Consider the following 51,822-nt stretch of genomic DNA (forward strand, 5'->3'; position numbering starts at 1 on the left):
ACCGGTTCGGAGTTGTCCGGCGAATACACTACCATCTGCCCTTTCTCCATATACGGCACCTTCTGGGCCAACTCTGTCGGGATGTTCACCGACGAAATCGCGTCCTCGTCGCCGAGGTTCAACACCACCTTCGTGTTCACCTGCTTGAACACCGGCTCCGCGACGTCCTGTGGGTCCTGCGTGATGAGGAACAGGCCGAGACGCTCCTTCCGGCCCTGCTTTGCGGCCTCGGTGAACTTGCTCACGACCTTCTGGGCCTGTACTGTATCCGCCGAGGAGAGGAAGTTGTGCGCCTCGTCCATCCCCAGCACCAGCGGCGTCTCCTTGATACGCTGGCTCTGGGGCGAGTTCGAGAGCTTGTCGTCGACGATGAGCGAGGAGAGCGCGAGCACGAACATCTCCTTGGCCCGCGACGTCGAGAGGTGGTAGGTCGGAACCACCGTCAGCCCGCCCGGTCGGACGAGTTCGTGGTCCAGTTCCGTGATCGGGCGGGCGTCCTGGTCGAAGACGCCCGATGGAATCCCGCGGACCCGGCGCTTGACGGCGTCGTACGTCGCCTCGTGGACCCGACCGGACTCTTCGAGCTCCTCTTTCAGTCCGGGGTCGTCGAGATAGGTGAGGAACTGCTGATACGTGCCCGAGGAACCGAAATCGCTGAAGAAGCGGTTCAACAGCGTCAGTAACGCCGGATACTGGTTGTCGTTGAGCCCGCTCCCGGCGACGAGCCACGGCATATTGTACTCGTCGACGATCGAAAAGGGGATCGTGAAGCGTACCTGCTCGGCGCGGTGGTTCTCGCCGCCGTAGGTCACGCCCGCCTCGACGGGCACCAGCGCGATGGTGTCGTCGTGGCCGCCGTGAGCCACCCCCTCGCGGTCGAGTTTCCGGGCGAACTGGTCGTCCATCGCGGGGTTGTCGTCGTGCATCTGGGCGTACTCGTCCTGTGGGTCGAACTGGACCACGGCGGGCGAGACCGCCCGGCCGTCGTCCATCGGGTAGCTCCGGTCCCCGTCGAGATACTGCCGGAGGACGTTCTTGGAGGCGTGGGTCTTCCCCGACCCGGTGCCGCCGGCGACGAGCGTGTGCCGGAACACCAGCGGGTCGCCGTCGGCGTACTCGTCTTTCACGCGATAGTCGACCGTCGGTGGGCTGGCGGCGGTCCGGACCTTCTCGCCGCCGACGGAGAGATGGCCCAGGAATACGCCGTTACTCGGGATCTTCAGCCCGGTCTTGATCTTCTCCTCGTCTTCCGCCTCGCGCACGAGCGCGCCGGGTTTGGGCACCCGGTCGGTCATCCGCCGTTTCAGTTCGCCGCCCTCATCGTAGACGACAGCGACGGGGTCGAGTTCGGCCATGAACTTGTAGTCGCGCTCCTCGAACCCCTCGCGGCGCATCTGTCGGCGGGCGTGAATCTCTGTCGCGTCATCGGACTGGAACTCCTGGGCGTACTCCAGGGCGGTGATGCGACAGAACAGCGACTCCGAATCGGGGTACGGGACGAGCAGATAGCTCCCGAGCCTGACGGATTCGCGGTTGCCCGTCGTCACGAACGCCCGGAGTGCGGTCTCCTCGCCGTCTTCGGAGACCCGCAGCCCCTGAGAGACGGAGACGGTGCCGAGCCCGCTGTCGGCGCCGGCCGGTTCGGCCGGATAGCGCTCGAACCGCTCCTCGTCTCCGTCCGGCGCCGCGGCGCTGCCCTCGTCGTCCACCCGGTCAGGGTCCGCCGCCCGGTCGTCACCGGCGTACTCTTCGAAATCCCCGAGATCGGTCATATTCGGTGCCACGGTGGCTCCGGGGATACGCCTTTCCCTGCCGAATTGGGTGGCGACCGCCGCCGCAGTCACCACCGCTAAGGCGCTTGCACGCTACGTTCCATCCATGCTTCAAATCCGCGGCCTTGGGGGGGGCACCGCTCTCACTGGCACCATCTTCGAACGGGGCGAGGAGGCGCCCTCGTTCAAGGGCGCGCCCGACGAGGAGGCGGCGTACGTCTGGGTCTGTGACGCCTTCTACGAGGTCGAAAGTGGTGGCACGCCCCTGGAGATCGACGGCGAGGAGATTCGCGTCGCCTTCGAGTCGCCGATGTCACGGGGGTTCGATACGCGCGAGCAAGCCATCGAGGCCGCGAAGGAACACATCCGGACCCAGTTCGCCCGCATCGGTGTCGACGACGTGGCGATCGAGGTGGAAAAGGAAGGACCCGCGTAGGGCTCCGACTTCCGCAAGGATATCATATTTCTTACAAAAATTCGGTTCCGGGAACGCCCATTATCGGGTCGCTCCTATATTCGTACATGAGCGATGCTGCGAGCCGCGGGGGCGGCGACGACGCCGGCAACCGCGGCCTCATCTACCGATACTACCTCTATCGGATCACCACATCCGCAGGGTTCTACCTCCCCGTTTCGGTCGTGATTTTAAAACACAAGGGGTTCGGGCTGGAGTTCATCGGTTTCGCGTACGCTGTCTACGCGCTCGGGACGCTGCTTTCGGAGATTCCGACGGGCTACCTCGGCGACAGGCTCGGCCGCCGGGCCAGCCTGGCGCTTGGCTGTCTGCTCCGGGTGTTCGTCATCGGGCTCTACCCGTTCCTGGAGACCGCTGGGGCGTATCTCGCGATCCATCTCGTCTGGGCCACCGGCCGCTCGTTCCGGTCGGGAACGCAGGACGCCTGGCTCTACGAGGTACTCGAGGCACGCTTCGACGAGTCGGCGTTCGCCCGCGTCGAGAGCCGCGGGAGAATGGCTCGACTGCTCGTCTCCGCGGGTGGCGCCATCGTCGGGAGCCTGCTCTACGGGATGAACCCGGCGTTCCCGTTCGTCGTCAATGCCGGTCTCGCGACGCTGGGGCTCCCGCTGCTGGCGACGTTCCCGGAAATCGCTGGCGCGAACGAGCCCGATGCAGCCGAGCGGTTCACCGTCGGCGACGCGCTCACACTGCTCCGGGTCCAGGCTCGGCGGCCCTCAATCCGGTGGTTCGTCGCCTACGCCGCGCTGTTTCACGCGCTGTTCCTGGTTACGCGCATCTACGAACAACCGGCGTTCGACGAGATCGGGGTGCCGGTTGCCGGATTCGGTCTCCTCTACGCGGGCTTCAAACTCGCGTCGGCGGGCGCAGCGTCGACGGTCGGCCACCTCGAAGCGTCTCTCGGAGTCCGTGGGGTGTTCGCGTTTCTGATACCGCTCTACGGGCTTGCCTACGCCGGGCTCCTGGTACTGCCGGCGCTCGTGATACCCGTGCTTTTCCTCAACCGCGGCCTCAGCACGGTGACTGCGCCGCTTCGCAACCAGTACCTCAACGACCGCCTGGAGAACGTCGGTCGGTCGACGGTGCTCTCCGGGGCGGCGATGGCCCTCGCCCTCGTCGGCGGCGTCGCACGAGTCGTCGCCGGCGCGGCTGCGAGCGGGCTCGATGCGGTCGCGCTGCTGGGCTGGGCCGGCGTCGTCATCGCGCCGCTCGCAACGGTAGCCTGGCTGGCAACCTCGCCGGTGCGGACGGCGGGCACTGACGAGGCGACGACCGGGAGCACAACCGTCGCGGCGACGGACTGAGTCGTGGAGGACGCCGCCGACGAACGGAGGCGACGAGGATTATCGGCGCGGATGAATGGGGCGTCGAGAAATCTCGGAGCCGATACGCTTCGGCGTCGACGAATCTCCGTCGCCGGCTCAGAACCCTTCTTCGGGCCAGCGCACGTCGTCGTAGCTCCGTAGGCGCTCGCTCTGGAACGTCTCCTCGAACTTCCGCCTGATGGAGGTTTTCTCCTCGGCGGATATCTTCGCGAGTTCGTCGGCTTTCTCGATTGCCTCGGGCGGCCCGCGCTGGGTCGCGACCTCGCTCAGGAGCTGCGTGGTGAGGGCCGACCGGGTCTCCAGGTCCCCCGTGACTGCCCGTGGGGCCTCGACCTTGTAGGTCACGTCGTTTCGCGGGTCGTAGAGGTAGCAGAACGTCACCTCGTAGGCCTCCGGGTCGAGCCGGCGTTCGATCCCCATCGCGTCGCCCTCCGCCGACATTGGCTCGTCAGAGGAGCCGCGCGAGACGAACCACGAGGTGAAGGTGAGGTCGTCCTCGTTTCGGGCGGCGGCGGGGTCGGCCGGTCCGTCGGCGGTCGTGCTGCTGGTCGTGCGTTCGGGCTCCGAATCCCGGCGTTCCAGCAGCCGGGTGAACAGCGCGGCGTCGTTGGCCCACGGGACGGCCGCCTTCTCCGAGAGGGTCCGGACGAGGAACCGCGAGGAGGGGTTCTTCACGAAGCCGGCGACGGGAACGCCCCGTTCGACGAACGTCTCCACCAGCCGGACGTAGTTCTCGATAATCGCCTGGGGGCTCGCCTCGCGGGCGGCTTCCGCGAGCACCGTCTCGCGGGAGTCCCAGTTAAACAACCGTTTGGGGTAGAGCGGGCCGTCGAGCAACAGGAGCTCGTCCACCTCGTCGGCGTGCTCCCTGGCGTGGGAGGATTCAGCGAGATAGAGCGCGAGTTCGTGGGTTACCTCGTCGGCGAAGCGGCCCACCTCGGGGACGTGGAGCACCCGGCGGCGGCTGTACCCGTCATCGTAGCGGGTCCAGCCCTGGCTGTAGTTCCGGGTTGCGTCGTTCGTGTGGACCGTCGAGACGAGCGAGCGCGAGCGGTGGAGGTCGAGATCTGTCGGCGCTGCGGCCATCGCTGCCTGCGCCACGTCGAGCAGCAGCCCGTTCTTGAACCCGGTTGGGTTGAGCGTCCCGGCGTCGAGGCCGTGGGTGGTGTCGAACGGCCGGTCCGCGAGCGCGATGTCGTCGATGGCGGCGGCACGCAGCGCCTGCTCGCCGAGGGGCTCGACCACGGGCCGGCCCTCGTCGTAGAGCGGATCGAGCAGCTCCCATGCGCGGGCGGCGTAGTCGTCGTGTTCGGCGTCGTCGACCGTGCCCGCGATGGAGGCGGCGATGCGGGCGATGTTGTCGACGTGAATCGGGTCGAGCGTCACAGCCGTGAGGTGGTCGCCAGGGAGTAAAACCCCCTCGCCGTCGACTCATAGTGAGTACTGCGAGTCTGTCCCGCCGTGACCATCCGTGTCGGTGATGGGAGCCCCTGAACCGGCGGCGTTCGACACCGTCGATGACACGATTCGCCGTAATCACTATCAGTCCCGGCGAGTTGCCCGCCACAGGACCGCGTTCCGCACACCGAAAAGGCAAGTAGGCGGGTGACGAACGCCCGCGTATGGCCACACTCCGGGCGTTCATCACGCAGGTCGTGCAGAGTATCTTCGAAATGGGGCCGAAGTTCGAGCCCGTCGCGACGCAGGACCCGCTCTCGGCGATCTCGATGGCGATGGGTGGCCTGTTCGTCCTCGGCGCGAGCGGCGTCCTCGCCTATCTCACGATCGGCGCCCTCATCGACCTGCTCGGCGCCTCGTCGTCGCCGCGGTAGCGTCTCTTCCATTCTTCGCTCATACTGCCGGACAGAATGATACAACCATCGCTCGCCGTGAATCGGCCGTCAGCTCGTGTGAGAGCCAGAGACTGGTGAGCGAGTCTGTACTGACTTCTGTCCGGCAGTATCAGCGCTCAGTCCGCTCTTCAGCCAGCGCCAGCGCCTCGCCAGCCAGCCCGACCGCTGCCTCCAGATCAGGGCCCAGCGGCGAGCCACAGACGACCCCATCGGCGTGTTCGAGCACCGCGGCCAGTCGGTCAGCCACCTCGTCCACCGTTCCGGCCGCACAGAACGCGTCGACCATCGCCGGCGTCACCAGGTCGAATGCTTCGCGGAACGCCCCCTCGCTGATGCGCTCGCCCACCTCGGTTGCGCGTTCGGCGTCGATGCCATGTCGCCCCAGTACCGGTTCGGGAGCCCCCGCGGTGATGAACGCCACCGGCGGATGCGCGGCCTCGCGAGCGGCCTCGCGCTCGGCTGCGACGCTGACGCTCGCGTACGCGAGGAACTCGAACCCGCCGCGGTGGTCCGGGCGCTCGCCCAGCCCTTCCGCCACGCGGTCACCAGCCCAGGAGAGACCAGCGGGATGGGAGCCGTTGAACAGCAGGCCGTCGGCGTGTTTGGCGGCCATCCGGCACATATGCGGCCCCTCGCCGCCGATGTACACCGGAATCTTCCCGGGCGGCTGGTAGTTCAACCCGGCGTCGTCGGCCTCGAACGCCCCGTCGTGGTCGATGCGTTCGCCGGCCCACAGCTTCTGGGCAGTTTTGAACGTCTCCAGCACCGGACGCAGCCCCCGTTCGTCGGCGTCGACACCGAGATTCCGGAGCGTCGAGGGGTCTCCTGGGCCGATGCCGAACACGGCCCGGCCACCAGACAACTCATCGAGCGTCGCGACCCGCGATGCCAGCGCGACAGGGTGAGTGTCGTGGGGGTTCGCAACGCCGGGGCCCAGGCGGACCGACTCGGTTCGCTCGGCGATGGTCGCGAGCGCCTGAAACGGGTCGCGATTGTTGTAGTGCGTCGAGGTGAACACCGTGTCGAACCCCTCGACCTCGGCGATCTCTGCGAGGTCGGCGAGTCGGCGTATCGGGTGTTCTGGCGTGAGTTCGATGCCCCGTCGGCCGCCGTCGGTGGTCGTATCCATCATCAGTTAGCCCTCGTACTCCCAGCCCCGCAGGGCCTGCCGAACGAAATCCCCGCGCATGTCCCGAAAGAGGTTCTCGCTACTGTCGTGGTCACCGAACTCCCAGTCCCGGACGACGACGACGGGATTGCCGCCGTCGCCCTCACCGGCCACCAGGTTCGCTGCGCCCGCGAGTTCGTCGATGACGCTCTGGACGGTCACCGACAGTTCGTGGCCGTCGCGGTCGGTTTCGCCGCGCCAGTCCCGCGAGGCTGGCATTCCGGCCCAGCCGATGGCGACGCCCCGCTGGCCGTGGCGGAACGGTCGGCCCGAGGTGTCCGTGATGATGACCGCCGGCGACTCGTCGAGGCGTTCGTGGATGCGCTCGGCGGACCGCGAGGGTCGCCGGGGGAGGAGCAGCAGGTCGTGGTCCGGGACGTTCGACCGGTCGATACCGGCGTTTACGCCGACGTGGCCGAACCGGGTCTCGGTGAGGATGAACGGCTCGTCCATCACCACGTCGGTGCTCTCCTCCAGCACCGCCTGGGCGAACCGCGGGTCCTTCTCCTCGCCGGAGAGCGCCGTCAGATTGCGGGCAATCTCGTTGGCCCGCGGACCGGCGGGGAACGCCTCGAGGTCGGCGGTCCGGCCCTCGGCTTTCGAGACGACTGTCGAGGCAACACAGAGCACGTCGTCGGAGCGGAGGTCGACCCGCTCGTCGATCATCGCCGCGAGGTCGTCGCCCTCGCGTATTTCCGGCAGACTCGGTACGGCGAACAGTTCCATGTGTCGGCGTGGGGTACCCCCGGCCAAAAAGACGTGGAATATCGCCGCAGGTGGTGAGAGCTGAGCAACCTTGCGGAGAGAGCTGGTTCGCCCCAAAACCGGAGTAGCCGGAGCGCTCACACCCCGTATGACCCACGTCGTGACCGTCTTCCTCCAGCACGGCGGCGAGATCCTTCTGCTCCAACGGAGCGAGGCCGTTGGCACGTATCGACGTCGCTGGGCCGGGGTCTCGGGCTACGTCGAACCCGAAACCGACGACCCGCGCGAGGACGCCGAACGCGAACTCCGGGAGGAAGTCGGCACGGTCGACGCTGCCCTCCGCCGCGCCGGCGACCCGCTCCACGTTATCGACGACGAGAACGACCGCGAGTGGACCGTCCATCCGTTCCGCTATGACACACCCGACCGCGCGGTGAACCCGAACGAGGAGGTCGCTAACTGGGAGTGGGTGTCGCCGGCGGCGATTCTCGACCGACCCTGCGTCCCCCGACTCTGGGCGACCTACCGTCGCGTCGGGCCGACAGTTGCGGACGTGGCCGGCGACGAGCAGCGCGGCTCGGCAGCGATTTCGGCGAATGCGCTGGCGGTTCTGCGCGATGCGGCCGCGGAGGCAGCACACGCGGATGACCTCGAGGCCCCGGCGTGGCCGAGTCGTGAAGCCGTCCGTGACCTCGCCCGCCGGCTTCGCGACGCTCGATCCGAGATGGCAGTCATCGCGAACCGCGTGAATCGCGTGATGGCGACGAGCGATTGCCTGGATGACCTCGCTGACCGCGCACACGAAACGCTGCTGGCGGCACAGAACGCGGACCAAGCGGCGGCCAGTGAAGCCGCGGCACTGCTCGGCGAGGAGTCAGCAGGGACGCCGACGGTCGTCACGCTGTCGCGCTCCGGGACCGCGCTCGCAGCGATTCGAGAGGCCGGTGCTGCGGTGATCGTTGGCGAGTCGCGGACCGCTTGTGAGGGTATCGATGTGGCCGAGGAACTGGCGGCCGCGGGGCAGTCGGTGACGCTGACCACAGACGCCGCGCTGGCGAGCGTCGTCAGCGGCGACGTCGGGCCGACGCCGGACGCGGCAGTCGTCGGCGCCGATGCGATACTGCCCGACGGCGACGTGGTGAACAAGGTCGGCACCCGCCCGCTCGGGCTCGCCTGCAAGCGAGCGGCGCTCCCGCTCTACGTGGTCGCCGCCCGCGACAAAATCGCCACCGAGGAGCGGGAAGGAAACGTGGAACGGGAGCCGGAAGCGCTCTACGACGGCGATTCCGCCGTGGCCGTCGAGAACCCGGTGTTCGACCGGACGCCGGCCGACTGTGTCTCCGGTGTCGTGACCGAGGACGGCGCGCTCGACGACGCCGAACTCACGGCGGCTGTCCGGACTCACCGCGAGCACGCCGCGGGGGACCAGTAACCCGGAACCGAGACGAACGACTCAAGCGGGACGACGACGAACACTCAGCGGGCGGCAGTGACGACGGTTACCCCCACCGAGCCCCGTGTGACGATGGGTTTTCACCGAGCCGCCCGTTCTTTCACTCCCGAGCGGCGCCGCTGGTCCGCCAGATTCGCTCGTTACGCCTGAACCCGTTCAGGAAGCCCGAGTACGTCGACGGCTGCCGACGCAACCGTCTCCTGTTCGCTCACAGGCGCGTAGACGCCGAGCCGCCAGCCGCTGCGCTGTGCCTGTCGGATGGCACTAACCAGGCCTGAGGCCTCCTCCAGTCGCTGGACCACGTCGTCGACGACGACCCGAGTGTTGGACTCCTTCATCGAGGGCCGCTGCGGCACGTCGACGATGACTTCGGTGTCCTCGACACCCGCCTGCTCGGCGATATCGCGCTCTGCCGCGCGTTCATCCTCGTGGCTCAACTCGACCAGATGGGCGGGCGTGTCCGAGAGCCCTGCCCAGACGGCGCGCTTGAACAGGTCGCGGCCCTCGATTCGCTCGCCCAACTCGGGGACCTGTTCACGGAGCGCAACCAGCAGGTCGTGGTCGGCCATCCGGGCGAACCCGTCGATATCCACGTCGTTCTCGCGGGAGAGCAGCAGTTCGGCGGCGCGTTCGAGCATCGACCCCGCGATGCGGGAGACGTGATGACGGTAGACGATGCCGTTCATCAGCCCACGGGCCAACAGCATCGACTCTGCAGTGTGAACGTTCCCCTCCGCGAGCACGAGTTCGCCGTCGCGGTAGCGCAGCGAGCGCACCAGCCGCCCGTGGTCGATCGAGCCGTACGGCACGCCCGTGTGGTGGGCGTCCCGGACGAGGTAGTCCATCCGGTCGACGTCGAGTTCACCGGAGATCAGTTGGCCGAGGTCGCCCTCGCCCCGGACGAGCGCCGCGACACGGTCGGGCGAGAGGTCGTGTTCGCGGAGGGTCTCGGCGACTGTTGTTCCCTCGAGAATCTTGCCAATCTCGTCGTGGTGCCGGCCGCTACGGCGCATGATGACCTCCTCGGTCTGGTGGCCGTAGGGACCGTGCCCGACGTCGTGCAGGAGCGCCGCCGCGCGGAGATGGGCCGCCCGGTCACCGTCGACGCGGAGGTGGGACAGCGCCTCGCTGGCGAGATGGTAGACGCCGAGAGAGTGCTCGAACCGCGTGTGGGAGGCCGAGGGGTAGACCAGCCGGACCGTCGAGAGCTGCTTGATGTGGCGAAGCCGCTGGACCGTCGGCGTGTCGAGCAGGTCAGCCGCGACGGGCGAGAGCGTCACCCAGTCGTGGACGGAGTCCTTGATCGCGTTCATACTGGGCCACTCGGGGCGAGCCCCAAAACCACCCCGGTGCTCGTCGGGGCAGCCGTCGCCCGCCGCCGAAGGGGACAGGTTCAACTCCGGGCACCCGAAACCCCGGATATGGTCACGTTCCTCGCCGGCGGCACCGGAACGCCGAAACTTCTGTCGGGTGATGGCCCCGTCTTTGCCCGCGATTCCGTCACCGTCGTCGGCAACACCGGCGACGACGTCGAACTCGGCGGCCTGCTCGTCTCGCCTGACCTCGACACCGTGCTGTTCGACGGCGGTGGTGTCCTCAACCGCGAGACCTGGTGGGGCATCGACGGCGACACGCACGAAACCGACGACGAACTGTTCCGGCTGGCCGACGCCGCCGGCCTGGAGGAGGGCCCTCGCTATCTGCCCGAGCAAGCCCAGACCGCCGGCCGAGAGATCGCCCGCTGGCGGCGCTTCTCCGGAATTGCAGAGTTCATGACGATCGGCGACCGCGACCGCGCGGTCCACATCACCCGCACCTCACTCATCGACGAGGGACACAGCCTCACCGAGGCGACCCGTACGCTCGCCGAGGCGTTCGAGCTCGACATCGACCTGTTGCCGATGAGCGACGACCCGGTGGCAACGATCATCCACACCCCCGAGGGAGCGATGCATTTCCAGGAGTACTGGGTCGCCAGGCGCGCGGACCCCCGCGTCGAGGACGTGGAGTTCCGCGGCGCGACCCGAGCCGAGCCGACAGCCCAAACGCTCGAGGCGCTCGCCAAGCCGGTTGTCGTCGGCCCCTCGAACCCCGTCACCTCCGTCGGGCCCATCCGAGCGCTGCCGGGCATCGACCGGGCGCTCCACCGAACACCCGTGGTCGCCGTCTCGCCGTTCGTCGGCGAACAGGCGTTCTCCGGCCCCGCGCCGGAACTCATGCGGGGCATCGGCGCCGACGCCTCCACTGCTGGCGTCGCCGACCTCTACTCCTTCGCCGACGCGTTCGTTCTCGATACCGAGGACGAGACGGAACTGGACCGCCCGGTCGTGCGCACCGACACGGCCATCGACAGGCCAGAAGACGCCGAACGGGTTTCACGTGCCTGTGCGCTCACACTGGCGGCGGTCGGCGACGACGGTACCGCCGCTGATCTCGGTCTCGCTGTCGACGCCATCGCGGTGCTCGACAGTGAGGATATCGACACGAGTCAACTTCCGCCGCTCGGTCCTGAATCAGACCGACCCGACCGCCCTGACCGCGAGGTGGTCTGAGTGTTCAGTCCCCGGCTCGCGCTCGCATCGCTCTCGGGCGAGGCCGACGCGGACTGGGCAGAGTTCGGGGCCGAGTGGGCCGGTGCGGCCTTTCTCGGCGGGATCTGTCTCGACGAACCAACTCGCGAAGCCGCCCGGAAGATGGTTGCCGACCGCGACCGCACCGAGTTCCTCCCGCCGGACCCGAACGCGTTCATCGACGACCAGCTCTCGGCGCTCGCGGACGTGGCTCTCCGCCCCGGCGTGAACGTGCGGTCGACGGCGACGGAACCGGTCCGAGCGGCGGCAGCCGTCGCCGCCACCCACGGCGCGGTACTGGAGATCAATGCCCACTGCCGGCAGGAGGAACTCTGTGCGGCGGGCTGTGGCGAGACGCTGCTCCGGAATCCGGGGCGGCTCGAACGACAGGTCGCTGCGGCGAGCAGTTCGGGCCCCAGGGTGAGCGTCAAGGTCCGAACCGAGCTAACGGGGGTCGACCTCGTCTCGGTCGCCAACCGAATCGAGGCCGCCGGGGCCGACGCGATCCACGTCGACGCGATGGACAGCGAATCTGTCGTTGCCGATATCGCCGACGAAACCGGGCTGTTCGTTATCGCCAATAACGGTGTACGAGACCGCGAAACCGTTCGGGAGTATCTCGAGTACGGCGCCGACGCCGTCAGCGTCGGCCGGCCGAGCGACGACCCGGAGGTGCTGGAGCGCGTCGCTGCTGCCGTCTCGGAGTGGGTTGCGGAGGGCGACCAGGCGGGGGTGGCCGAGCCGTGAGCCGCGAGAGCCCGCGGTCGCCGGCCGAGAACGCCGAACTCGCGCTGCTGCTCGAACTCGCAGGCACCCCGAAACCGGGGAACGTCGACCGCCACCGTGATCTCGAGGAGCTACGTTTCGAGCAGTTCCTCGCTGGCAGCGTCGGCAGCGCCAGTGGGTTGCGGATGGCCGCCGCAGGCGCGCCGCTCGGCCGGGCGTTCGAGCGCTCGGTTGCGGGGATGAGCCGGCAGTCCGGCGGGAACACCCAGTTTGGCTGTCTGCTCCTGCTCACGCCGCTGGTTGCGGCGGCTGCACAGGACGACCTCTCGCCCTCGGGGGTCGAGCGCCGCTGTCGAGCGACGACGGTCGACGACGCCGTCGCGTTCTACCGCGCGTTCGAGCACGTCGACGTTGCTGTCGGCGACCCGCCGGAGGGCGCCGATGAACTGGACGCTCGCCGCGGTGCTGCTGCTGAGCCAGCGCTTCGTGAGCGTAACATGACGCTCTGGGACGTGATGGAACTCTCCGCCGACCCACCCGCTGGCGAGCCGGACACGAACGGGCTGGAGTGGGTCGAGGGGTTCCCGCGGACGTTCACAGCAGCCGACGCGGTGCTGGCTGACGACGGCCCGGTCACGGACCGGACAGCCCGCTGTTTCCTCGACATGCTCGCCGCGGAGCCGGACACGCTGGTTGCGACGAACCACGGTGCCGACACCGCTCGCGAGGTGCAGCAGCGAGCAGGGAAGACGCTCACGGCCGTGCGCGAGAGCGGCTCGCTCGACCCGGCCGAGGAACTTGCCGAGGCGTTCGTCGTCGAGGGGATCAACCCCGGCACGACAGCCGACCGCACCGCTGCGACGCTGTTCGTCGCGCTCGAACGGGGGCTACGGGTATGAGTGGCAACGAGCCTGGCGGCTGGTCGCCCGAGAACCACGCTCCGGAGGGGTGGCCAGTGCCACTCCGAGGCGTCACTGAGTCGGTGATCGCGACGCTCGGACCGAACGAGCGCTGGAACGTCGCTGCGCTGGGGATTCACGCTGGTGACCCGGTGACAGCACGGACTTACGGTAACACCCGAACACGTCGGAACTTCGGCCGGCAGGGCGGGGGCGTCGTCCAGTTCGTTGCCGACCCTCGGGAGTTCGTCGACGCCGCACTCTCGATTCGAGAAGAGCCGTCGCCGGTGCTCGACTCCGCCGACGCCTGGGTGGACGTCGAGGTCGAGCAGGTCGGGAGCCACGAGGAAGCGGGAACCACCATTCGGAAGTGGGAGCTCCGCCCGGTCGACAGCGCGGTGGTACGGGAGCGCCCGATGACGACCAACCGCGCGTTCGCCGCCGTCGTCGAGGCGACAGTGGCTGCCTCTCGGCTCGACACGCCGGGGTTCGAGACGGCGACGCTACTGGACCGGCTGACCTTTTTCGCTGACGTGGTCGAGCGCTGTGGCGGCGCGCGCGAGCAGGAGGCGATGGCTCGCGTCGGGGTGTATACGGACTGGCGCGAGCGCATCGAGGTGGACGAGAGCCGGTAAGGGTGGCGCCCTACCGACACGGACTTGCAGGGTGCGCGAGTTGTGCCGGGCAGGATGGATGAATGCTCGACCGCCTGAAGCGGGAGGGGCTCTACGGAGGGCCGCCGCTGGTGCTGGGGCTCGCGGTACTGGCGAACTACAGCTCCTCGGCCGGCCGGGTGATGATCAGCCCGCTCGTTCCCGCCATCACCGGCGCGTTCACCGTCTCCAACAGCGTCATCGGGCTCGCGCTGACGGGGATGTGGGTCGCGTTCGCGCTCACGCAGTTCCCGAGCGGCGTTCTGAGTGACCGCTACGGCGAGCGACGACTGATTCTGCTCGCACTGGCGCTCATCAGCCTGGGCGGTCTGCTCGTCGCCGTGGCGCCGACGTTCTCGGTGTTCGTGCTCGGGGTGGTGCCGCTGGGCGGGGGCTCGGGACTCTATCTCGTCGCCGCCACCTCCTACCTCACCAAGCAGTTCGAGGAGACGGGCGCCGTGCTCGGCTTCCACAGTACCGGCGCCTCGCTCGGGGGGCTGACGATTCCGGTCGTCGTCGTCGCCGTCGCGGCGCGGGCCAACTGGCGCGCCGGGCTGCTCGTCGGCGCGGGGGTCGCGGCGGCAGCGTTCGCACTGTTCGCCCGCTACAGCACGGAGTCCGCGAAGGCCCGTCCCGAGATGAGCGTGCGTGCACAGTTCGAACTCCGCGCCCTGCTGGCGCATCTGCAGCGCCGCGGCCTCGTGTTCACGACGCTGCTGGCCGGGCTGAGCTACTTCGCCTACACCGCGACGGCGTCCTTTTTCCCAACGTTTCTCGTGGAGTCCTGGGACATGTCGACGGCTCGGGCGAGCGTCGCATTCGCGGCCATCTACCTGATCCGGAGCCTGCTCAACCCGGTGCTCGGCCGGCTCTCGGACGGAGTGGGTCGGGACCCGATTCTGGCGCTCTGTTTCGTCATCGGCGCCGGCGGCTACCTCGTCCTGCTCGTACCGGGAGCGACGGTCGTCCTGGTCGCCGGCGTCGGACTCCTCGGCGCCGGGATGTCCTTCGGCGGCGTCATCACGTCGCGGTTCATGGACGAACTCGGTGACGACGAGCGTGGCCAGGGCTACGGCTTCGCGAACACCATCGCGAACATCGTCGGCTCGGCGGGGAGCGTCGTCACCGGCACACTCGCAACTGTCTCGGGCTGGCCAGCCGCCGTTGGCCTCCTGCTCGGTCTGCTCCTGCTGGCGGCGCTGGCTATCGGTGCCAGCAGGCTGCTCGACGTCGAGATTCAGGCCCGGTAGGCACTGGGGCTGATTCCCGAGCGGTTGTACCGTGCAATACGGCTAACCTACTGCCCGACAAGACTCACTGTATGTGAGAAACACCCACGATTCTCGACTGGACCGAGAAACACGGCGTGGAGAACGCCGCGATACTCGAGGGTATTCGCTACAGGCATGGCCCGGAGGGTCAGCAGACCTACTACGTCGCGACGGAGGATTATCGGAAGAAGCGCCCGGCCGACGTCGATGTGACGCCGATGGAGAGAGGGTTTCTCGATGGGGTAAACGGCGCGTTAGTCGAGCGGGGCATCGGCTCCTCGCTCACGGTGGGTGTCTACATCACGCCCGTTCACGACCAGATGCCCGACGTAGAAGCGGCGATCCATCTCGTCGAGACGGTGAACGACGTATACGAGCTCGGTGTCGATACTGGCCCACTCCAGGAGTTCGCCGCCGAAGTCGCACGCGACTACACCGACCTCGCAGAGCGCTACCGAGAGCAATCCAAGGAAACTGATACGTTCGCCGGCCGGATCTACATGTCGGCCGGCGGGGAGAACTGCGGACGGTCCTGTCACCGGATGCGGACGGCTCCGCCGGGATGCAGTAAGTTTAACGCCGCCAACCTGCACGTCACAGGGTATGGAACGCGTAGACGTCGCTATCGTCGGCGGCGGGCCCGCGGGCACGTCCGCTGCCCACGCGGCCGCGTCGCAGGGCGCCGACGCACTCGTGCTGGAGAGGGGAGTGCCCCGCGCCGACCGGGAGGGGCTCGGTCCCGACTCGACCGACGCCGCCGGAATCCTCGATTATTGGGTCGACATCATGGGCATCCACCCCGACGAGATGCCGGACGGGGTGGTCCAGAACGTCCTCGACCGTGCGGAGTTCCGCGGACGGACGAACTCCTGTTCCCTCCGTTCGACAGGCATCGACGCCTCATACGACGCGTTCGGGTACACGTTCAACCGCGCGCGCTTCGACGACTTCCTCCGTTCGCGTGCGGAGGACGCCGGCGCACACTATCGCACCCAGGCATCGGTGAAGGGCGTCGAGACCGACCTGCACGGATCGCCACGACACACGCTCGCGCTTGCTAACGGGGAGGCGGTTGGTGCCGACTACCTCATGCTCTGTGACGGTCCCCAGCGTACCGTCACGCTCGGCGTGCTAGACGAGTATCTTCCCAACAGCATGCTGGCCTCCGAGCGGCTCTCCCCGCCGACGGCCAACCATATCGCGTATCAGGAGTACCGGAAATTCCCCGAGGAGGTGTACGAGCAGGTGCAGGACGCTATTGTCTTCTGGTGGGGGCTCATGCCGGGCCACACCGCCTACCCCTGGGTGTTCCCGAACCAGGACCGGGTCTGTCGCGTCGGGCTGACGATGCCCATCGGCATGGATATCGACGACGTGGCCGAGCGCGAGAAGTACGACCTGCTCCGACCGGAGGACGAGCGCATCCCGCAGGGCGCGACGTATATCGAGCGGTTGCTCGAACGGGAGTACGGCGATGCGTACGAGCTCGCAGATTTCCCTCTCGTGGAGAATGCGGGGAAGAGCAACGGGACGGAGACCTACCCCATCTCCTCGACCCGACCGGTCGAGTCACCGGTTGGCGCCGGCATCGCCGTCTGTGGTGGGGCGATGGGAACCACTTCGGCGTTCCACGAAGGCGGTGACCACCTCGCGGTGCGGACCGGCGCTATTGCCGGTCGACTGGCGGCGAACGGCGAACTCCATCGCTACAACGACGAGTGGCGCGCAGCCATCGGCGACGAACTGCTGCGGAACGTCGCGCTCGCGGAGATGGCCGAGGGGTACGGCCCCGACGACTGGGACAATGTGTTCAGCGCGGGTGAGAAGATGCTCGCGGAGGGGATGAGTTCGGAGATGCTCTCCCAGAAGCTCGGGGCAGGACTCTCCGGGCTCCGGCTCATCGGGCGCTACCGGTTGACGCGCTACCGGAACCGGCGTCGATACGTACAGCTCACCGAGGACGAGTATAGCTACTGAGCTCGAAAAATCGCGTTACGCTTCGGCTGCGGCCGCGCCGGCCTTCTTCCGCGTGACGTAGCCTGCGATGCGGTTGCGGACGTTCTTGGACTCGACGTCTGTGAGCGCGTCGACGCTCTCCTTGTTCGTCTCGAAGTTCTGGTTGAACGACTGGGGGTACTTCTCCAGCAGGAGCGTCCCCATCTGTTTGACGTATTTCGGCTTGATTGCCATACGTCTGAGTTCCCGGGAGAGCCACTAAAGCGATTCGTTCCTCGCAGGAGGGCCAGCCGGGGGATTCTCAGCGTGTCCGGCGGAGCCGAAAGCCTGGACCGGGAGTCGAACCAGGTCAGGAGGTGCTCGCTCGTTCCTCGCTGTGCACCCCCTGCAGGCTTCGACTCCAACGGCTCTTCATCTCCGCGTTCGCTCCGAGAAGAGCCTGGACCGGGAGTCGAACTCGGGCAAGAAATGCTCGCTCGTTTCTCACTGCGCGTTCCTCGCCTGCTCGACTCCTTCGGAGGCTTCTACTCCTCACTTCGTTCGGAGAGAGAAGCCTGGACCGGGAGTCGAACCCGGGAAGTCTCGATTACAAGTCGAGTGCATGAACCACCCATGCTCTCCAGGCGCAGTAGCGCCTACTCAATGCTCCTTTGTGTGGTTGTCGTTTTCCGGTGACCGCTCCAGCTCCACCCGATGCGGTTCGTATCCGTGGCGTGCGTAGAACCGCCGGGCCGCGTCGTTAGGTGCCAGCACCTCCAGACACACCCGGTCTGCACCCGCATCGACCAGCTCCTGTTCGGCCCGTTCGAGCAGATCGCCCCCGATTCCCCCATGCCGGTGGTCGGGACGGACGTAGAGGTTCTCGATTACGCCGCGCTCTACGTCCTGGACGTAGTCTCCCCCTTCCGGCGCGAACTGGACGAACCCCACGATATCGTCGGTTTCGGTGCGAGCGACGAGGACGCCGCCGGTGACGATGTGGCGCGACAGCCCTTCCCGAACTGACTCGCGGTTCGGCTCCGGCTGGAGGTGAGAGCCGTGGGCGCGCTGATCACGTGCGAGCTCGACCCAGAGCTCTGCCAACCGGTCTACGTCCGATACCGCCGGCGCCACGATGCGCATACTGATAGTACCCCGTCCCGACGAGTAAGAACTGTCGACCCGGCCGGCAGCCAAAACAGAGGTAGTCTGTCGAGATGAAGGAAGGTTTAACCGCTTCTGCCCCACCGCGTTGATAGAGGCATTCATTCACATGGAACTCCGAACCACGATTGCCCGGTGGCAGCGGCTGCTGGAGGGCCGGTCGTTCTCGGTAGTCGCGGGTGTCGTCGGCTTGCTACTGGTGGGTGACCTTGCGCGCCGGCTGACGAGCGGCGATCTCGCGGCGGCCCAGCTTCTGTCGTATCTCTGGGACGGGCTCGTTTTCGGTCTCGGCCTCGGCCTGGCTGGGATCGGACTCTCGATGACGTACAGTATCCTCAACTTCGCGAACTTCTCTCACGGCGATTATCTGACGGCAGGCGCGTTCTCCGGCTGGTCGGCGACGTGGCTCCTCGCGGGAGTCGGCACGGGCGTCGGCAGCATCGAGCTCCTGCTCATCGACGCCGGCGTCTCGACGAACGTGCTGAACATCAGCGTGTTCGCGGCGCCGCTGCAGATTCTCGGCGGTCTCGTCGCCGCCGCGGTGATGACCGTCCTGCTCTCGCTGGCACTCGACCGCGTCGTCTACAGGCCGATGCGCGACGAGGAGGGGATCTCGCTGCTCATCGCCAGTATCGGGGTCGCGCTGGCGCTGCGCTACACGCTCGTGCTGTTTTACAACACGGACTCGCGCGGGCTCACCGCGGGCGACGCCACGTTCCGGGTTCCGGTCGGCCTCGGTTCCCTCACGATCACCGCCCACCAGCTCACGCTCGTCATCGTCGCCGTGGCCCTGATGCTCGGCGTGCACCTGCTGCTCCAGCGGAGTAAGCTCGGGAAGGCGATGCGCGCGATGGCGGACAACGAAGACCTCGCCCGCGTCACCGGCATCCCGACTGAACGGGTCGTCCGGTACACCTGGATCATCGGCGGGGGGCTCGCCGGCGCGGCTGGGTTCCTGCTCGCGCTCGAACGTGGCAACATGGTGTTCTCCTTCGGCTGGCGGCTGCTGCTTCCGGTGTTCGCCGCGGTCATTCTGGGCGGGATCGGCTCCATCTACGGCGCGATGTTCGGCGGTATCGCCATCGGTATCGCCCGGAGCGTCTCGTCGATCTGGATCCCAAACGAGTTCGCGCTGGTCGCCTCGTTCACGCTGATGATTCTGGTGTTGCTGTTCAAACCATCGGGCCTGTTCAAGGGGAGGACGACCGCATGACGGTTCGCGAGTCCCTTCCCGCCGAGTCAGAGATTCCTGGCTGGGCGCCATACCGACAGTGGTTCCGGTCGCGCTGGGGGCAGGGCGGCGCGCGCGCCTGGCTCCTGGCGGTCGGGCATCTGCTCGTCGGGACGCTGCTGTTCATGATTCTTGCAGCAATCCCGTCCGGCGGCGGCCTGCTCTCGCTGGTTCAGGTCACGCTGCTCGGCGTACTCGGCTACGCGACGATTGCCCCACCAGGTGAGCCCTACGTCGCCTGGCTCGCAGCGCAGTGGGACGCAAGCGACCGCGGCAAGCTGTTCGTCGTCATCGGCAACACCGTCGCGGTGTTTTTCGTCCTCGGCGTGATCATCGGTATCCCGTTCAACGGCTTCGTCGGCGGCGTCCGCAGCCTGCTGTTCCTTGCCGCGGCGTACTCGCTCATCACGCTTGCACTCAACCTCCACTGGGGATACGCGGGCATCTTCAACATCGGCGTTGCAGGGTTCATGGCTGTCGGCGTCTACACGATGGCCATCGTCTCCTCGCCCGTCGACCCGGGTGCCTCGGGCGTCCCCGGACTGGGACTGCCGCTGGTCGTCGGCATCGTCGTGGGGACGCTCGTCGCGACGCTGGTCGGCCTCATCGCCGCGCTGCCGGCGCTGCGCCTGCGTGCGGACTACTTCGCCATCGTCACCGTCGCGTTCTCGGAGATTATCCGGTATCTCCTGCTCTCTGGCGAGTTCGAGACGTTCTCGCTCCCGCTGCTCGGCACTATGGGGACGGGCGGCGCCATCGGGAAGAGCCCGCCGCCGAGCCCCGTTCGGCTGCTGTTCTACGAGAGCCACGCGCCGACGGCGGAGCCGGCGCTGTTTGGCTCGCTCCTGTTCCCGATTTTCGACACGCTGCGGCTCCCGATCATCCCTGACGGACTGGTGATGGATCTGGGCTTCGTGACGATCCCCATCGAGTTCACGCTCGACCTTTCGATCGAGCCGTCAGTGGTTGCTGGCTTCTTCGAGGTGGCCATCCTCATCGTCGCGGCCGGTGGGTTCTACTGGCTGCTCCGCCGGGTCGGGAACTCCCCGTTCGGCCGGGTACTCAAAGCGATCCGCGAGGACGAGATGGTGGCCAAATCGCTCGGGAAGGACACCAACGCGTTCAAACTCGTCTCCTTCGCGCTCGGCTGTGGGCTGATGGGCCTGGGCGGCATCCTCTGGTTCGGCCAGCAGGGGTACGTCACGCCGATGACGTTCCGGCCGCTCATCACGTTCTACATCTGGGTCGCGCTCATGATCGGCGGCGCGGGCAGCAACACCGGCTCGGTGCTCGGCGCCTCGCTGTTCATCGCGGCGCTCTGGGAGGGGCCGCGCTACCTGAAAAACGCCGTCGAGTCGGCCGTCAGCTTCCCCAGTGCGCCGACCAACATCGTCGAGGCGTTCCTCCCCATGTTCACTGGCCAGTTCGGGCCGCTGCTCTCCTTTTTCCTCTCGAACATCTCCAGCCTGCGGCTCATCTTCATCGGCGCGCTGCTGGTCTGGCTGATGCAGCGCCGGCCCGAGGGGCTGCTCGGCCACCGGACGGAAGAAGCGGCAGCGATTCCGCTCGCCCGGCCCAGCAGAGGTGAGAGCGATGAGTAGCGACGACGCCGTGGCAAGCGGTCGGGCGGAGACCACCTCTTCGGAGGCTGCCGAATTAACCGGCGACCGGGACATCGAGGGCGCGCCGCTGGTCGTCGATACGCTGCGAAAGGAGTTCGGCGGCATCACCGCCGTCGACGGCGCCTCCTTCGAGGTCGAGCAGGGCACCCTGACGGGGCTTATCGGGCCGAACGGCGCCGGGAAGTCGACGACGTTCAACTGTATCACGGGCCTCCACGAGCCAACCGCGGGTGAAGTGTATTTCCAGGGTGAGTCAATCACCGGACTCTCGCCCAACGCGGTCTGTAACCGCGGGCTGGTGCGGACGTTCCAGATCGCTCGCGAACTCTCGGAGATGACCGTGCTGGAGAACCTGATGCTCGCGCCCAAGCAGCAGCGCGGCGAGAAGCTGCACAACGCCGTGCTGCCGGGGCGCCGCGAGTTGGTCGTCGAACAGGAACAGGAGCTGCTGGAGGACGTCTGGGACACCCTGGAGTTCTTCGAAATCGACCATCTCGCCCAGGAGAACGCCGGGACGCTCTCGGGCGGCCAGCGAAAGTTACTGGAGATGGCGCGGGCGCTGATGACCGATCCCGAGATGGTGCTGCTGGACGAGCCGCTGGCCGGGGTCAACCCCACGCTGGAGGAGAAACTGCTCGACCGGATTCACGACCTTCGGGATCGAGGCCGGACGTTCCTGCTGGTCGAACACGACATGGACGTGATTATGGAACACTGCGAACACGTGATCGTGATGCATCAGGGGAAAGTGCTTGCGCAGGGGCCGCCGGAAGCGGTCCGCGACGACGAGCAGGTCGTCGAGGCGTATCTCGGGGGTGATGTCTGATGAGTGACGCAAGCGGAGCAGCCTCGGAGGAATCCGCCGCGAGGGACACCGACGTCGGAGCGAACACCGACGCGACGGTCCCAGCGGAAGCGCTGCTCAAAGTCGAGGACCTCGACGCCGGCTACGGCGACCTGCAGATCCTCTCGAGCGTAGACCTCTACGTCGCCGACGGTGAGTACGTAACAATCGTCGGCCCGAACGGTGCCGGGAAGTCCACGGTGATGAAGTCCGTCTTCGGGCTCACGAACTATATGGGCGGCACCATCACCTTCGACGGGAAGGAGATCCAGGCGCACCTGCCCGAGGACATCATCCACGAGGGTATCGGCTACGTTCCGCAGAACGAGAACATCTTCGCGGGATTGACTGTCCGGGAGAACCTGGAGATGGGGGCGTACATCCTCGACGAGGTGCCCGAGGACCAGATCGAAGCCGTCTACGACCGGTTCCCCATCCTGCGGGAGCGCAGCGACCAGAAGGCCGGCACGATGTCCGGCGGGCAGCGCCAGATGCTGGCGATGGGGCGGGCGCTGATGCTCGACCCCGACCTGTTGCTGCTGGACGAACCATCTGCCGGCCTCGCGCCGGACCTCGTCGCAGACATGTTCGACCGCATCGACAGGATCAACGACGACGGGACGGCAGTGCTGATGGTCGAGCAGAACGCGAAGGAGGCGCTCCAGCGCTGTGACCGCGGTTACGTGGTGGTCCAGGGGGAGAACCGCTACATGGACAGCGGCGAGGCACTGCTCAACGACGAGCAGGTGCGCCAGGACTTCCTGGGTGGGTAGAGGTACTCAGTTGTTTGGCTGGTGGTTTTTGCGAGAGAAACTGTTCGACGGGACGTGGTCACTTGTTCGTTGACTAATTGGACCGCACCGCCTGCCGCCCCGCGGCCTCATAGTGATTACTGCGAATCGTGTCATCGACGGTGTCGAAAGCCGCCGGTTCAGGGCTCCTATCACCGACACGGATGGTCACGGCGGGACAGACTCGCAGTAATCACTATCAGGTCCTCCCCAACCCGTTCGCTCGGGATTAACCCTCGCTCACCCCTCGCCGCTCACCCGCGGCATAAAGCCGCGAGCGCTTCGCGCCACAACCGCCGCGGCTGTGGTCGCGGTGGCAGCACGCGCTCGCCGTCGTCGCGAAGCGGGCGAGAGCCTAGGACTCTCGCTGCTTCCCGCTCGCTGTACTCGCGGGAACGCGCGGGGAGGTCTGGAGATTCGGTGCTGTGCCGGGCCTCGTGCCCGGCACCCTGCGGACCTCATTGTGCAAGCTTACTCCGCGGTGACGTTCGCAGTGTTGTTTGCGGTTCCATAGCGCAAACCCAACTCTGCGGTGGTTGGTAGCGGTGCTGTTGCCGTCTTTCCCGGACCCAAGATTCGCCATCCTGTAGTACCCCTCACGAGCCCTATCATTCATCTTAAAACCCGCGAAAACCCCCAACCCGTGGAGAGGGAAACGTTCAACCGCTGTCCCGCCAACCACTCCCGCATGGATATCGACGACATCGAGAAGATCGCGGTGCTCGGCGCCGGGAACATGGGCCACGGCATCGCCGAGGTGGCCGCCCTCGCCGGCTACGAGGTGACGATGCGCGACATCAACGAGGAGTTCGTCCAGAACGGTTACGAGCAGGTGGAGTGGAGCCTCGGCAAACTGGTCGAGAAAGACCAGATCACGCAGGCCGAAGCCGACTCGGCGCTGGACCGACTCACGCCAGTAGTCGAACTGGACGCCGCCGTCGGCGACGCCGACGTGGTTCTCGAGGCAGTCCCCGAGAAGATGGACATCAAGAAGGAGGTGTACCGGGAGGTCGAGCAGTACGCCCCCGACCGGGCGATATTCGTGACGAACACCTCCAGCCTCTCGGTGACGGAGCTCTCTCAGGTGAGCGACCGACCCGAGCGGTTCTGCGGGATGCACTTTTTCAACCCGCCCGTGCGCATGCAGTTAGTCGAGGTCATCTCGGGCGCCCAGACCGGCGGAGAGACGCTCGACACCATCGAAGCGCTCGCCGAGTCGATGGGGAAGACCCCGGTCCGGGTGCGCAAGGACTCGCCGGGGTTCATCGTCAACCGAGTGCTGGTGCCGCTGATGAACGAGGCAGCGTGGGCTGTGCAGGCCGGCGATGCCACGATCGAGGAGGTCGACTCCACCACCAAGTTCGATATCGGGCTCCCGATGGGCTCGTTCGAACTGGCAGACCAGGTCGGCGTCGACGTGGGCTACCACGTGCTCGAGTACATGTACCAGGAGCTCGGTGACGCCTACCGCCCGTGCCCGCTGCTGGCCGAGAAAGTTGAGACGGACGAACTCGGGCGCAAAACCGGCCGTGGCTTCTACAACTACGAGAACGGTGGCGCCGAGATCCCCACCGACGCAGGACGCGAGGACATTCACGAGCGCCTGCTCGCGGTGATGGCCAACGAGGTGGCGGGACTGGTCGCCGAGGACGTCGCCGATCCGGAGGCGATCGACCGCGCGGTGAAGCTCGGCGCCGGCTTCCCCGACGGCCCGGCGAAGATGGCTGACGACTACGGACTCGAGGCGCTGGTTGGACAGCTGGACGAGCTCGCCGAGGAGACGGGCGAGGCCCGCTACGAGGTCGAGCCCTCGCTCCGGGAGCGCGTCGAGTCCGGCGCCGGCTTCCACGCCCCGCCCGAGGAGAAAAACGGCGAGACCAGCTTCGAGACGCTCGCGGTGACAACCGACGGCAAGGTCGGTCACATCGAGCTCGACCGCCCTCACCGGATGAACACCATCAGCGAGGAGCTGCTCGGCGAGCTCTCGACGGCCGTCGACGAACTGGAGGGCAACGATGACGTCCGGGGCATCCTGCTCACTGGCGCCGGCGAGCGCGCGTTCTCGGCCGGTGCCGACGTTCAGAGCATGGCCGCTGGCGGCGCAAACCCGCTTGATGCGGTGGAGCTCTCGAAGCTCGGGCAGTCCACGTTCGGGAAGCTGGAGGCGTGTGACAAGCCGGTTGTCGCGGGCATCGACGGCTACTGTCTCGGCGGCGGGATGGAGCTCGCAACCTGCGCGGACCTCCGGGTCGCCAGCCGGCGGACCGAACTCGGGCAGCCCGAACACAACCTCGGGCTGCTGCCGGGCTGGGGCGGCACACAGCGCCTCCGCCACCTCGTCGGCGAGAGCCGAGCGAAGGAGATCATCTTCACTGCGGAGCGCTACGACGCTGAGACGATGGCGGAGTACGGCTTCCTCAACGATGTCGTCGAGAACGCCGACGTCGAAGAGCGGGCGTGGGAGCTCGCCCGTGACCTCGCCGCCGGCCCACCTATCGCCCAGAAATTCACCAAGCGCGCGATGCTCGCGGGTCGCGGGGACACCGACGCCGGCCTCGAAGTCGAGAGCCAGGCGTTTGGCCACCTGATGAACACCGAGGATCTGATGGAAGGTGTCATGGCGTTCATGGGTGACGAGGAGCCGGAGTTCGAAGGGAAGTAGACGCGACTGCACTGGGGCCGACGTTTTTTGACGGAAAGCGAAGCAGTCCGCCCGGATGGTTCGCCGGTATCGAAGCGGCTGGTGGCTCGAACAGAAATACTGGACAGAGGGGAGGACGCAGGCCGAAATCGCCGATGAATGTGACGTCTCTCCCCGGTGTATTCGGACGTGGATGAATCGTCGTGGCATCGAGACTCGGGAGCTAGTTGGGGAGAACCATCCGCAGCACGGAAGCGAGCGCTCCGAAGAGACACGGGCGAAGATTTCGGAGACGTTGGCCGGGAGGGAGTTCTCGGAAGAACACCGGCGACGCCTCTCGGAGGGGCACGAAGGGAGAACGCTCCCGGAGAAGGTTCGCCAGCGCATCTCCGAGTCGCTCTCTGACCGATCGCTTTCGAAGACGACGCGTCGGCGAATGAGCGAATCGACGTCCGGTGAGTCGAACCCGAACTGGAAAGGGGGACGGAGCCCTCGCTACGGTGCGGGGTGGTCGGTCTCCCGCGAATTCGTGCGGAGACGCAACAAACAGTGTCAGTCGTGTGGCCACTGTGCCGATGAGTATCTCCTCGACGTGCACCACATCATTCCCGTTCGCCGTTTTCGGGACTCTGATACCGCCCGTCTTGCAGAGGCACCCGACCCGCGAAACCTCGTGCTACTCTGCCGTCGCTGTCACCCGAAAGCAGAACACGGGCGCCTCGAGTTCGAATCCGGTACCGACCCACCGGAGTAGTGTGGCTGTCGAGCGGTTTTCGATGGGGTTAAAACGGAGCAGGCGGTACGACCAGTTACGCTCGGTTGGTGTAGTCCGGCCAATCATTTCGGCCTTTCGGCTGCAGAAAAGAACGCGTCTTTCGCAGGAAGAGAGCCGATGACCGGGGTTCAAATCCCCGACCGAGCACTTCTCCGGCGAGCAACCGACGCGAGCCGTTGTCGTGTGTCTGAGGGGTTTGAACCACGCGAGTCGAACGGAGCAAGTCTCGCAATCGGGTTCAAATCCCCGACCGAGCACTTCTCCGGCGAGCAACCGACGCGAGCCGTTGCTGTGGGCATGGCCGAATCCACTCGGGGGAACGATTGGACGTTTTTCCAACGAACATACATGTTTGTAGAGCCAGGAGCGAGAGGCCTATCCACCCACACCACCCAGGACTGGCTATGGGACTCGAGGAACTGCCGGAGTCGTGGGTCGTCTGGACGCAGGAGCCGGAGGGGCGAGTTATTCTGGCCTACCGACCCGACGTGTTCGACGCTGACGAGTTCCCGGCAGCGTGTCTGCCGACCATCTACGTCACCAACGGTTCGCGGACCGCTCGCCCCGGTGCGGGCCAACTACACACCGACGAGTGGCACGCGACCCTGTTCGCCGAGCCCGAAATCGAACTGCTCTCCGAGACGCAGGGGAGCCGCGAGGCAGCACTCGAGGTCGCCCTCGAGGTTGCCGAGCGGTTCGCCGAGGGCGATATCGACTACCGCGGCGCCTACCAGGTGCCACGTGAAGCGTACTTCGCGGAACTCGATACACTCACTCGACAATCGGAGTAAACAGGCCGTCGCTGCGATGAGGTGCGCCGCCGGGGCGGGAAGCTTAACCGCAACGACGCGATACTTTCCAGTATGTCGAACGTCTCTCTCGTCGGCGCCCGCCTCGCCGAGCCGGGCACGGAGTTCGTCTACCAGGGCCCGTCCTCGGCGTGCGAGGGCTGCCCCTACCGGAGCCAGTGTCTCAACCTCACCGAAGGAAAACGGTACAAAGTGACCGAGGTTCGGGAGAACACCCAGATCCTCGACTGTGCGGTCCACGACACCGGCGTCCGCGCCGTCGAGGTCGAGCCGGCGTCGATTCCGGCGAACGTTCCCTCGAAATCCGCCTACTCGGGGAGCAAGGCGAAACTCGCGGGCCCCTGCCCGCACTCTGAGTGTCCCTCCCACCCGCTCTGTGAGCCCCTCGGTGCTGATTTCGAGGACGAGTACCAGATCCAGGACGTCGTCGGCGACCCCCCGCACGACTACTGCAAGCTCGACCGCGACCTGACGCAGGTCGAACTGGCGCCCGAGGAGTAGCGACCCGGCTAGCAGAACGAGAACTACGACACGCCCGCTGCGGTTCCCCTGATTCTGTTTCGATAGCGGCTGCCGCTTACTCCAGCACGACGATGACGTCACCCATATCGACGCTCTCGCCTTCCTCGACGAGCACCTGTGAGACGGTGCCGCCGCGTTCGGCTTCGATATCGTTCTCCATCTTCATCGCCTCCAGCACGCAGACCACGTCGCCCGGGGCGACCTCGTCGCCCTCCTCGACGGTGACCGAGAGGATCGTTCCCTGCATCTCGACCTCGATGGACTCGCCGCCCTCGGGGATTTCAACGCTTCCCGAGCCAGCGGTTTCACCGCTCTCGCCCCCTTTGGCCTGCGGCGGCCGCTCCCTTCCGCCACCGCCGGTGTCTGGTGTCGGGACGGCGGGCGCCCCGCGTTCCTCCAAGTTCACGTCGAAGCGTTTCCCGTTGACCTCGACGGTGAACTCCCGCTCGGTGACCTCCGCTTCCTCTTGGGCTGCGGTCGCCTCCTCGTCGGTGCCCCACTTCTCCTGGGCCTCGGCGATGCGGTCGTGGTCGAGGTGCTCGTCGAGATACTTGGTCGTGTGCTCGCCAGCGACGAACTGCTCGTCCTCCAGCATCAGCCGGTGGAACGGGATGATGGTGACGACACCCTCGAGGTCGTACTCAGCGAGCGCACGCTTCGAGCGTGCGAGACACTCCCCGCGGTCCGCAGCGTGGACGATGAGCTTCGCGATCATCGAATCGTAGTCGGTCACCAGGTCGTCGCCCTGCCGGAGCGCGTCGTCCAGTCGGATGCCGATGCCCCCTGGCGGGTCGTACGTCTCCAAGCGGCCCTCGTTGGCGGGCTGGAACTCCTCGGCGGCGTTTTCGGCGTTGATGCGGAACTCCATCGCGTGGCCCGACAGCTCCACGTCGTCCTGTGAGAAGCTGAGCTCCTCGCCGGCGGCGATTCTGAGCTGCCACTTCACGATGTCGATGCCCGTGAGCTGCTCGGTGACGGTGTGTTCGACCTGGATTCGGGTGTTCACTTCGAGGAAGAAGAACTCGCCATCCTCGACGAGAAACTCCACGGTTCCGGCGTTGACGTAGTCCGTCGCCTCGACGCCCCGGCGCGCGGCGTCGCCGATGCGCTCGCGCAGTGCGTCCGACAGCGCCGGAGAGGGACCTTCCTCGACGACCTTCTGGTGGCGGCGCTGCAGCGAGCAGTCACGCTCGCCGAGGTGGCGGACGTTCCCCTGCTTGTCGGCGAGAATCTGCACCTCGATGTGGCGGGGGTTCTCCAGATAGCGCTCGAGATACACCGAGTCGTTGTCGAAGTACGCCTCGCCTTCGCGTTTGGCGGATGCGAACTGCTCTTCGACCTCGTCCTCGCTCTCGACGACCTTCATCCCGCGGCCGCCGCCGCCACCCTCGGCCTTGATGGCAACGGGGTAGCCGTACTCCGCACCGAACTCCCTGACCGCCTCGGCGCTCTCGGCGGGGTCGGTAGTCCCGGGAACGATGGGCACGTCGGCCTCCTGCATCACGCTGCGGGCTTTGGTCTTCTCGCCGAGTTGCTCCATCGATTTGGCGGTGGGGCCGACCCAGCTGATGTCGTCGTGGGTCTCGACCTTCGCCGCGAACGTCGCGTTCTCGGCGAGGAAGCCGTAGCCGGGATGGATCGCGTCGGCGTCGGCTTTTTTCGCGGTCTCGATAACGGTCTCGTGGTCGAGATAGGAGTCCGCCGCGCGGGCGGGGCCGATGTTGTACGCCTCGTCGGCGTAGCGGACGTGACCGCCGTGTTTGTCAGCCTCGGAGTAGACGGCGACGGTGGAGACGCCGAGTTCCTTGCAGGCGCGCATGACCCGGACCGCGATCTCGCCGCGGTTTGCGACGAGCACCTTATCGAACATTCTTGGAATTAGGTTCGCCCAGCCGGGACGTGATTCTGTCGGTCCCGCTTCGTGGGTCGTGAATGGGTACTGGTCGTTTGGTCTCCGGGCGTTGGGAGCGAGTAGGGAGGAGACAGGGGATCGGCGGCGGGTTCATGCGGAATACCCGCGTAGACTTCAGACAGAGGAACTCCGACGGCCGCGAACAGCAACAGCGTCTCGAAGCCTGGATACGTGGACCGCACCGCCTCCAGCCCCGGGGCCTCAACGCCTTCCCAGCCGGCTCGCTCGGGCGTAACTCTCGCGAGCCCCTCCCGCCTGCTCGTGGCATGGAGGGGCGAGCGCTTCGCGGCACAGCCGCCGCGGGTGCGGTGGACGCGTCACGCCTGCCGGCGACGTATGCGACCCGCGAGCAGCGGAGTCTGCTGGCTGTGCCGGGCATCGTGTCCGGCACCCTGCGGTCCACTTGTCCAAGCACACTCCGCGGTCTCGTTCGCGGTCGTGGGAGTGGTCGTGGAGACCGTCGAGAAAAATCTCTACTCGATAAACTACAACTCGCCCTCAACTACACTCATCCGGCTCCATCGAACTAATCAGCCACCCCTTCCAATGTCTCCTCATGACCGGAACGCTCGAGGGAACCATCCTCGTCGGGGACGAGTTCGAGGCCGTGGAGGGACGACTCCACGTCGAAAACGGCCAGATCGCCGAAATCGAAGAAATCGAAACCGACTCCTCCGATATCATCCTCCCCGCCTTCGTCAACGCCCACACCCACATCGGCGACTCGACCGCCAAGGAGGCCGGCGGCGGCCTCTCGCTCGACGAGCTCGTCACGCCGCCCGATGGGCTCAAACACCGCCTGCTGCGCGCTGCCAGCCGCGAGGAGAAAGTCGAGGCAATGCGTCGGAGCGTCCGGTTCATGGAATCAACCGGCACCGCCGCTTTCCTGGATTTCCGCGAAGGAGGGGTCGAGGGCGTAGAAGCCATCCGGGACGCGCTCGCGGGCCGGAATATCGACCCAGTCATCTTCGGCCGCGAGACGGCGGCGGCGATGCACGCGGCTGACGGCTTCGGCGCGTCCGGCGCGCGGGACAGTGAGTTCGGTGACCTGCGGGAAGCCGCCCGGGAGGCCAATAAACCGTTCGCCATCCACACCGGGGAGCGCGACCCGCACGATATCACGCCCGCGATGGATCTGGACCCGGCGTTTCTGGTCCACATGGTCCACCCACGCGAGCAGCATCTCGCCCGCCTCGACGAGGAGGAGACTCCCGTGGTCGTCTGCCCGCGTTCGAACCTCGTGACGAACGTCGGCGTCCCGCCAATCCGGGAACTCGCCGACCGGACGAACGTGGCGCTCGGGACGGATAACGTGATGCTGAACTCCCCATCGATGTTTCGAGAGATGGAGTTCGCCGCGAAACTGGCAGACGTCAGCGCCGAGGAGGTGCTGCGGATGGCGACCACACACGGCGCCAAACTCGCTGACAAGGAGTACGGCGTGGTCGAGGAGGGTCGGCCGGCGAAACTGCTGGTACTCGACGGCGATTCGGACAACCTCTGTGATGCGAAGGACCTCGTCCGGGCCGTGGTGCGGCGGGCCGGCGAAGCCGACGTGACGGACGTCCTGCTGTAACTCGGCGCGATAGTACGCCGCTCAGGGGAACGGGTGGTATGCCCGGTCGGGTCGGGGTTCGAACCCCATCGACGACGCCACGGTCTCCAGCCGGTCGCCGAAGAACGCCTCGCCGGTGAACAGCGGCTGGGCCGACGGCACTACGACGCGAACGCCCTCGAAGCCGAGCGACGCCACGTCCCGCGGCGTCAGCCGGGCGGCGTAGGGCGAGAGTCCCGCTGTAGTCACCCGATTGATAAGCTCTGTGAGCTCCGTCTCGCCGGATAGCTCGTCGGCGTCGTCGACGACGCTCGAGGCGGGGACGGTCGCTTCGAACTCGGTTAGTTCGCGGACGCGCTCGGGGAACTCCCCGTACTCGCCGATTGCGCCGCCCTCCTCGCGGGCCTGTTCTGGACCCATGTTCCGGAGTTCGATCCAGTTCTGCAACGCCTCCGCGAGCGCACTCTCGGCGGCGTCGACGGGGTCGAGCGCACAGCCCGAGCCAGCCGCGAACGCGGGCCACTCGCCGTCATCACGGTGGACGGTGACGGCGACCACCGGGACGTCCACGTCCTGCGTGAGCAGCGACGTGGAGACGGAGAGCTCCTCGGCGTTCGCGCGCCGGCGCAGGCGGTCGAAGCTGTTGGGGTCGGTCTCACTCCCGCCTTCGATACTGAGCCCCAGCGGCTCGTAGTCGGAGTACCACGCGAGCATCGTCGCGTCACGCTCGAGGACCTCGTAGAGCCCCGAGAGCGTCGCCTCGACGGTCGAACTACCGAGCCCGAGGCCGGTGGTGATCGGCGGCTTGATACGCTCCTCCGGCGGTGGGTACTGCACGACTTCAGCGGGAAGCCACGCCCCCGAACCGGCGTCGAGGTCCATCGCCGGCGCCCAGCGCCGTTCCTCGGTCGCCGTCGGCTCGGGGTAGTTCTCGGGACGAACGAACCGCGTCGGCGACACGGTGCCGTCCAACTCGGCGGCAGCGGCTTGTCGGAACTCCGACTCGCGGTAGACGCCCGCGCTGTAGCGCTCCAGCGCCTCACCGAGCGCTTTCATATACGCCCGGTTCCAGTCCGCATCGGCGCCGGCAGCGAACTCCGCGGCCCGGACGTCGGAGAACCCTGTGGTGTCTGCGGTCTGGGCGAGGTAGTACGGCAGTGGGTAGGACTCTTGTTCGCCGACCTGCTGGACCGGGCCGACTCGGTTGTCGACGGCGGACTCCGCGCGGTCGATGGCGTCTGAAAGCGACGCATCGCGATGAGTCAGGGTGAGCGTACGATCCCGGCCGTTACTGCAGCGACAGAACGGGACCGGCTGGAAACGGCGCTCCGGCCCTTCGACCTCGACGACCGTGCCGCCGAGGTGCTCGCCGGTCAGATGTCGGATTGCGCGCCGCGCGGCGAGCGCGCCCGCGTACCGAACGGCGCTCCGGACGCCCTGTGTTTCTTCGGCGGGCTCGACCAGCGTAGCGGCGACCCGCTGTCGAAGGCAGCGAAAACAGGCCGACTCCCCGCTGAACAGCGAGACCGCGGCGTCGAGCTCCTCGACGGCGTACCCGCCGACGCCGCCGACCTCGACGGCGACCCAGCGGTCGAGTGTCCCCGTTGCGGTGCCGAAGGCCTCCGCGCCGGCCGCGCCGACGACGAAGCCGAAATCCATGCCAGAAAGCTCTGCGGCGTCGGTCTCCGTGACCCGTGCGTCGAGATCGCCCATCGCCGCGTCGATGGCGTCGACGGCCGGCCCGGTTCCGACGATACCGATATCCATGGCTGCGGGTTGTCGCTCTGATAGAAAAAGGGTCTGGTGGGCGGCCCGTCGTTAGCTCGCGATCATCGACTGGGCGACGCTCGCCAGCTCCTCGGCGTCGGTGTCCTGGAGCCGCTCGTCACCGAGCTTGAGCCGCAGGCGCGGCCGACCGACGTCGATGGGCACCTTCTCCGTGTCGATGAGGCCCAGCTCCTCCAGCCGGGTCTTGGTCCGGGAGAACGTTGCCTTGGACGCGATGCCCACGTCCTCGCCCCACTTGCTGATGTCGTAGAGCAGGACGTCGTTTTTCGCCGCGACCAGCAGCGTGATGGTGACTTCGTCGAGGCCGTCACCGTCACCGCGGGCGGTCTCGAGCGAGGAGAGCACGCTGTCGAAATCCTCGCGGGTCTGTTCGTCGATATTCTCGCCGATGGTCTCCCGAACTCGGCTGATCGACGGGGTCCGGAGCTTGAACGGCTCGGCAGCGTCGAACCGTTGGGAGTACGTCTCGAAGGCCGTATCGACGAACGCTTCGTCGTCGGTCGTCAGCCCGGCGACGCGGTCACCAGCTGTGACGACGGCGACGGTCCGGTCGGCCGTGACCAGCAGCGAGTTGTCTACAGGGGCTTCGAGGCTCCGAATCTCGAGGTCGCCCGCCTCGACGAGGTCGGCGGCGCTACTCGCGACGAGGAAATCGTTCATCACATCCTTGAGCAGGCGTTCCTCGGCGAGCAGCTTCACCGACGGCAGTTCGCCCTCGAACGCCGTTCCGAGTTCCACCAGCGCCTCGACGGTTTCGCTGGATGGGTCGACGACGAACAGGTGACCGTCGGCGTCTTCGACAGCCGATCGGAGGATATCCTCTATCTCGTTACCAAGTAAATTCGAGGCCATTGTACCTTGAGTGTATGTGCCGATCAATATTTAATACTAACGGGAAGATAGAGCGATCAGCCTCTCATGACACAAATTCCGGTTGAACACACGCGATAGAAAGGAGGAGTGCTGTCGGTATGGTGGCCATAATACTTATACACCTTTTGGTATAATACTGATTTCATGTCACGGGACTACGCGAGCTCAGCGCTTGGCGTTCGACTGACCGGGTTCGCCGCGAACCACCCGAAACTCATCATGACGCTGGTGCTGCTGCTCGCACTCGTAGTGGCACAGGGGAGCGTTGCGGCGGCGACTGATGTCGATGCCGGGGGGACGCTTTTCGGCACCAACGGCTCAGGCTCGGTCGACGACGGCCCCTAATCCGCCGATAGCTGTTCGGCGAGCTCCGTCGATAAGTGGACGTCCTTGCGGTAGATAACCGCAAACCCACCCGTCCGGAGGAAATCGACCAGCCGGTCCCTGGTGAGCGTGAACTGCTGTTCGTTCCCGACCAGGGTCGGGCGGTCCGACTCCTCGAGGTGGACCGTCATTCGGCTGCCGGTCCTGGTGGGGGTCGGCATCCGGTAGGTTAGCGAGAACCGGTCGTCGTCGACCTCTGAGAGCGTGACCTCGGGGCCGACCAAGGAGTCGGTCTGTGTCAACACGTGAGAGCCGTCACCGACGACGGCGTAATCTTTCCCCATGATGACTCGTCGTCGCGCGAGCGAGAGCGCGCGCTCGATGCTGTAGCCGTGGGCCACGAGTCGGGCGAACGTCGTCCCCACTTTCGCGGCGTGACTGTCGAGCACCTTCTCGAAGGTGACGGCGCCGGCGACGCTCCCCTTGCGCACCATCTCCAGACCCTCTTCGTAGGAGCCACAGGCGTTGAGGAAGAACGTCTGGGCCCGTGACCGGTCCACTGAGGAGACCGAGAGGTTGCCGTCCGGACAGCGCAGCCCGGACTCCTCGCAGTGGCCGATGAAATGGAGCAGGTCGTTCTGGCTCTCGATGGTTCGTGCCAGTTCGGCGGTCGTCAGCGACTCTCGCACGTCGACGTCGATGTCGAGTTCCTCGGCGCGGCGTCGATAGATTTCGTTCGCCTGGGCGTGTTCGTCGCCCATCTCGCCCTCGTTCAGCACCGTCACGACGGAGATGGGCTCGCCGGCGCGGGCGCGGTACGTTCCCCGGTTCTCGTACGCCTCCGGGAGCATCTTGAACGTATCCACGGCGACACCGTCGCTCAGCCAGCCGTGGAACCGGCTCGGCCCCAGCTCCGGCTCGAGGAGTTCGACAGTCGGAACCTGACTGCCCCCTCTCCGGTAGAAATCCGAGAGTGACCTGTCGAGGCGGTCCTCGTCGCTCAGCGAGCCGCTTCTGGGCGTGAACAGCTGCGGGACGTTCCCCAACACGTAGGGGAGCACCTGCACGTGTTCGTAGGTCGGCTTGACGTAGAGCGAGAGATGCCACTCGGGGAGTCGGTCGACGACCGACTCGAAGGCGGTATTGCGATACGCGACGACGCGCTCGCCGATAGCCGCGTCGTAGAGTGCCCCGGCGTCGATGGCGAGTTTATCGAGCAGGTCGGCCTCTCGCACGTCAGCGCTGTGTGGTCCCGCGGTTCGGACGAGACAGTCCAGCCAGAAACAGCGCCGGAGGAGCGACGCGACCCGTTGTTCGTACTCCCGGCCTCTCCCGAGATGGACGGTCGTTCCGGCCGCCGAGAGCGTCGGCTCCACACCAGCTTCGGTCCGGATCTCGGCGCCGAGATACTGTGCCAACGGCGCTGCCGGCAGCAGCACCGACAGCTCGGGCGGAAGCCTTAGCTCGACACCGGTGTCGGGGGTTCCCATCGCGATTTCGTCGGGGATCGACTGCTCCTCCCCGAACTCGACGAGCGGCGGGTGGGTTCGCATCGAGTTGAACGACCGGTCGGCGGTCGTCGATCGGTGCGACACCGGGAACGAAGAGAGCGCGGTTGCGACGCCCTCGGGGGTCTTCGGGACAGTGATACTCTCCGGGGGCGACTCGTCACGGCTCCGGAAACCGACTCGGACCCGTCTAGGGCCTGGAAACGAGAGGACGCCCTGCTCGTAGTTCGGCAGCGAGAGTTCGAACGAACCGTCGAACCTGATGTAGAGCTTCAGCGGCGTTTCGATGCGGAGCTCGTAGCTCCCAGTCGAGAACTGGATCGGCCCCTGTTCGCTCCTGACCGTGGTCGTCTCGCCCGTTTCGAGGTCCGTGACGAAGACGAACGCTGGCGGGAACTCCACGCGCTGTACTCGGCCACTGCGCTCTGCATCGACTGGCAAGTCGAGCGTCGGCGCACTCGCTACCGGCACCCAGGAGGCAGCCTCCAGCTGTATGGAGGTTTTGGCTCTGTCGACGGCGTGAATACTGCCGTCAATGTAGTAGACCTCCATTGTCGAACGTGGAGGCCTTCCACGCTCTGCCGCTAAATCTCTGTCGGGGACGACAGTCAGCCTTAATGCGCCCCTGACCGGGCTTCGTTGTATGGAGCACGATCCCGTTCGAGAGGTGGACCCCGAGGTTGCTGATGCGCTCGAGTCCGAAATCGCCCGCCAGCAGGACACACTCGCGATGATCGCCAGCGAGAACCACGTCTCTGAAGCCGTGATGGACGCCCAGGGCAGCGCCCTCACCAACAAGTACGCCGAGGGCTATCCCGGCAAGCGCTACTACGGCGGCTGCGAACACGCCGACACTGTCGAGCAGTTGGCCATCGACCGGGCCAAGGAGCTCTGGGGGGCCGAGCACGTCAACGTCCAGCCCCATTCGGGCTCACAGGCGAACATGGCGGTGTACATCGCCGCACTCGAACCGGGGGACAAGATTCTGAGTCTGCGCCTCACCCATGGCGGCCACCTCAGCCACGGCCACTCGGCTAACTTCGTCGGCGACCACTTCGAAGTCGAGCATTACGAGTCCGACCCCGAAACGGGATACCTCGATTACGAGGCGCTCTACGAGCACGCCCAGGAGTTCGACCCCGACATGATCATCTCGGGCTACTCTGCGTACCCCCGCGAGGTCGAGTGGGATCGCATCCAGCGGGCCGCCGCCGCCGCTGATGCGCTCCACCTTGCGGATATCGCGCACATCACAGGACTTGTCGCCGCCGACGAGCACGAGACCCCCGTGGGCACCGCCGACTTCGTCACCGGCTCCACCCACAAGACTATCCGCGCCGGCCGTGGCGGGATGGTGATGTGCGGTGAGGAGTGGGCAGAGGCAATCGACAAAGCGGTTATCCCCGGGATGCAGGGGGGCCCACTGATGCACAACATCGCCGGCAAGGCCGTCGGCTTCAAAGAGGCGCTCACCCCCGAGTTCGAGGAGTACGCAAGCCGGGTCGTCGTCAACGCCGAGGCGCTCGCCGAACGACTGCAGGACCGCGGACTGGAACTCGTCTCGGGCGGCACCGACACCCACCTGGTACTGATCGACCTCCGGCCGTCCCACCCCGACACCACCGGAAAGGACGTCGAGGAGGCACTGCAGAACGCGGGCATCGTTCTCAACGCCAACACGGTGCCGGGCGAGACCCGCTCGCCGTTCAACCCCTCGGGCATCCGTGCTGGCACGCCCGCCCTCACGACGCGTGGATTCACGGCCAGTGACTGTCGAACGGTCGCCGACCTCATCGCCGATGTCGTCGACGCCCCGGAAGACGAGGACGTGCTCGCTGCGGTCGCCGAGACGGTCGGCGAACTGACGGACAAACACCCGATATACGAGTAGCCCGGCAGCCGCTGGCTGGGTTTTTTCGGCGCTGACTCACCCATCGCCCACTGAGTGGGGCGGACCGGAGTGTGTTGCATATTCTTGTGTATTCAACCGGTTTCACTACACTCGCTATACACGTATCCGAGAGTTGAAGTGCAAGCGGTCCCCGCGTCTCCGCATGAACGACGCCATCCGAGGGCGGTCTGGGCGGGCCGACATCATCGACGGCGAGGCGGTTGCTGAACAGGTCCGCAGAGAGGTCACGGGGGCCGTCGAACAGCTCCGGGCCGCGGATGTGACGCCGGGGCTGGCGACGGTACTGATGAGCGACGACCCCGCGAGCGAGACGTACGTGCGGATGAAACAGCGCGACTGCGAGGAGGTCGGTATCGAGAGCCGACACGTCGAACTGGACACCGACGCGCCGCAGTCGGAGCTGTTTGCGACCCTCGACGCCCTGAACGACGACCCCGAAATCGACGGCATCCTGGTTCAGCGGCCGCTAACAGAGAGCGTCGACGAGCCGGCGGCGCTGCGCCGCGTCGACCCGGCGAAGGACGTCGACGGGTTCCATCCCGAGAACGTCGGGCGGCTGGTGACCGGCGATCCACGGTTCGTCCCCTGTACGCCGCTTGGAGTCCAGCGGCTGCTGACGGAGGCGGGCGTCGAGATCCCCGGCTCGGACGTGGTCATCGTCGGACGTTCGGAGCTGGTCGGGAAACCGCTGGCGAACCTCCTGTTGCTGCGCGGCGAGGGCGGTGATGCCACCGTGACGGTCTGTCACTCCAAAACGGCGGAGCTCGAGGCCCACACCGCCCGTGCGGACGTGGTTGTCGTCGCCGCCGGTGTCCCCGAACTCGTCACTGGCGAGATGCTCTCCGAGGGAACGGTGGTTATCGACGTGGGGATCAACGAGGTCGGCTCCGGCGAGGACAGGGAACTCGTCGGTGACGTCGCGCAGGAGGACGCCGCCGAGATCGCCGAGGCGATCACGCCCGTTCCCGGTGGTGTCGGTCCGATGACCCGAGCGATGCTTCTGCGCAACACGGTTGTTTCAGCCGCCAGAAAGAGCGGCGTCGATATCGACCTCGCCTGAGCCGGTCTCAGGCGGTGACGACCGTCACCGGCCCCTCGAAGTCGAGGATGACGCGCTGGGCCACGTCGCCAAAGATCGCTTTCCCAGTCGGGGAGCGGCGCTGGCCCGTCAGGAAGACGTGATCACAGCCGTGGTTCTCGGCGCCTTCCAGGATGATTTCGGTCCGCTCGCCGACCGCGCCGGCGGTTTCGTACTCGATGTCGAGATCTCCGAGCACCTCGATTCCGACGTCTTTCGCGAAGCTCCGTGCGCCCTCGAGCGCCTGCTCGACCGAGTAGCTCACGTCGGCCTCCGGGATCGACTCCAGGGCCTCCCGTTCCTCGGTGTACTCCTCGTCGCTCGTCACACAGAGCAGCGTCAGCTTGGCGTCGACGCCGGCAGCGAGTTCTCCAGCCTCTCGAACGAGGTCTTTTGTCACTTCGTCCGGTCCAACAACAGCGAGTGCGTGTTCCATACACCAGCATGGACGGGGTTCGCGTATAAATGTGGTTGAAAACGTGATAACACGCGCCACGGTGTCGGGGCGGGCCACCCCCACTGTCGAGCAGGCGGGACACCCGGCGGCCCGTGGCCGGGGAGCGTCAACCGGTCGAGCGTGTCCCGCGCTGTTGCGGCGACTCGACCGGCGTCAGTCAGTGCACAGGCTGGCTGGTCCCGGTCTGGTACTTGAACGTTCGGCTGGCAGGGCCAACTTGGGAAACCAGATCTGGTGGGCCGCTCACTCCAGCCGATCGAGTCGGTCGAGTGCGGTTGACAGCGCCCCATTGTCGCGCCCATCCTCCCCCGTCAGGTAGCGATGGAGGTCGTTGCACGCGTCGACGAGCCGTTCGGCCTCGACGGGCGGGACGTCGCCACCGAGGGCGTTCAGCCGCTTCCCGTGGTCGCGAATTCGCTCGAGTACGCGTCGCCCCTCCGAGTCGGGGGTGTCGTCGAGGTATGTGGCAACGTCCTCGCGGTACGCGTGAACTGCGGTGGCGTAGGCCAGGCCGCGCGCGTCGGTCAGGGAGTCGGGGACCTCGTCAGGGGCTGGTCGCTCGCCCAGGTCGGCACCGGCAAGCAGCGCGAGGAGATAGCGCTCAGTCTCGTCGTCGATGCGCTGGCCACGGTCGACGCCGATGCGCTTGTCTCGGCGCTCGTCCGCGATGGCTGCGCGGAGCTCCTGTACCGCGAGGAACGTATCGTCGAGGGGCTGGAGTTCCCCAGCGTGGATGAACCCGCGCTTCCGGAGATAGGTCCGGCAGTCGTCTTCGATCTCGTCGGCCACGTCGAGGATATCCGCGTCGTCACTGACCGCGTCACGGTATGGGCTCAGATCTATTTCGACCGGGCTGTCGGTGTGGCGCTTGCGCTTGTCTTCGACGGCCACGCTCCGGAGGCTCCCGCAGTTCGGGCAGGTCGCATCCCCCGTCTCGTAGTAGGACCAGCGAGTCCTGCAGTCCTTGCACTCGCGCTCGCCGCGGAGCTTCATACCGAACGATTGGGTCGCGAGCGGGAAAACCACGCGGGTCGCACCTGGCACAACTGAGACAGATGAACCCATGCCGCCCCCAGAGCTAAGTACGAAACCGCCATACTCCAGCCCACATGTCACACCAGACATCCACTGAGGATAGAGGAAGCCGCCAGCCGGCGGCTGGTCGAGAAATCGGCCGACGCTGAGGCGGACGGACGAGAACTGGTTCTGACGCTCCCCGACGGCGAGCAGCGGCTCTCCCGACGGGCGGCGACGAAGCTCAGGGACGAACTGACCGCCGCCCTGACCGGCCGCCAGGCGTATCTCCGTACCGCGGGCGAGCATCGCGCGGACGGGAGCTACGTGGTCTCACGGCTGACCGCCGACTCCGCGGGCCACGCGAAGCAGTTCCGGGATTTCCGGGCGCTCGAAGCCCTCTTCGAGCGGTTGCCCGAACGGTTCGACGCCGAGGAGCTCGGCGCCGCGGCGACCCGCGGCGAGGAGCGCCAGCAGCCGTCGCTCTCGGGCAGCCGACGCCACCTCGTCCTGCGACACTTTGTCGAGCACCCGGCGTTCGACTGCGAACTCGTCTCCCGCCAGCCGCTGACCGCTCGGAAGGCACAGCCGCTGGCTTGCGAGGCGACCGAAGGAGACGCGGTCGAGCGGGAGGTGGCGCCGATGGACTGACCCCACTCTCGGGGCGCCGGCTGTGAGGGTGATCCGTGCTGGCGGTCGTTCGGCGTCAACGCTTTTCTCACAGCGCGTTCCATTTTCATCGATGACGTTCTCCATCGTCGCCCGCGACCCAGAGCTTCGCGAACGTCGCCTACGGTCCAGAGGGGCTGGAGCATCTCCGCAACGGTCTCACTGCCGAGGAGACCATCGAACAACTCATCGAAGCGGACGACGAGGCCGACCGCCGCCAGGTCGGCGTCGTCGGTAGCGACGGCTCCGTTGCGGGCTACACCGGCGAGGAGTGTTTCGACACCGCCCTCGACGTCCAGGGCGAGCAGTACACTGCGCAGGGGAATATCCTCGAGAACGAGGAGACGATTCACGCGATGGCTGAGCGGTTCGAGGAGACCGATGGGGGCCTCCCCGGGCGGCTCATCGCGGCGCTCTACGCCGCCGACGAAGCGGGCGGGGACTCCCGCGGGAAGCAGTCGGCCGCGCTCTACGTCGTCAAACCCGAGGGTGGCTACGACGGCAAGAACGACCGCTGGGTCGACGTGCGCGTCGACGACCACGACGAGCCGATCGCGGAACTGGAGTCGTTTCGCGGGATGAACAACTTCGAGAACCACTCGCTCGCGGTCATCGAGGACGCACTCGCGCGGGGATGGCCCGTCGCCGAGGGGGAGGGTGAGGACCGGATGGTCGACGCCCTCTGGCACGGGCTCCAGCGACTCGAGCGGAAGTAAGGGAGCACTCTGCCCGACCCGACTGCTCGTTACGGGTAGCGCTCTGCCCGACCCGACTGCTCGTTACGGGTAGCGCTCCGCCAGACCCAAACGGGCACGCATCCAAACACCAGTATGCGCGAGGAAGCCGAGATTCGGGAGCAGTACGAATTTCTACAGGAGCAACTCGAGTCCGAGGAGATGAACCACGAGGGCGTCAGGCAGATGTTCACCTATTACAAACGAGCACTCGGCTGGGTGCTCGAGGAGGAGCATATCTGAGCGAGAGACCCTGTTCAATCTCCGACAACACTACGTTTAACTACACCCACGGCCATTATCAAGTGACGCTTCGACTGGAGGGCCGAAGCGTCAGCGGGGACCGTTTCGTGAGGCCGACCCTCGGGCACATCTTTTCTCGTGCCCGGGACGGCTTCATTTCGAACGAACTGCTGAGTACCAACGCCGTCGCTCCTATCAGAGCGACAGTATAGTGAATGTCTAAAAAAGGATACCACCTGTATTGTGCATACCTACGGTACGAGGTGTGGCTGGGCCGATACCCCGTACCGCCCCAAACCTTTATCAGTTTATCGAGACAAAATACTATCGAAGCGATGTACGACCTTACCGGGTTCCAGCGCGACCTCCTCTACGTCATTGCGGGGTTGGACGAACCACACGGGCTCGCCGTGAAAGACGAGCTCGAAAAGTACTACGAGAAAGAAATCCACCATGGGCGGCTCTACCCGAACCTCGACACCCTTGTCGATAAGGGGCTGGTCGAGAAGGGCCAGCGTGACCGACGAACGAACTACTACACGTTGACGCGACGGGGCAAGCGCGAAATCGAGGCGCGGCGGGAGTGGGAGTCCCAGTACGTCGACCTGTAGGCTACGTTTCGTCGGTCACGTCGGCCTCCTCCGAACTATTACTGGCGGAGGAGTGGTCAGGCTCGAATTCGTCGAAGCTGAACTGCTCGGTTTCGACGGCCATGTGGCTTGGGTCGATGGCGTAGGGCTCGATCGGTCGCCCAGCGATAAGCTCCGGAAGTACGATGCGGCCGAACCGAACGACGAGCACCAGCAGCATCGGCATCAGGAAGATGCCGTACCAGCCGAACAGCAGCGGACCGAGCGTGTACGCGAGCATCACCGCCCCGACGTGAAGCGACCGGCCGGAGACGTACGGTCGCAGAATGAGGTCGGGGATGGTGTCGACGACAACGAACGAGACGACGGCGAAGGCGATGACGAACGCCAGCGTCCCCGCCGCGCCCGAGAGCAACGCCTGGACCAACAGCAGCGCGGCCACCGGGAAGTACACCAGTTTCATCCCCACCACCGGGATGAGGCTCGCGATGCCGGCGAGCAGGCCAATCAGCGCCGGGGCGGGGATGCGTAGCTCTGGTGGCGCGAACACGTTGAGCGCCGAGTAGGCGATGACGCCGATGGTGCCGGTCAACACCGCGTTGAGGATGTTGCCGAAGAAGATGGAGTTGAAGTCCCGGTCGACGGCATTGAAAAACGTCTGGACGATGGCCCGCTCGTCACCGAACCGGAGGTAGAACCACCGCGCCAGCCGGTGATCGTCGCGTAGCAGATAGAACGCCAGCGCCATCATCACGAACAGGTGGATGAACGCGATGCTCAGCGTCGCAACGGTGCCGAACGCGGAGCCGAGCGAGGAGAGCAGTTGGGTGATGTCACCCGTGGAAAGCACGCCCTGAAGTGCATCCTGCAGCAGCATCGCGGGGTCGGCGACGCGGTCGAGCATCGCCGGGTCGATGCCGAGCTGTTCGAGGTCAACCGGCGCGCTGTTTGCGTATCTGTCGATCTCCTGCAGCGCGATGGTGAAGGCGTAGACGACGAGCAGCAGCGCCGGCAACACCAGCGCGAACAGCGAGACGGCGGCGGCGAGGCTGGGATTGTTGAGGGCTCGCCGCAGCTGCCGGTGTATGGGGCGGGTGGCGTAGTAGATGAACAGTCCGAACACGATCGTTCCCACGAACGAGTAGGCGACGAACAGCAGCGCGGCCGCGAGGGAGAACCCGAGCGCCCACCAGGCCAGTCGGCCTTTGTCGAGTTCGGGGAACTCCATACGCCGAAGCGGTTTGGCGCGGGCATAAACGTGTTCCCGGCGTCTGATTGTCATCACCAGTTATCGGTTCCTCTGTTGTACGTGGCGCTCTATCCAGACACGCGCGCTCCAGACCGACGCGATAGTTACGAGATCGCGCTCCGAGCCGGTGGTCCGGCTCCTCGTCGCGGGTGCGCTCGCTCTCTTTCCTTGCCTCGAGCGCGAGTGGTCGGAGAAATCCGCCCCGGTCCGGACGTTCTCGCTTATCAGTCTCTCGGAGGCGACGGCGACGATGTTCTCTCAGCGCACGGTGATCGGCGATACTCCTCACACTGATTACGGTTGCGACGTCCGCAGCGTTGCGTGCCGGCGGTTCGGTCAGCTAAACGGCTGCATCGTCAGCTTAACAATCACCCTCTGCGTGGGCGTCGCATGGACCGGCACACTGCAGAGCCGGAGGTTTCTGACCTCCCCGGTGAGAACGCACGAGCCTGGGTCGATTACCACCACGAGTTCGCCGCGCCGAGTACGTACGTCTACGAGTTCGTCTGGGACCACACCGCGCCTGCCGAGGGCCCGTTCTGTACGGACGTGGACGGCAACGTGCTGATGGATTTCACCAGCCACGTCGCCGCAGCCCCCCTTGGGTACAACAACCCCAAGATAATGGACAAACTGGGGGAGTTCGATCTCGTCGACCCGCTAAAGATCGCGGGACAGGACTTCTACGTCTCCGACGGCAACCCGCCAGGGGAATCCAAGTTCCCCGGCACGTCCGGGCTGATGGACCGCATCACCGCCATCTCCGAGACGTTCGACATGGGGACGGTGTTCATGTCGAACTCCGGCGCGGAAGCGGTCGAGAACGCGATGAAGATCGGCTACGACCACAACCCGATGGCGAAATACGCGTTCACCTTCGAGGGCGCGTTCCACGGCCGCACCCTCGGCGCGCTCTCGCTCAACCGCTCGAAAGCCGTCTACCGCAAGCGCTTCCCCGAAGTCGCGAGCGTGCACGACCTGCCGTTCTGTTCCTGTGAGGGTGCGCCCGCGTTCTGTGAGTGTGGCTACTTCGCCGGCGACGAGTCGGCGTTCCGGAAGAAGATCGACCCAAAGACCGGCCACGTCGACCCCGAGGAGGTCGCGTTCCTCATGCTGGAGCCCATCCAGGGCGAGGGCGGCTACCGGTTCCCCAGCGAGGCGTTCGCGCGCGACATCGCGGCGGTCACTGAAGAGTACGACATCACCCTCATCGCCGACGAGATTCAATCGGGCGTCGGCCGAACGGGCGAGTGGTGGGCCTCCGAGCACTATCCGTTCGACCCGGACGTGATCACCTCCGCGAAGGGCCTCCGTGTGGGCGCCACCATCTCTGATGCGGAGGTGTTCCCTGACGAGAAGAGCCGGATCTCCTCGACCTGGGGCGCCGGCGACTTCCTTGCCGCAGCCCAGGGGGCGTTCACCATCGACGCCATCGCCGAACACGACCTGCTGGACAACGCGACCGAGCGCGGCCGGCAGTTCCAGGAGACGGTTCGCGACGCCGACCTCCACGGCGTGAAAAACATTCGCGGGAAGGGGCTGATGCTCGGGATGGACTTCGAGAGTTCCGAGCTGCGTGACGACGTGGTCGCCGCGGCGTTCCAGCGTGGCCTGTTGCTACTTGCCTGTGGCCACAAGACCCTGCGCGTCCTACCGCCGATGGACGTGACCGAGCGGGAGATCGAACTCGGCGCGTCGCTGCTGACGGATGCCATCGAAGCGGTCAACTGAGAGGCTCGCCGCCGAACTCCTCACCGAACTCAACGCGGGACTGCCGTCCGCTGCGCTCGAACTACTCGTCGCTCACTGAGACACCATGTCCGTCGAGTGGACCGGGAACTCGAGCAACGTGACGTGGTCGGGACGGGTGACGGCGAAGACGACGGCCGCAGCGACCTCGCTCGGGTCGAGCGCTCGGCCGTCCCAGTCTTCCCAGTCCCGCATCTCCGTGACGACCGGTCCCGGCATCAGCGTCGTGACCCGGACGCCGGCGTCGGATACCTCCTTCCGGAGGCCGCGGCAGAACCCGTTCACGCCGAACTTCGTGGCGGAGTAGACGCCCCCGGCAGGGTTCCGCGCGTTCATCGAGGAGATCGCCACGATGTCCCCGCCCCCGGAGTCGAGCATACTCGGCAGGACAGCGTGGGTCACGTTCATCAGACCGAGGAGGTTGACCTCGACCTGTCGCCGGAGATCGGCCCGCGACTGCTCGGCGGTCGGCTCCATCACGAGGACGCCCGCGCTGGCCACCAGGACGTCGATACCGCCGAACGTCTCGGTGGTCTCCTCGACCAGCGCTTCGATCTCGGACTCCTTCGTCACGTCGGTCGGAACTGGGTGGGCACGTTCGCGACCGATCTCATTCGCGATCGTTTCGAGGCGCGTTTCCCGGCGGGCAGCCAGGACGACCTCACAGCCCTCGTCCGCGAGCGCGCGGGCGGTCGCTTCGCCGATTCCTGACGAGGCGCCGGTGACCAAGGCGACGGTACCGGACAGATCCATGACTCAATCATGTCCGTGGGTGTCATAGAACTTTGGACATCACGGGTTCGGCCCGGGCCCCGGCTCGGTCAGATCGTGGTGAACCGAGCCATTCCCCACACTCACAGGGAGCTCGGCAGTCGGATTGCGAGCGGTGCAGCGGTCGCGCCAGAGCCTGCCCCCCAACTCGACGCCTCCCACACCGGTTTCGAGACTAACTACTTTTGGGCTGGACCACATACTGTACCACGGAGGTGAACTCATGGTGAGCAGCCACTGGCTACTCGGCCTGTTGGCCGGGACGATGGCGGTTCACGCGCTGGTCCTGTCCCGTGCGTATCGCCTCCGCCAACGGGACCGTACGACCAGTACCGCCGCATCGCGAAGCGAGACAGCCCTGCTCGACGTCGAAGCGGGCGTCGTGAAATGTCCCGAGTGCGGAACCACTAACGAATCGGGATACCGGTACTGCCGGTCCTGCGTGACGGAACTCCCGATGACCATGGAGTTCGAGCGGAGCAGCGACAGTCCGCTCGGACGGGTCATGCGGTGATCGCCCGCTTTTCAATCCGCTGTTCCTCGTCGTCACCGCGAGCGACCGGAGTCCCCGTGAGCGGGTCAAGAGCCGACCGTAGCGAGGCTCGCAGACTTTTGCTCGAGCGTTTGCCAGGGCCGGCTTCGCCGGCCCGCAGCAAAAGGTCGGTACGCAAAGGTCGGTTCTACATCTGGTAGCGGCGCTCGTCGTCGCGGTCCGGATACTGGCTGCCACCGGTCATCTCCTCGTAGGTCGCGCCCGCGAGATACTCGTCGTAGGTCACGTCGTAGCCGCTGCGCAGGTGGAAATCGAGGTCGCCGCTTCCCACGACCTGCTGGAACAGCGCGTGGATGCCGCGGCGGAGCAGTTCGCCTTCGTCGGCACCCAGGGCGGCCTGCAGCATCGCGAGTTCGTTTTTCGTCTCCCGGTCGAGGGCCACGGTGGGCTCGTCGCCGAGGTCGCTGTATGCCGCCATCACGTCGTCATCGAGTTCGTCGAGACTCATGGTCGTGTGGTCCGGCGGCAGCGGAATACGGCTTGCGGAGTCAGAGCTGTGCGTGGCAGCCGGGACAGACGGCGCTTTCGACGTCGTTTTTTGCGCCACAGCGGAGACGGTCCTGCGAGCCGTCCTTCGGGGTGGGAGTCGATCAGGATGCCGAGCGGACAACGACGGCGAGCTTCTCATTGGAGACAGACGGTCCCCAGTTGTGAGCGTTCTCTTGCCTGGCGCTGGACCGCCACGGCTAACCGGCCGCCTCCCCGAGCATCCCCCATGACTGCCGGCGACTCCTCCGAGCCCGACGGGCGGGTCAAGCCGCTCCCGGCCGACGTCGACCTCGACGCCGTTCGCGACGCGCTGATTTCGTGGTACGAGGCCGACCATCGGGCGTTCCCGTGGCGCCGCACCGACGACCCCTACGAGATCCTGGTGAGCGAAGTGATGAGCCAGCAGACCCAGCTCGACAGGGTGGTGAGCGCCTGGGAGGCATTCTGCGAGCGCTGGCCCACCGTCGAGGAGCTCGCCGACGCCGACCGCGCCGAGGTGGTGGCGTTCTGGACCGACCACTCGCTCGGTTACAACAATCGCGCCAAATATCTCCACGAGGCGGCCAACCAGGTCGTCGACGACTACGGCGGCGAGTTCCCCGAATCGCCCGAGGCGCTCTCGGAGCTGATGGGTGTCGGCCCGTACACGGCCAACGCCGTCGCCTCCTTCGCGTTCAATAGCGGGAACGCCGTCGTCGACACGAACGTCAAGCGAGTCTGTCACCGCGCGTTCGCCACGCCTGATGACGACCGGTTGTTCGAGGAAGCGGCTCAGACGCTGATGCTGGAGGGCGAATCCAGCGTCTGGAACAACGCCATCATGGAACTTGGCGGCGTGGCCTGCGGGAAGAAGCCACGCTGTGACGAGGCCGGCTGCCCCTGGCGCGAGTGGTGTCACGCCTACCAGACCGGCGATTTCACCGCCCCGGACGTGCCCGAACAGCCCACGTTCGAGGGTTCACGCCGGCAGTTCCGGGGGCGGGTCGTCCGGGCGCTCTCGGAGTTCGACGAGCTCCCGCTGGCGAAGCTGGGCCCAAGAGTGCGCGTCGACTATGGGGGGGAACACGGTGAGGCGTGGCTCCGTGAGCTGGCGGCCGATCTCGACGACGACGGTCTGGTTGCGATCGACGACGACGGCGAGGAGACGGTCGTCCGACTCCGCCGGTAGCGCGGGCGGCAGGTTCACCTGCATCACCTCCCTGCGCGCTCTGGGCTCGGTGCGCTCCTGACCGAGGCTGTCGACGTACTGTGTCCCGCCGGGTTTGACTAGCCGACCGGTCGGGAGGACCCGATTCGGCCTCCCAGATAACGGGGTTAGCGCCGTCTCGTGCTCGGTCACCGTCCCAGCTCACGGAGCCGCTCCGTGAAGCGCTCGTGAACGACCCTCTGGGGGGTCTCGGAGGCGTTCCCCGTCCCCTCGCCGGTCGTGTCGCTGACTCCGGTTGGATACTCCTTTTACTGAGTACGGTGAATCACCGTTCGATGAACCCGCTGCTCGTCTCCCTTCTGCTTGCTGTCGTTTCGACGGGCGTCATCTGGAAAGGGAGCGAACTTCTCGAAGGTGCAGCTGAACGGCTGAGCAAACATTACGGGCTCCCCGTTGGCGTGCACGGTGCTGTCGTCGTCGCCGTTGGGTCAAGCTTCCCCGAACTCAGCTCCGTCGTCATCAGTACGGTGTTCCACGGCGAGTTCTCCCTGGGTGTCGGCGCCATCGTCGGGAGTGCCATCTTCAATCTCCTGGTCATCCCCGCGATGTCGGCGCTGTCGAGCGAGCGGTTGGAGTCCACTCGGGATATCGTTCTCAAGGACGCGCAGTTCTACGTCATCAGCATCCTCGTCCTGTTCATCGTCTTCGCCCTCGGTGCGACGTACGTCCCCGGGGGGACCAACGCCGCTGCGATCGTGACGCCGACGCTCGCGCTGTTCCCCATCGTGACGTACGGGATCTACGTCTTTCTCCACCAGCAGGACGTCAGTGAACACGTCAGTCTGGACGATATCTCCGTCTCGCCGCTGAAACAGTGGGCGATACTCGTGGGTGCGCTGGTGCTAATCGGCGTGGGGGTCGAGGGTGTGGTGCGCGCAGCGCTCACCTTCGGCGACGTCTTCGACACGCCGAGCTTCCTCTGGGGACTCACCGTCATCGCCGCAGCGACGAGTCTCCCCGACGCGTTCGTCAGCGTGCGTGCGGCCCAGAACGACGACGACGTCACCAGCCTCACGAACGTGCTGGGGAGCAACACGTTCAACCTCCTGGTCGCCATTCCCGTCGGCGTCCTGCTCGACGGCTCGGCGACCATCAACTTCCTCGCGGCGGTGCCGACCATGGGGTTCCTGGCGTTCGCAACGCTCGTGTTCATCGTGTTCACCCGGACCGATCTGGAGCTCACCAACGTAGAGGCCTACGGCTTCCTCGCGCTCTACGGTGTCTTCCTGGTCTGGATGGGGCTCGAATCCATCGGGGTAATCGAGACGGTGAAAGGAATCTGAGTGGGTGCAGATCGCCGGCTGAGCCGTCTTCCGACCCAATTTGCCGGTGGCGCTGTTGAACCGGTCCTCGCCTACTCACCCGGAGTGCTCGGAACGGCCACCACTCTTGCCATCTTCGCGCTCGAGCAGGCCATGTCGCTCGAACAGCGCGTTCCCTGTCTCGTAGGCCCTGAAGCCGTAGAGCTGGGAGGGACAGAGCAGATAGCGGTGCTTGACGCCGCCCTCAGACCGGTAGCGGACGACGAAGCGGGGCCGGGTCAGCAGCGGCAAGCCGTCGTGGGCGTCGACGCCGACGACCTTCTCGCGCGGGATTGTCAGCGATTCGTTCGATCCGTTGCGACCGAGATAGAGCGACCACGCGACGCCCGCGAGCAGGAGCCCGACGACCGCACCGGAGAGCCACGGTGGTGCGACGTTGAGACCGAGCGCGCCGCCGGCCAGCAGCGTCACGTAGAACAGCACGACGGCAGCGCGGCGCCAAGCCGGAATCTCCGTGCTCGTAAGCGCCTCCCGCACTGTCGCGAGCCATCCCCGGTTCTCGTACTCGATGCGGAGCTGCTCCGAGTCGACGAGACACCGGCCGGTTTTCGTCCGGAACGAGTTGCTCACGGCCATTCCGAGGCGGGTCGGCGGAATAGCGTTTTTGGGTCCACTCAGTACACCTCGAGAGAGTGACACCTATCGATCCACTCTCGCTGGTGGGTCTCCGAACTCACGACCCGACCCACGAGGTCCGCCTGCCGCCGGACACCCTCCTCGACGCACCAGCCGGCACAGTCCTGGTAGGCTCCTATCGAGAGGCGCTCACGGTCGGGCTCCCGAACGACCGGTATGGTCTCCGTGCCCGACAGCACAGCGGCCAGCGCACGGGTGTGCCCGTCCGCGAGCACGACGTGGCCGTTGTCCCCAACCTCACCACCCTCGCCGGCCACACCTCCCTCGACGACTCCGGCGTCCAGCCCAACGTCCTCCACCGGTTTCAGCATACGGGAGCGGCTTCGGGTCCGGGTCGTCGGCGTCCCACCAGTCCAGGACGTCCCGGAGTTTCTCGGCGCTCACGAGCAGTTGGCTGGGTTGGAGCGCGGCGAGGGGTAGTTGTTCGACAGAATCCGACCCCGACATGGTTCAGGACGCGGTAGAGACGATTTTGATCACGTCTCCCTCCTCCAGTTCGTGGTCCTCGCCGATGCGGCGGTTCGCCCGCGCGTCGACAGCGTGGAGATACCCCTCGCCGATATCGGTGTGGACAGCGTAGGCGAGGTCCTTCGGTGTCGAGCCATCCGGGAGCAGGACTGCGTCGGGAAGCACGTTCCCGGTGCCGTCGGTCCACTTGCTCTCGTTCTGGACGGGGTAGGCGGTGATGTGGTCGAGCAGGCCGTACACCGCCTCGTTCAGCGCCTCTTGGACCCCTGTTCCGCCGTGTTTCTCCATTACGGTCCGGACCTGTTCGAGCCCTTTCTCCTGTTTCTCGCTCACGTCGCCGACGAGTTCGAACTCCTCGTCGCCGGGGTCGTACGCCACGACGCCCGCCTCGGCGCCGTTTCGCAGCGCGAGCTCCCCGTTGGCAGTACAGGGGACGACGGGCTTGTCCACCTCCCGCAGCGCCTCGATGTTCTCCTCGGGCGCGATATCCACCTTGTTGGCGACGAGGACGATTGGCTTCGTCCTGGCGCGCAGGTCACGCGCGAGCGCGTTGCGGGTCTCGTCGTCCCAGTCCCGGGGGTTGTCGGGGTACTCGATCTCCCGGAGGGTGGCGGTCACGTCGTACTCGTCGGCGCCGAAGCCCGTGAGCAGCTCCGTCAGTGCGTCGTCGATGTCGAAGTCGGGCGACCGGGATTTGCGCTCGACGCTCTCCCAGTTGCTGTCGACGATACCCGCGAGCCAGCGGTCCATCTCCTCCTCGATGAAGGTGGCCTCCTCCAGCGGGTCGAACGTCCCGACCTCGACTGGTTCGCCCTCGGCATTCGTTGCGCCCGCGGCGTCGACGACGTTGAGGATGACGTCGGCGTCGGTGAGCGCGTCGAGGAACTGGTTGCCCAACCCCCGGCCCTCGTGGGCGCCAGGGACGAGGCCGGCCACGTCCAGAAGTTCGATGGGGACGTAGCGTTTCCCGTCGTGGCAGTTGTCGGTCCCACAGCGCTCCTCGAGGTCGAGACAGGGACAGCGAGTGCGAGTGTGGGAGACGCCGCGGTTGGGGTCGATAGTGGTGAACGGGTAGTTCCCCACGTCCACGTCGGCCATGGTGGCGGCCCTGTAGAAGGTGGATTTGCCGGCGTTTGGTTTGCCAGCGAGCGCGAGAGAGAGCATTACCTGCTGGTACTTTGCTCGGGTGCAACTGTTTTTCGGTCGGTTACTGGTACTCGGTCGGTGCGCTCACTGCGCGCTTCAGTCGCTCGTTTCACTCGCATCCTCCAGTGCGTAGCTGGCGAGAGCCTGCGGTTCTCGTCCGCCTCGCGACGGCGCAAGAACTGCGAGCACGTCTAGTCGCCGGGCGGGAGGCGGTGCGCTCTCAGTGTCCCTGGGAACTCCGAGGTGCTGTTGGCGGTACGGTTGCTGTCGTTTTGACGAAAACCGCTTCTCGTGTTGTCTTATCGGGCTGATCCACCATCCGCGAAACAGTCGTGCGCCACGAACACAGGTCCCCGAAACGTTTCCACCAC

General features: G+C 66.2%; 46 protein-coding genes, 2 tRNA genes and 3 pseudogenes. 31 read left to right on the forward strand and 20 right to left on the reverse strand.

The features are described 5' to 3' along the window. A partial coding sequence (locus tag V5A38_RS02185; protein WP_332324109.1) for an ATP-binding protein occupies nucleotides 1-1,772 on the reverse strand: 1,772 nt, incomplete at its 3' end. Between the two features lie 106 nt (nucleotides 1,773-1,878). Here V5A38_RS02185 and V5A38_RS02190 point away from each other — a divergent pair. After that, nucleotides 1,879-2,208 carry a hypothetical protein gene (locus V5A38_RS02190; RefSeq protein ID WP_332324110.1) on the forward strand — a complete coding sequence of 110 codons (330 nt, stop codon included), beginning with the start codon at nucleotides 1,879-1,881 and terminating at the stop codon, nucleotides 2,206-2,208. Nucleotides 2,209-2,294: 86 nt separating this feature from the next. Beyond that, entirely contained in the window at nucleotides 2,295-3,551 is a 1,257-nt protein-coding gene (locus tag V5A38_RS02195) for an MFS transporter (protein WP_332324111.1), read from the forward strand. A 117-nt stretch (nucleotides 3,552-3,668) separates the two neighbouring features. Here V5A38_RS02195 and V5A38_RS02200 read toward each other — a convergent pair whose 3' ends face one another. Next, nucleotides 3,669-4,958 carry a DNA double-strand break repair nuclease NurA gene (locus V5A38_RS02200; protein WP_332324112.1) on the reverse strand — a complete coding sequence of 430 codons (1,290 nt, stop codon included), beginning with the start codon at nucleotides 4,956-4,958 and terminating at the stop codon, nucleotides 3,669-3,671. A 236-nt stretch (nucleotides 4,959-5,194) separates the two neighbouring features. Here V5A38_RS02200 and V5A38_RS02205 point away from each other — a divergent pair, with 236 nt between their 5' ends. After that, on the forward strand, nucleotides 5,195-5,404 hold the full coding sequence (locus tag V5A38_RS02205; RefSeq protein WP_332324113.1) for a hypothetical protein: 210 nt from the start codon (nucleotides 5,195-5,197) through the stop codon (nucleotides 5,402-5,404). A 130-nt stretch (nucleotides 5,405-5,534) separates the two neighbouring features. On the opposite strand, the gene V5A38_RS02210 is transcribed toward V5A38_RS02205, so the two are convergent. Both V5A38_RS02210 and V5A38_RS02215 read right to left on the reverse strand, forming a co-directional pair. Beyond that, nucleotides 5,535-6,554 (reverse strand): 5,10-methylenetetrahydromethanopterin reductase, encoded by a 1,020-nt coding sequence (locus tag V5A38_RS02210; protein WP_345786265.1) that lies wholly within the window; start codon nucleotides 6,552-6,554, stop codon nucleotides 5,535-5,537. 6 nt (nucleotides 6,555-6,560) lie between these two features. Further along, nucleotides 6,561-7,319 carry a coenzyme F420-0:L-glutamate ligase gene (locus V5A38_RS02215; RefSeq protein WP_332324115.1) on the reverse strand — a complete coding sequence of 253 codons (759 nt, stop codon included), beginning with the start codon at nucleotides 7,317-7,319 and terminating at the stop codon, nucleotides 6,561-6,563. 127 nt (nucleotides 7,320-7,446) lie between these two features. Between V5A38_RS02215 and V5A38_RS02220 the strand changes: the two genes are divergently transcribed. Further along, nucleotides 7,447-8,730 (forward strand): NUDIX domain-containing protein, encoded by a 1,284-nt coding sequence (locus V5A38_RS02220; protein WP_332324116.1) that lies wholly within the window; start codon nucleotides 7,447-7,449, stop codon nucleotides 8,728-8,730. 161 nt (nucleotides 8,731-8,891) lie between these two features. Here V5A38_RS02220 and V5A38_RS02225 read toward each other — a convergent pair whose 3' ends face one another. Further along, nucleotides 8,892-10,064: an HD domain-containing protein gene (locus V5A38_RS02225; RefSeq protein WP_332324117.1), complete on the reverse strand. Its 1,173-nt coding sequence runs from the start codon at nucleotides 10,062-10,064 to the stop codon at nucleotides 8,892-8,894. A gap of 108 nt (nucleotides 10,065-10,172) precedes the next feature. Here V5A38_RS02225 and cofD point away from each other — a divergent pair. From cofD to V5A38_RS02260, 7 genes and pseudogenes are all read left to right on the forward strand, one after another. After that, nucleotides 10,173-11,159, forward strand: a pseudogene (gene cofD, locus V5A38_RS02230) (2-phospho-L-lactate transferase); the annotation flags it as partial. A 144-nt stretch (nucleotides 11,160-11,303) separates the two neighbouring features. After that, nucleotides 11,304-12,068 (forward strand): tRNA-dihydrouridine synthase, encoded by a 765-nt coding sequence (locus V5A38_RS02235; protein ID WP_332324119.1) that lies wholly within the window; start codon nucleotides 11,304-11,306, stop codon nucleotides 12,066-12,068. Beyond that, nucleotides 12,065-12,946 (forward strand): triphosphoribosyl-dephospho-CoA synthase, encoded by an 882-nt coding sequence (locus V5A38_RS02240; RefSeq protein ID WP_332324120.1) that lies wholly within the window; start codon nucleotides 12,065-12,067, stop codon nucleotides 12,944-12,946. The genes V5A38_RS02235 and V5A38_RS02240 overlap by 4 nt, the downstream gene beginning before the upstream one ends. After that, nucleotides 12,943-13,581 (forward strand): DUF447 domain-containing protein, encoded by a 639-nt coding sequence (locus V5A38_RS02245; protein ID WP_332324121.1) that lies wholly within the window; start codon nucleotides 12,943-12,945, stop codon nucleotides 13,579-13,581. Before V5A38_RS02240 ends, V5A38_RS02245 begins: the two co-directional genes overlap by 4 nt. Nucleotides 13,582-13,643: 62 nt before the next feature. After that, the gene (locus V5A38_RS02250; protein ID WP_332324122.1) at nucleotides 13,644-14,849 is read left to right on the forward strand and encodes an MFS transporter; all 1,206 of its coding nucleotides are present in this window, start codon (nucleotides 13,644-13,646) and stop codon (nucleotides 14,847-14,849) included. A 116-nt stretch (nucleotides 14,850-14,965) separates the two neighbouring features. Next, a pseudogene (locus V5A38_RS02255) lies at nucleotides 14,966-15,253 on the forward strand (PAC2 family protein); the annotation flags it as partial. 220 nt (nucleotides 15,254-15,473) lie between these two features. Then, entirely contained in the window at nucleotides 15,474-16,847 is a 1,374-nt protein-coding gene (locus V5A38_RS02260) for an NAD(P)/FAD-dependent oxidoreductase (protein ID WP_332324123.1), read from the forward strand. A gap of 15 nt (nucleotides 16,848-16,862) precedes the next feature. Here V5A38_RS02260 and V5A38_RS02265 read toward each other — a convergent pair whose 3' ends face one another. The 3 genes from V5A38_RS02265 to V5A38_RS02275 form a co-directional block, all read right to left on the reverse strand. Beyond that, nucleotides 16,863-17,060: a 30S ribosomal protein S17e gene (locus tag V5A38_RS02265; protein ID WP_332324124.1), complete on the reverse strand. Its 198-nt coding sequence runs from the start codon at nucleotides 17,058-17,060 to the stop codon at nucleotides 16,863-16,865. Nucleotides 17,061-17,377: 317 nt separating this feature from the next. Then, nucleotides 17,378-17,451 (reverse strand) — tRNA-Thr (locus V5A38_RS02270). Between the two features lie 14 nt (nucleotides 17,452-17,465). Further along, nucleotides 17,466-17,948: a GNAT family N-acetyltransferase gene (locus V5A38_RS02275; RefSeq protein ID WP_332324125.1), complete on the reverse strand. Its 483-nt coding sequence runs from the start codon at nucleotides 17,946-17,948 to the stop codon at nucleotides 17,466-17,468. A gap of 130 nt (nucleotides 17,949-18,078) precedes the next feature. Here V5A38_RS02275 and V5A38_RS02280 point away from each other — a divergent pair, with 130 nt between their 5' ends. The 8 genes from V5A38_RS02280 to V5A38_RS02315 all read left to right on the forward strand — a co-directional run bounded on the left by V5A38_RS02280 (nucleotide 18,079) and on the right by V5A38_RS02315 (nucleotide 27,183). After that, nucleotides 18,079-19,182, forward strand: a complete 1,104-nt coding sequence (locus tag V5A38_RS02280; RefSeq protein ID WP_332324126.1) for a branched-chain amino acid ABC transporter permease — start codon at nucleotides 18,079-18,081, stop codon at nucleotides 19,180-19,182. After that, the gene (locus V5A38_RS02285) at nucleotides 19,179-20,801 is read left to right on the forward strand and encodes a branched-chain amino acid ABC transporter permease (protein WP_332324127.1); all 1,623 of its coding nucleotides are present in this window, start codon (nucleotides 19,179-19,181) and stop codon (nucleotides 20,799-20,801) included. Before V5A38_RS02280 ends, V5A38_RS02285 begins: the two co-directional genes overlap by 4 nt. Then, nucleotides 20,794-21,648: an ABC transporter ATP-binding protein gene (locus tag V5A38_RS02290; RefSeq protein ID WP_332324128.1), complete on the forward strand. Its 855-nt coding sequence runs from the start codon at nucleotides 20,794-20,796 to the stop codon at nucleotides 21,646-21,648. Before V5A38_RS02285 ends, V5A38_RS02290 begins: the two co-directional genes overlap by 8 nt. Further along, entirely contained in the window at nucleotides 21,648-22,439 is a 792-nt protein-coding gene (locus V5A38_RS02295) for an ABC transporter ATP-binding protein (RefSeq protein WP_332324129.1), read from the forward strand. Before V5A38_RS02290 ends, V5A38_RS02295 begins: the two co-directional genes overlap by 1 nt. Nucleotides 22,440-23,145: 706 nt before the next feature. Next, nucleotides 23,146-25,119: a 3-hydroxyacyl-CoA dehydrogenase NAD-binding domain-containing protein gene (locus V5A38_RS02300; RefSeq protein ID WP_332324130.1), complete on the forward strand. Its 1,974-nt coding sequence runs from the start codon at nucleotides 23,146-23,148 to the stop codon at nucleotides 25,117-25,119. A gap of 792 nt (nucleotides 25,120-25,911) precedes the next feature. After that, nucleotides 25,912-26,020 (forward strand) — tRNA-Glu (locus V5A38_RS02305). A 257-nt stretch (nucleotides 26,021-26,277) separates the two neighbouring features. After that, nucleotides 26,278-26,664 carry a DUF5820 family protein gene (locus tag V5A38_RS02310; protein WP_332324131.1) on the forward strand — a complete coding sequence of 129 codons (387 nt, stop codon included), beginning with the start codon at nucleotides 26,278-26,280 and terminating at the stop codon, nucleotides 26,662-26,664. Nucleotides 26,665-26,736: 72 nt separating this feature from the next. Then, nucleotides 26,737-27,183 carry a UPF0179 family protein gene (locus tag V5A38_RS02315; RefSeq protein ID WP_332324132.1) on the forward strand — a complete coding sequence of 149 codons (447 nt, stop codon included), beginning with the start codon at nucleotides 26,737-26,739 and terminating at the stop codon, nucleotides 27,181-27,183. A gap of 76 nt (nucleotides 27,184-27,259) precedes the next feature. Here the strand turns inward: V5A38_RS02315 and V5A38_RS02320 are convergent, their stop codons facing one another. Then, complete coding sequence (locus tag V5A38_RS02320; protein ID WP_332324133.1) at nucleotides 27,260-29,074, reverse strand: acetyl-CoA carboxylase biotin carboxylase subunit; 1,815 nt, start codon at nucleotides 29,072-29,074, stop codon at nucleotides 27,260-27,262. A 598-nt stretch (nucleotides 29,075-29,672) separates the two neighbouring features. Between V5A38_RS02320 and V5A38_RS02325 the strand changes: the two genes are divergently transcribed. Further along, nucleotides 29,673-30,692 carry an amidohydrolase family protein gene (locus V5A38_RS02325; protein WP_332324134.1) on the forward strand — a complete coding sequence of 340 codons (1,020 nt, stop codon included), beginning with the start codon at nucleotides 29,673-29,675 and terminating at the stop codon, nucleotides 30,690-30,692. 21 nt (nucleotides 30,693-30,713) lie between these two features. Here V5A38_RS02325 and V5A38_RS02330 read toward each other — a convergent pair whose 3' ends face one another. Both V5A38_RS02330 and V5A38_RS02335 read right to left on the reverse strand, forming a co-directional pair. Beyond that, entirely contained in the window at nucleotides 30,714-32,438 is a 1,725-nt protein-coding gene (locus V5A38_RS02330) for a YcaO-like family protein (RefSeq protein WP_332324135.1), read from the reverse strand. 51 nt (nucleotides 32,439-32,489) lie between these two features. Then, a complete protein-coding gene (locus tag V5A38_RS02335) occupies nucleotides 32,490-33,311 on the reverse strand; it encodes a DUF5821 family protein (RefSeq protein WP_332324136.1) in 822 nt (273 codons plus the stop codon). Between the two features lie 165 nt (nucleotides 33,312-33,476). Here V5A38_RS02335 and V5A38_RS02340 point away from each other — a divergent pair, with 165 nt between their 5' ends. Then, on the forward strand, nucleotides 33,477-33,677 hold the full coding sequence (locus V5A38_RS02340) for a hypothetical protein (protein ID WP_332324137.1): 201 nt from the start codon (nucleotides 33,477-33,479) through the stop codon (nucleotides 33,675-33,677). On the opposite strand, the gene V5A38_RS02345 is transcribed toward V5A38_RS02340, so the two are convergent. Then, entirely contained in the window at nucleotides 33,674-35,716 is a 2,043-nt protein-coding gene (locus V5A38_RS02345; protein WP_332324138.1) for a hypothetical protein, read from the reverse strand. The genes V5A38_RS02340 and V5A38_RS02345 overlap by 4 nt on opposite strands. A gap of 91 nt (nucleotides 35,717-35,807) precedes the next feature. Here V5A38_RS02345 and glyA point away from each other — a divergent pair, with 91 nt between their 5' ends. Continuing rightward, a complete protein-coding gene (gene glyA, locus V5A38_RS02350; RefSeq protein ID WP_332324139.1) occupies nucleotides 35,808-37,055 on the forward strand; it encodes a serine hydroxymethyltransferase in 1,248 nt (415 codons plus the stop codon). Between the two features lie 163 nt (nucleotides 37,056-37,218). Further along, nucleotides 37,219-38,136: a tetrahydrofolate dehydrogenase/cyclohydrolase catalytic domain-containing protein gene (locus V5A38_RS02355; RefSeq protein WP_332324140.1), complete on the forward strand. Its 918-nt coding sequence runs from the start codon at nucleotides 37,219-37,221 to the stop codon at nucleotides 38,134-38,136. Between the two features lie 7 nt (nucleotides 38,137-38,143). On the opposite strand, the gene V5A38_RS02360 is transcribed toward V5A38_RS02355, so the two are convergent. Continuing rightward, nucleotides 38,144-38,590, reverse strand: coding sequence for a universal stress protein (locus V5A38_RS02360; protein WP_332324141.1), 447 nt, complete (start codon nucleotides 38,588-38,590; stop codon nucleotides 38,144-38,146). 264 nt (nucleotides 38,591-38,854) lie between these two features. Continuing rightward, entirely contained in the window at nucleotides 38,855-39,604 is a 750-nt protein-coding gene (locus V5A38_RS02365) for a TFIIB-type zinc ribbon-containing protein (RefSeq protein WP_332324142.1), read from the reverse strand. A 207-nt stretch (nucleotides 39,605-39,811) separates the two neighbouring features. On the opposite strand from V5A38_RS02365, the gene V5A38_RS02370 reads away from it, so the two are divergent. The 4 genes and pseudogenes from V5A38_RS02370 to V5A38_RS02385 all read left to right on the forward strand — a co-directional run bounded on the left by V5A38_RS02370 (nucleotide 39,812) and on the right by V5A38_RS02385 (nucleotide 41,882). Next, nucleotides 39,812-40,276, forward strand: coding sequence for a hypothetical protein (locus tag V5A38_RS02370; RefSeq protein WP_345786266.1), 465 nt, complete (start codon nucleotides 39,812-39,814; stop codon nucleotides 40,274-40,276). A 113-nt stretch (nucleotides 40,277-40,389) separates the two neighbouring features. Beyond that, a pseudogene (locus V5A38_RS02375) lies at nucleotides 40,390-41,010 on the forward strand (DUF1028 domain-containing protein); the annotation flags it as partial. Nucleotides 41,011-41,124: 114 nt separating this feature from the next. Beyond that, nucleotides 41,125-41,271, forward strand: a complete 147-nt coding sequence (locus V5A38_RS02380) for a hypothetical protein (protein ID WP_332324144.1) — start codon at nucleotides 41,125-41,127, stop codon at nucleotides 41,269-41,271. Nucleotides 41,272-41,606: 335 nt separating this feature from the next. Next, a complete protein-coding gene (locus tag V5A38_RS02385; RefSeq protein WP_332324145.1) occupies nucleotides 41,607-41,882 on the forward strand; it encodes a PadR family transcriptional regulator in 276 nt (91 codons plus the stop codon). Between the two features lies 1 nt (nucleotide 41,883). Here the strand turns inward: V5A38_RS02385 and V5A38_RS02390 are convergent, their stop codons facing one another. Next, entirely contained in the window at nucleotides 41,884-43,089 is a 1,206-nt protein-coding gene (locus V5A38_RS02390; RefSeq protein WP_332324146.1) for an AI-2E family transporter, read from the reverse strand. Between the two features lie 411 nt (nucleotides 43,090-43,500). Here V5A38_RS02390 and V5A38_RS02395 point away from each other — a divergent pair, with 411 nt between their 5' ends. Further along, nucleotides 43,501-44,841: an aminotransferase class III-fold pyridoxal phosphate-dependent enzyme gene (locus tag V5A38_RS02395; protein WP_332324147.1), complete on the forward strand. Its 1,341-nt coding sequence runs from the start codon at nucleotides 43,501-43,503 to the stop codon at nucleotides 44,839-44,841. A gap of 72 nt (nucleotides 44,842-44,913) precedes the next feature. Here the strand turns inward: V5A38_RS02395 and V5A38_RS02400 are convergent, their stop codons facing one another. Then, the gene (locus V5A38_RS02400; protein WP_332324148.1) at nucleotides 44,914-45,612 is read right to left on the reverse strand and encodes an SDR family oxidoreductase; all 699 of its coding nucleotides are present in this window, start codon (nucleotides 45,610-45,612) and stop codon (nucleotides 44,914-44,916) included. Between the two features lie 241 nt (nucleotides 45,613-45,853). Here V5A38_RS02400 and V5A38_RS02405 point away from each other — a divergent pair, with 241 nt between their 5' ends. Next, complete coding sequence (locus V5A38_RS02405) at nucleotides 45,854-46,144, forward strand: zinc ribbon domain-containing protein (RefSeq protein WP_332324149.1); 291 nt, start codon at nucleotides 45,854-45,856, stop codon at nucleotides 46,142-46,144. A 166-nt stretch (nucleotides 46,145-46,310) separates the two neighbouring features. Here the strand turns inward: V5A38_RS02405 and V5A38_RS02410 are convergent, their stop codons facing one another. Next, a complete protein-coding gene (locus V5A38_RS02410) occupies nucleotides 46,311-46,631 on the reverse strand; it encodes a hypothetical protein (RefSeq protein WP_332324150.1) in 321 nt (106 codons plus the stop codon). Between the two features lie 267 nt (nucleotides 46,632-46,898). Here V5A38_RS02410 and V5A38_RS02415 point away from each other — a divergent pair, with 267 nt between their 5' ends. Both V5A38_RS02415 and V5A38_RS02420 read left to right on the forward strand, forming a co-directional pair. Further along, nucleotides 46,899-47,840, forward strand: coding sequence for an A/G-specific adenine glycosylase (locus V5A38_RS02415; RefSeq protein ID WP_332324151.1), 942 nt, complete (start codon nucleotides 46,899-46,901; stop codon nucleotides 47,838-47,840). A gap of 314 nt (nucleotides 47,841-48,154) precedes the next feature. After that, on the forward strand, nucleotides 48,155-49,162 hold the full coding sequence (locus V5A38_RS02420; protein WP_332324152.1) for a sodium:calcium antiporter: 1,008 nt from the start codon (nucleotides 48,155-48,157) through the stop codon (nucleotides 49,160-49,162). Between the two features lie 75 nt (nucleotides 49,163-49,237). On the opposite strand, the gene V5A38_RS02425 is transcribed toward V5A38_RS02420, so the two are convergent. From V5A38_RS02425 to V5A38_RS02435, 3 genes are all read right to left on the reverse strand, one after another. After that, nucleotides 49,238-49,771 carry a hypothetical protein gene (locus V5A38_RS02425; protein WP_332324153.1) on the reverse strand — a complete coding sequence of 178 codons (534 nt, stop codon included), beginning with the start codon at nucleotides 49,769-49,771 and terminating at the stop codon, nucleotides 49,238-49,240. Nucleotides 49,772-49,815: 44 nt separating this feature from the next. Then, entirely contained in the window at nucleotides 49,816-50,148 is a 333-nt protein-coding gene (locus V5A38_RS02430) for a hypothetical protein (protein ID WP_332324154.1), read from the reverse strand. 139 nt (nucleotides 50,149-50,287) lie between these two features. Continuing rightward, nucleotides 50,288-51,469, reverse strand: a complete 1,182-nt coding sequence (locus V5A38_RS02435; protein ID WP_332324155.1) for a redox-regulated ATPase YchF — start codon at nucleotides 51,467-51,469, stop codon at nucleotides 50,288-50,290. Between the last annotated feature and the right edge of the window lie 353 nt (nucleotides 51,470-51,822).

Source organism: Halolamina sp. (assembly GCF_036626355.1).
Classification (GTDB): Archaea; Halobacteriota; Halobacteria; order Halobacteriales; family Haloferacaceae; genus Halolamina.

Excerpts from the sequence above, each read along its gene's own strand:
- V5A38_RS02190 (WP_332324110.1), top strand. The coding sequence starts at position 1,879 with ATGCTTCAAATCCGCGGCCTTGGGGGGGGCACCGCTCTCACTGGCACC.
- V5A38_RS02195 (WP_332324111.1), top strand. The coding sequence starts at position 2,295 with ATGAGCGATGCTGCGAGCCGCGGGGGCGGCGACGACGCCGGCAACCGC.
- V5A38_RS02205 (WP_332324113.1), top strand. The coding sequence starts at position 5,195 with ATGGCCACACTCCGGGCGTTCATCACGCAGGTCGTGCAGAGTATCTTC.
- V5A38_RS02210 (WP_345786265.1), bottom strand. The coding sequence starts at position 6,554 with ATGGATACGACCACCGACGGCGGCCGACGGGGCATCGAACTCACGCCA.
- V5A38_RS02215 (WP_332324115.1), bottom strand. The coding sequence starts at position 7,319 with ATGGAACTGTTCGCCGTACCGAGTCTGCCGGAAATACGCGAGGGCGAC.
- V5A38_RS02220 (WP_332324116.1), top strand. The coding sequence starts at position 7,447 with ATGACCCACGTCGTGACCGTCTTCCTCCAGCACGGCGGCGAGATCCTT.
- V5A38_RS02225 (WP_332324117.1), bottom strand. The coding sequence starts at position 10,064 with ATGAACGCGATCAAGGACTCCGTCCACGACTGGGTGACGCTCTCGCCC.
- V5A38_RS02245 (WP_332324121.1), top strand. The coding sequence starts at position 12,943 with ATGAGTGGCAACGAGCCTGGCGGCTGGTCGCCCGAGAACCACGCTCCG.
- V5A38_RS02250 (WP_332324122.1), top strand. The coding sequence starts at position 13,644 with ATGCTCGACCGCCTGAAGCGGGAGGGGCTCTACGGAGGGCCGCCGCTG.
- V5A38_RS02260 (WP_332324123.1), top strand. The coding sequence starts at position 15,474 with ATGGAACGCGTAGACGTCGCTATCGTCGGCGGCGGGCCCGCGGGCACG.
- V5A38_RS02265 (WP_332324124.1), bottom strand. The coding sequence starts at position 17,060 with ATGGCAATCAAGCCGAAATACGTCAAACAGATGGGGACGCTCCTGCTG.
- V5A38_RS02275 (WP_332324125.1), bottom strand. The coding sequence starts at position 17,948 with ATGCGCATCGTGGCGCCGGCGGTATCGGACGTAGACCGGTTGGCAGAG.
- V5A38_RS02280 (WP_332324126.1), top strand. The coding sequence starts at position 18,079 with ATGGAACTCCGAACCACGATTGCCCGGTGGCAGCGGCTGCTGGAGGGC.
- V5A38_RS02285 (WP_332324127.1), top strand. The coding sequence starts at position 19,179 with ATGACGGTTCGCGAGTCCCTTCCCGCCGAGTCAGAGATTCCTGGCTGG.
- V5A38_RS02290 (WP_332324128.1), top strand. The coding sequence starts at position 20,794 with ATGAGTAGCGACGACGCCGTGGCAAGCGGTCGGGCGGAGACCACCTCT.
- V5A38_RS02295 (WP_332324129.1), top strand. The coding sequence starts at position 21,648 with ATGAGTGACGCAAGCGGAGCAGCCTCGGAGGAATCCGCCGCGAGGGAC.
- V5A38_RS02300 (WP_332324130.1), top strand. The coding sequence starts at position 23,146 with ATGGATATCGACGACATCGAGAAGATCGCGGTGCTCGGCGCCGGGAAC.
- V5A38_RS02310 (WP_332324131.1), top strand. The coding sequence starts at position 26,278 with ATGGGACTCGAGGAACTGCCGGAGTCGTGGGTCGTCTGGACGCAGGAG.
- V5A38_RS02315 (WP_332324132.1), top strand. The coding sequence starts at position 26,737 with ATGTCGAACGTCTCTCTCGTCGGCGCCCGCCTCGCCGAGCCGGGCACG.
- V5A38_RS02320 (WP_332324133.1), bottom strand. The coding sequence starts at position 29,074 with ATGTTCGATAAGGTGCTCGTCGCAAACCGCGGCGAGATCGCGGTCCGG.
- V5A38_RS02325 (WP_332324134.1), top strand. The coding sequence starts at position 29,673 with ATGACCGGAACGCTCGAGGGAACCATCCTCGTCGGGGACGAGTTCGAG.
- V5A38_RS02330 (WP_332324135.1), bottom strand. The coding sequence starts at position 32,438 with ATGGATATCGGTATCGTCGGAACCGGGCCGGCCGTCGACGCCATCGAC.
- V5A38_RS02335 (WP_332324136.1), bottom strand. The coding sequence starts at position 33,311 with ATGGCCTCGAATTTACTTGGTAACGAGATAGAGGATATCCTCCGATCG.
- V5A38_RS02340 (WP_332324137.1), top strand. The coding sequence starts at position 33,477 with ATGTCACGGGACTACGCGAGCTCAGCGCTTGGCGTTCGACTGACCGGG.
- V5A38_RS02345 (WP_332324138.1), bottom strand. The coding sequence starts at position 35,716 with ATGGAGGTCTACTACATTGACGGCAGTATTCACGCCGTCGACAGAGCC.
- glyA (WP_332324139.1), top strand. The coding sequence starts at position 35,808 with ATGGAGCACGATCCCGTTCGAGAGGTGGACCCCGAGGTTGCTGATGCG.
- V5A38_RS02355 (WP_332324140.1), top strand. The coding sequence starts at position 37,219 with ATGAACGACGCCATCCGAGGGCGGTCTGGGCGGGCCGACATCATCGAC.
- V5A38_RS02360 (WP_332324141.1), bottom strand. The coding sequence starts at position 38,590 with ATGGAACACGCACTCGCTGTTGTTGGACCGGACGAAGTGACAAAAGAC.
- V5A38_RS02365 (WP_332324142.1), bottom strand. The coding sequence starts at position 39,604 with ATGAAGCTCCGCGGCGAGCGCGAGTGCAAGGACTGCAGGACTCGCTGG.
- V5A38_RS02380 (WP_332324144.1), top strand. The coding sequence starts at position 41,125 with ATGCGCGAGGAAGCCGAGATTCGGGAGCAGTACGAATTTCTACAGGAG.
- V5A38_RS02385 (WP_332324145.1), top strand. The coding sequence starts at position 41,607 with ATGTACGACCTTACCGGGTTCCAGCGCGACCTCCTCTACGTCATTGCG.
- V5A38_RS02390 (WP_332324146.1), bottom strand. The coding sequence starts at position 43,089 with ATGGAGTTCCCCGAACTCGACAAAGGCCGACTGGCCTGGTGGGCGCTC.
- V5A38_RS02395 (WP_332324147.1), top strand. The coding sequence starts at position 43,501 with ATGGACCGGCACACTGCAGAGCCGGAGGTTTCTGACCTCCCCGGTGAG.
- V5A38_RS02400 (WP_332324148.1), bottom strand. The coding sequence starts at position 45,612 with ATGGATCTGTCCGGTACCGTCGCCTTGGTCACCGGCGCCTCGTCAGGA.
- V5A38_RS02405 (WP_332324149.1), top strand. The coding sequence starts at position 45,854 with ATGGTGAGCAGCCACTGGCTACTCGGCCTGTTGGCCGGGACGATGGCG.
- V5A38_RS02410 (WP_332324150.1), bottom strand. The coding sequence starts at position 46,631 with ATGAGTCTCGACGAACTCGATGACGACGTGATGGCGGCATACAGCGAC.
- V5A38_RS02415 (WP_332324151.1), top strand. The coding sequence starts at position 46,899 with ATGACTGCCGGCGACTCCTCCGAGCCCGACGGGCGGGTCAAGCCGCTC.
- V5A38_RS02420 (WP_332324152.1), top strand. The coding sequence starts at position 48,155 with ATGAACCCGCTGCTCGTCTCCCTTCTGCTTGCTGTCGTTTCGACGGGC.
- V5A38_RS02430 (WP_332324154.1), bottom strand. The coding sequence starts at position 50,148 with ATGCTGAAACCGGTGGAGGACGTTGGGCTGGACGCCGGAGTCGTCGAG.
- V5A38_RS02435 (WP_332324155.1), bottom strand. The coding sequence starts at position 51,469 with ATGCTCTCTCTCGCGCTCGCTGGCAAACCAAACGCCGGCAAATCCACC.